The organism is Paraburkholderia guartelaensis, from assembly GCF_004353905.1.
GTDB classification, from domain to species: domain Bacteria; phylum Pseudomonadota; class Gammaproteobacteria; order Burkholderiales; family Burkholderiaceae; genus Paraburkholderia; species Paraburkholderia guartelaensis.
This window is the reverse complement of sequence record NZ_SMOD01000026.1, coordinates 57672-114423: the sequence shown is the minus strand read 5'-3', so window position 1 is coordinate 114423 and position 56752 is coordinate 57672. Positions and strand designations below refer to the sequence as shown.

Sequence of the window (56752 nt, the reverse complement as noted above, 5' to 3'; positions counted from 1 at the left end):
AAGGCACGGAAACGGCCGCGGAAGCGCCTTCGCGCGCACCGCAGATCGACCCGATCCTGCTGCGTCCGGTGGACGATCTCGAACTCACGGTTCGCTCGGCGAACTGCCTGAAGGCCGAGAACATCTACTACATCGGCGATCTGATCCAGCGCACCGAGAACGAGCTGCTCAAGACCCCGAACCTGGGTCGCAAGTCGCTCAACGAGATCAAGGAAGTGCTCGCTTCGCGCGGTCTCACGCTCGGCATGAAGCTCGAAAACTGGCCGCCGGCTGGTCTCGACAAGTAAGAAGTCTGGCACGGACGCGGATTTTCCTTTAAAATCCGCGTCTTGCCTTTTTCACGTACCGGCCCGTGCCTTGTTAGTTACAGGGCGATAGAAGAGCTGGACTAAAACTTTGTTTCAAGGAAATTGAAATGCGTCACCGTCATGGTCTGCGGAAACTGAACCGCACGAGCAGCCACCGTCTGGCAATGCTCCGTAACATGTCCAACTCGCTCATCGAGCACGAAGTCATCAAGACGACGCTGCCGAAGGCGAAGGAACTCCGTAAGGTTGTCGAGCCCCTCATCACGCTGGGCAAGAAGCCGTCGCTCGCAAACCGTCGTCTGGCGTTCAACCGCCTGCGCGATCGTGACTCGGTCACGAAGCTGTTCGACGTGCTCGGTCCGCGTTTCGCGAACCGTCCGGGCGGCTACCTGCGTATCCTGAAGTTCGGTTTCCGTGTTGGCGACAACGCGCCGATGGCACTGGTCGAACTGCTCGACCGTCCGGAAGTCGCGGAAGAGAACGTCCAGGAAGCGGAATAAGCTTTCCGTCGCTTGATCCCCGGATCGAGCGGCATGCGAAAAAGCCAGGCCTAGCCTGGCTTTTTTGTTTTCGGGCGCGGATTAAATCGCATCGAGCCGTGTTTGCCGGTTGCAGTCCCCTTTTGCCACACGGTGCACGAGAGAAGCCGATCGGCGCCGATGGTACGATTACGTTCTGCCCCGAAGCCCGCGTTTGCTATCGCACGCGCGGCACCACGCCGGAGTTCGTCGTGACCCTCAATGTGACCCTGATGCTGACTACGGTGCCCGACGAGGCCGCCGCCGAAATGCTCGCCGCCGGGGCGCTCGCGCAGCGTCTCGCCGCGTGCGTGACGCGCCTGGGCGCCGTGCACTCGCAGTATCACTGGCAGGGCAACATCGAGTCGGGCAACGAGATCCAGCTGCTCTTCAAGACGAGCCTCGCCCGCGCGGCCGAGCTCGAACAGTTCATCCAGACCCAGCATCCCTATGAGACGCCCGAGATTCTCTCGTGGCAAGCCACGGCGTCGAACGCCTACGGGCAATGGGTCAATGCCGAGACTCAGCGCACCCTTCATGTCTAACCGTTTCGATCGGCGCTCGCGCGCCGCGCCGTACGCTACGCTGTCCGGCTTTCTCCTGCTCGTCTGCTGCCTGCTGCCGATGCTGTTCGGCACTTCGCTCGCGCGAGCCGCCGACGACGACTTCCTGCCGCCCGACCAGGCCTTCACGTTCAGCGCGAGCGAAGCGCCGGGCATGGTCGACGTGCATTTCAAGATCGCCGACGGCTACTACATGTACCGCGAGCGCTTCGCCTTCGCCGCGCGCAACGGCACCGCGCAACTGGGCGAGGCGCAAATCCCGCCCGGCCACGTGAAGTTCGATCCGACCTTCCAGAAGAACGTCGAAACCTATCGAGGCGAGCTGACGATCCGCGTGCCGGTGCAAAAGGCGAGCGGTCCGTTCGATCTCGCGGTGACATCGCAGGGCTGTGCCGACGCGGGTATCTGCTATCCGCCCGCGGAACACGTGTTTCACGTGAGCGGCGCGGCGTTACAGGCCGCGACGGCTGGCCAGAGCCCCGTGCCGGGCGCAGCAAGCTCGACGCCCGTGCCCCAGCCGCAGACGAGCGCAGCGCGCGCAGCAGGCGACACCGAGGAGCCCTGGTACGAACGCGCCACGAGCGCCGACTATGCGCAATCGCTGCTGCAGGGCGGCGGCTTTTTCGCCGTGGTCGGCCTGTACTTCGTGGCCGGCATGGTGCTGAGCCTCTTGCCCTGCTCGTACCCGATGATCCCGATCCTCTCTGCGATCATCGTCGGCGAGGGCGCGCGCGTTACGCGCTCGCGCGGCTTCGCGCTCTCGTTCGTCTACGTGCTCGGCATGGCGCTCGTCTACACGGTGCTGGGCATTGCTGCTGCGCTGGTCGGCCAGAGCCTTGGCGCATGGCTGCAGAACCCGTGGGTGCTGGGCGTGTTCGCGGTGCTCCTCACCGCGTTCGCCGTCACGCTGATCGCCGGCTACGACATCGCGCTGCCGCAGCGCTGGCAGGACGGCGCCTCGCGCGCCACCCAAGGCCGTTCCGGCGGCAAATTCGCCGCCGTCGCCGTGATGGGCGCGCTATCCGCGCTCGTGGTGGGCGCTTGCATGACCGCGCCGCTCTTCGCGGTGCTGGCGTTCATCGCGCACACGGGCAACGCCGTGCTCGGCGGCGCGGCGCTCTTTGCGATGGGCCTGGGTCTCGGCGTCCCGCTGATGATCCTCGGTCTCGGCGCAGGCTCGCTGCTGCCTCGTGCGGGCACCTGGATGGATGGCGTAAAGGTGTTCTTCGGGGTCGTACTGCTCGCGGCCGCGCTGTGGATCGTCTGGCCGGTGCTCGGCGCAACCGCGCAGATGCTGCTCGCCGCCCTCTGGCTGCTGCTTGCGGCCGCCGCGCTTGGGCTTTTCACGCCGAACGCGGGCGCGGCCAATGTCTGGCGGCGCCTCGGGCGTGGTCTCGGCGCGGCGTTCGCGATCTGGGCCGCGACGCTGATCGTAGGTCTTGCGGCGGGTTCGACCGATCCGCTGCGTCCGCTCGCGGTGCTGGCCGCACGCGTGGGTGGCGCGAGCGATGTTGCCGCTGCCGGCGCGGCGCAGTCCGCCGGCGCCAACGAAGCGAACGCGTTGGTCTTCGCGCCCGTGCGCTCGCCCGCGCAACTCGACGCGGCGCTGAAGACCGCGGGCAAGCCGTCGATGCTCGACTTCTACGCCGACTGGTGCGTGAGCTGCAAGGAAATGGAGAAGTTCACCTTCAGCGACCCGCGCGTCCAGGCGCGCCTCGCGGAGTTGGGACTGTTGCGCGCCGATGTGACCGCCAATAATTCGGACGACCAGGCACTGCTCAAGCGCTTCGGCCTCTTCGGACCGCCGGGCATCATCTTCTTCGATACGCAAGGGCACGAAGTGCTGCGCGTGGTCGGCTACGAGAATGCCGACCGGTTCCTCGCGCGCCTCGATCACGTGACGGCGCCGGCGCCGCAGACGCCGGCAGCGCCATCGGCCTGATTGGACTGATGGACGGCATTGCGCGCGCATGAGATCGCGCATCGCCCCGAAAGCAAAAAGGCACGTCCGTGGACGTGCCTTTTTTCATGCGATGCGTGCAGCGCTTACTTCTGTGCGCGCAGCAAACGTGCGGCGTCGAGTGCGAAATACGTGAGGATGCCGTCGGCGCCCGCGCGCTTGAACGCGAGCAGCGATTCCATCATCACCTTGTCGTGATCGAGCCAGCCGTTTTGCGCGGCTGCCTTGAGCATGGCGTACTCGCCGCTCACCTGGTACACGTAGGTCGGAAAGCGGAATTCGTCCTTCACGCGGCGCACGATGTCGAGGTAGGGCATGCCGGGCTTCACCATCACCATGTCGGCGCCTTCCTCGATGTCGAGGCGCACTTCGCGCAGCGCCTCGTCGGAGTTCGACGGGTCCATCTGGTAGGTCATCTTGTTGCCCTTGCCCAGATTCGACGCCGAGCCCACGGCATCGCGGAACGGACCATAGAACGCCGAAGCGTATTTGGCCGAGTACGCCATGATGCGCGTGTGGATGTGGTTCTCGCTTTCGAGCATCTCGCGGATCGCACCGATGCGCCCGTCCATCATGTCCGAAGGCGCGACGATATCGACGCCGGCTTCCGCCTGCGCGCGCGCCTGTGCAACGAGGATCTCGATGGTCTCGTCGTTGATGACGTAGCCGTTCTCGTCGAGCACGCCGTCCTGGCCGTGGCTCGTGTACGGGTCGAGCGCGACGTCGCAAAGCACGCCGAGGTCGGGGAAACGCTTCTTCAGTTCGCGCACCGCGCGCGGAATCACGCCGTCGGGATTCGTCGCCTCGATGCCATCGGGCGTCTTGAGCGCCGGATCGACGACGGGGAAGAGCGAAAGCACCGGAATGCCGAGTTCGACGCACTGCTCGGCGACGCCCATCAGCAGATCGATCGACACGCGCTCGACGCCGGGCATCGACGGCACGGCTTCGCGCACGTTGTTGCCCGCAATGACGAATACGGGGTAGATCAGGTCGTTTGTGGTGAGGAGGTTTTCGCGCATCAGACGGCGCGAGAAATCGTCACGTCGCATGCGGCGCGGACGATGATGCGGATAGAAGCTCATGTCGGCGGATATCTTGAAACGGGATGGGTCCCGGAGCGCAGGAAACTTTTCGGGACAATGGTATATCATACCGATCGAGCGAGGCGCCTGGCGCCGAGCTCCCCGCTTCTCCTCCCTGAGCGGGTGCCTGTCGTTTTTCGATAAGGCTGTTTAACCCGCCGGAAATCACGGCGGGTTTTTTTATGTGCGCCGAAAGCACCGCAGAAAGGCCCCGCAACGCAGCCCGAAAGGGCGCCTGTGCCTGACGTTAGCGTCGCCTGTGTGCGCTAGCGCACATAGCGCGGCGAATGCCGCGCGAGCCTTGCGAAAAGATCTGATGAATGCGCGTGAAAAGCCCGACAGTGTGGGCTTTTAGACGGCTGAGGGCCTGCCTGAAGCGGCCGGCCCGAGGTGCGTTACTACGGTTGTTAGTCGGTTTCGCCGACGGATTCCTGCGGCACGATCCAGCTCTCGATCACGGCGTGCGCCTCGTCGAGCCCCACGCGCTTGAGCGCCGAAAAGAGCTGGGCACTCAGCTTCCCTTCGTAGCCTTGCTTGCTGTATTCGTCGAACGCCTTGTTCGTCGTGCGCAGCGCGAGCACGCTTTCCTGACGCGTCAATTTGTCGCACTTCGTAAGGAGTGCGTGGATCGGCTTGCCGGTCGGTGCAAACCACTCGATCATGCGGCGGTCGAGGTCGGTGAGCGGGCGGCGGGCGTCCATCATCAGGATAAGTCCCGAGAGCTGCGCGCGCGTTTGCAGATAGAGCGAAAGCAGCTGCTCCCAGTGCGCTTTCGCGGCTGCCGGCACTTCGGCATAGCCGTAGCCGGGCAGGTCGACGAGATAGCCCGCTGGTTCGTCGGCGGGGCCGACCGAGAAGTAGTTGATATGCTGGGTGCGGCCCGGCGTCTTCGAGGCGAAGGCGAGCCGCTTCTGGTTACACAGCAGATTGATGGCGGTGGACTTGCCGGCGTTCGAACGGCCGGCGAACGCGACCTCGGGCCGCGCCGTAGCGGGCAGGTCGCGCAGATGGTTCACCGTCGTGAAGAAGCGGGCTTGGTGCAGCAGGAAGGCCATCGAGAAAGGACCACAATGTGAGACAACGCGGCGGGTGGCCCGCCGGGCCCGGAAGCGCCCGGGATGGAATCTGGGATATCGGGGGCAGGCCCGACTGGCGCGGTGCTGCCTTGCGCGCTATTGTACAATGCGATGGTTTACTGAATACCAGTGAGGCCAGCGCGGGCCTTTCGAGGTAGATCGGTCGCTGTCGTCCATTGCAGAACCTGATTCCCACAAGACGAAACAAGGTGCGCGAATGAATCGACTGGGCAAGTGCTTGAAGGTGTTCGAGAGTGCGATAGCGTCAGGTCTTACAGCAAGTTTATTCATGATGGCGGGGCAGGCAAGCGCGGCGGATCAGGGAACGCCGGCCAAGCCCGACGTCGCCCGGGGGCAAGCCATTGCCGCGCAGGTGTGCGCGGCCTGTCACGCGGCGGACGGCAACAGCAGCGGCGGCGCGTATCCCAAGCTCGCCGGCCAGCACGCCGAATATCTCGTCAAGCAACTCAAGGACTTCAAACCGCAGCCCGGCGGCAAGCCGGCGGCGCGCGCAAACCCCATCATGGCCGGCTTCGCTGCCGCGCTGTCAGACCAGGATATGATCAACGTCGCAGCCTGGTTCGCCTCTCAGACACCCAAACCCGGCTACGCGCACGACGCGAAGACCGTGCCGTTCGGCCAGTCGATCTGGCGTGGCGGCATCGCCGATAAGGGCGTGCCAGCCTGTGCAGCGTGCCACGGACCCACGGGCCAGGGTATTCCGATCCAGTTTCCGCGCCTTTCGGGCCAGTGGTCGGAATATATCGTTGCACAGCTCAATGCTTTCCAGCAGGGCACGCGTAACAATAACGATCCGATGCGAACCATCGCGCACCGGCTCTCGGACGACGAGATCAAGGCCGTCGCCGATTACGCCGCCGGCCTGCATTGAGCGAAGCAGGTTTGCCGCACGTTTGATCGGCAGTTTCACCGCGCGGCAGGCCGAAAAACAAGAAAAGGGTGAGGGCGTCGTCACGCTGACGGCGCGCCTGCACCCTTTTTTGCTGTAGCGCCTGATCGGCGAGAAGCCAGCAAGAGCGATAAAGCGGAGTTTGAATGAGCGTCACCACGCAGGGTTTGCAGTTGAATGTTCGCCAGAAGGCGGTGAAGAGCGCCGTCGAGCTGATCAGTTCGATGCGCTTCGCGATTGCGCTGCTCGTCGTGCTCGCCATTGCGAGCATCATCGGCACGGTGCTCACGCAGGACGACCCGTACCCGAACTACGTCAATCAGTTCGGCCCCTTCTGGGCCGACATCTTCCGCTCGCTGAGCCTCTACACGGTCTACAGCGCGTGGTGGTTCATGACGATCCTCGGCTTTCTCGTGGTGTCGGTCTCGCTGTGCGTGATCCGCAACGCGCCGAAGATGCTCGCGGACATGAAGAGCTGGAAGGACAAGGTCCGCGAAGGCAGCCTGCGCGCGTTCCATCACAAGGGCGAGTTCGCGGTGGAGGGCGGCACGCGCGAGCAAACGGCTGCCACGCTCAGCAAGCTGACGGGGCGCATGGGCTACCGGTTCGTCACGCGCGAGAGCGACGGCGCCACACTGATCGCGGCCAAGCGCGGTGCGCTCACGAAGATCGGCTACATCTTCGCGCACCTCGCGATCGTGATCATCTGCCTCGGCGGCCTGCTCGACAGCAATCTGCCGATCAAATTCCAGATGTGGCTCTTCGACAAGACGCCCATCCGCAGTAATGCAGTCATCAACGACATTCCGCCCGAGCACCGGCTCTCGCAGTCGAACCCGACGTTCCGCGGCTACGCGTGGGTGCCCGAGGGCCAGTTCGTTTCCACGGCCATCCTCAACCAGCCCGACGGCTCGCTGATCCAGGACCTGCCGTTCTCCATCCAGCTCAACAAGTTCATCGTCGACTACTACTCGACCGGCATGCCCAAGCTGTTCGCGAGCGACATCGTCGTGATCGACCACAAGACGGGCCAGCGCGTTCCGGCGCGCATCGAGGTGAACGAGCCGTTCGAGTACGACGGCGTCTCGATCTACCAGTCGAGCTTCCAGGACGGCGGCTCGCAGATGTCGATGACCGCGTGGCCCATGTCCGGCGCAAGCGCGAAGAGCTTCCCGTTCGGCGGCACGATCGGCAATTCGGCGCCGCTCGCGGTGCCCGCTGGCCAGGCGGTGCCGGGCGTGGATGGGCAGACGATCGAATTCGCCGACTTCCGCGCGATCAACGTCGAGAACATCTCGAATGGCAGCGGCGCGAACGACGCGCGCGGCGTGGCGCACCAGTCGCTCAAGGAAGCGTTCGACGAGCGCCTCGGCTCCGGTGCGAAGAGCTCGAAGCCGCTCGACCTGCATAACGTCGGCCCGTCGGTGCAGTACAAGGTGCGCGACAAGGACGGCCAGGCGCGCGAGTACAACAACTACATGCTGCCTGTGGACGTGGGCGGTGGCGATCGCATGTTCCTCGCGGGCATGCGCGAGAATCCCGACGATCCGTTCCGCTACCTGCGTATTCCCGCCGACACCGGCGGCACGCCGAAGGAGTGGATGCTGCTGCGCGCGGCCTTCGAGGACCCCGCGTTGCGCGCGCAGGCCGCGAAGCGTTTCGCCGCGCGCTCGGTCCCCGCTTCGAACCGCGAGTTGCAGCAGCATCTCGAGGACAGCGCGGAACGCGTCTTGACCCTTTTCGCGGGCTCGGACGCCCCGCAGGCAGGCGCTACAGGGGCTGCTGGCGCCGCTGGCGGCTTCCAGGCTGTGGCGGCATTCATCGACAAGTCGGTGCCGAAGGAGCAGCAGGAAAAGGCCGCGAGCCTCCTTCTGCGCATGCTGGAAGGTGCGACATGGGATCTCTGGCAGCTCGCGCGCGAGCAGGCCGGCGAGCCCGACCTGAGGCCCGATGCCGACGCCGCGCGCTTCGTACAGGACTCGATCAACGCGATTTCCGACAGCTTCCTGTATGGATCTCCTGTCTATCTACAGCTCGATTCATTCAAGCAGGTGCAAGCTTCGGTATTTCAGTTGACGCGCGCGCCGGGCAAGAAAGTCGTGTATCTTGGCAGCCTGTTGCTCGTGCTCGGCATCTTCTCGATGTTCTACGTGCGTGAGCGGCGTCTGTGGTTCTGGCTGAAGGACCGGAAAGGTCAGGACGGTCAGGACCACGGCGTCGACGTCATCATGGCGATGTCGACCGCCCGCCGTACCCTCGACTTCGAGAAGGAGTTCGCCCGTACCCGCGACGCGGTCGGCCGTGCGCTAGGCACGGCGCCGCAAACGGGCGCCACGAACGATGCGGGCGACACGAACGGCAGCGGCACGGACCGTGCGCCCTGATCGGCGCACGTGATTACAGCCACCCACGATCAACATCGGTAAGCCCATGGACTTGTCTCAGGTTTCCTCCTCCGCGAAGGCTCGCCGCGCCGAACGTGCGCTGGTGGTCAATGCCGCTGCGGCGCACGGCGCCGCGACTGCCCGCGATCCCCTCGCCGACGTGCTGTTCGACGAACGCCCCTTCCTGCGCCGCCTGACGGTGGTCGACTGGCTGTTCGCGCTGGCGCTCGTGGCGGGCGCGGGCTTCGCGCTCTCGCGCTACCACGCGCACATGAACTACTACGACAAGCTGGTGCTCTGCGGCACGACGCCGGCGCTCGTCGTACTGGGCTGGCGCTGGAAGCCGGCGCGGCTGCTCATGGCCGGTATCGCGGTGCTCGCGATTTTCGCGATCCAGATCTACCAGGGCGATCTCGCGCGCGCGGACCAGGCCTTCTTCCTCAAGTATTTCCTCTCCAGCCAGTCGGCCATTCTGTGGATGAGCGCGCTGTTCGTGCTCGCCACGCTGTTCTACTGGATTGGGCTGCTCTCGCGCTCGCCCTCGGGCGGCTCGATCGGCTCGAAGCTGACCTGGGCGGCGGTGCTCATGGGCTTCGTCGGCCTGATGGTGCGCTGGTACGAGTCCTACCTCATCGGCGCGGACGTCGGGCACATTCCCATCTCGAACCTCTATGAAGTGTTCGTGCTGTTCAGCCTCATCACCGCGCTCTTCTATCTGTATTACGAAAGGCACTACAACACGCGTGCGCTCGGCGCGTTCGTGCTGCTCGTGATCAGCGCGGCCGTGGGCTTCCTGATGTGGTACTCGATCTCGCGTGACGCGCAGCAGATCCAGCCGCTCGTGCCCGCGCTGCAGAGCTGGTGGATGAAGATCCACGTGCCGGCGAACTTCATCGGCTACGGAAGCTTCGCGCTTTCGGCGATGGTGGGCGTGGCGTACATCATGAAGGAGCGGGGCGTGCTGGCGGACCGCCTGCCCGCGCTCGAGGTGCTCGACGACGTCATGTACAAGTCGATCGCCGTGGGTTTCGCGTTCTTTACCATCGCGACCATTCTCGGTGCGCTTTGGGCCGCGCAGGCCTGGGGCGGCTACTGGAGCTGGGACCCGAAGGAAACCTGGGCGCTGATCGTGTGGCTCAACTACGCGGCCTGGCTGCATATGCGCCTCATGAAGGGCCTGCGAGGCGGCGTGGCGGCCTGGTGGGCGCTCACCGGGCTGCTCGTCACGACCTTCGCGTTCCTTGGCGTGAACATGTTCCTTTCGGGCCTGCATAGCTACGGCAAGCTGTAACCGAATCGGCCCGCAAGACGAACTAACCGTCGGATGCCTCGCGCTCCGACGGTTTTTTTTCGTCCGCCGGGAAGTTTTCTGCGAATTGCGCGTTTGCCCGCTTGAGGTCATCCAGTCGATCCACGTCGTGCACAGCACGGCAGGACGGGTCGAGATACGATCAATGTGCTGGCGGCGCACGCCACGCAAGAAGCAGGAGCAGCGATATGTGGATCAAGCGGAGCAGCAGGATCTTGCTCAACGGTGACGACATCCCCGCGAGCGAAATCACGCCGCAAAAGGTGTACGAACAGCGTCGGCGCATTCTGCGGGCTGCGGGCGCGCTTGCGCTCGGCGGCATTGCGGGGCCGTTCAGTGCAACGCAGGCGTTTGCGGAATACGCCCCCGGCGACCCGAAGGCGCAGAAGCTCGCCGCGCAGACGAACACGAAGTTCGTCGCGCTCGACAAGGTCACGCCCTACAAGGACATCACGACCTATAACAACTTCTACGAGTTCGGCACCGACAAGGGCGATCCGGCTCAAAACGCGCATACGCTGCGGCCGCGTCCGTGGAAGCTCAGCGTCGAGGGCGAGGTGAAGAACCCGAAGGTCTATGACATCGACGAGATCCTCAAGCTCGCGCCGCTCGAAGAGCGTGTGTACCGGCATCGCTGCGTGGAGGGCTGGTCGATCGTCGTGCCGTGGATCGGTGTTTCGCTTTCCGAACTGATCCGCCGCGCCCAACCTACGGGCAACGCGCGCTACGTGCAGTTCATCACGCTCGCCGACCCCTCGCAAATGCCGGGCCTCGCCGAGCCGATTCTCGACTGGCCGTATTCCGAAGGCCTGCGCATGGATGAAGCGATGAATCCGCTCACGCTGCTCACGGTCGGCCTTTACGGCCAGGTGCTGCCGAACCAGAACGGCGCGCCCGTGCGTGTGATGGTGCCGTGGAAGTACGGCTTCAAGAGCGCGAAGTCGCTCGTGAAGATCCGCTTCGTCGAGAACCAGCCGCCCACCAGCTGGAACAAGTACGCGCCGAACGAATACGGCTTTTATTCGAACGTGAATCCGAACGTCGATCACCCGCGCTGGAGCCAGGCCACGGAGCGGCGCATCGGCGAGGACGGCTTCTTCCAGCCCAAGCGCAAGACGCTCATGTACAACGGCTACGGCGACCTCGTCGCGTCGATGTATCAGGGCATGGATCTGCGCAAGAACTTCTGAGCAACGAGCTTGATGGAGCGAGAGATGGAATCGACGACGACACCGCAGGCCGCCGCGCGCGTGGGGGCGGGCCAGGCGCGCCCTGCGCGAAAGGCGGGGAGTGTGACCGGCCCGCGCTGGCTGCCGTGGGCGAAGGTGGCGGTGTTCGTCGCCGCGTTGTATCCGCTTGCGCGCCTCGTGCTGTTCGGCTTCACGGACGGGCTCGGTGCGAATCCGATCGAGTTCATCACGCGTTCCACGGGCCTGTGGACGCTGGTGTTCCTCTGCATCACGCTTGCGGTCACGCCGCTGCGACGACTCACGGGCTGGAATACGCTGGTCCGCTTTCGGCGCATGCTGGGCCTCTTCGCGTTTTTCTACGCGACGCTGCACTTCACGACCTACATCTGGTTCGACAAGTGGTTCGACGTCGCCGCGATGTTCAAGGACGTGGGCAAGCGGCCGTTCATTACGGTGGGTTTCGCGGCGTTCGTGCTGCTGATTCCGCTCGCCGTGACGTCCACGCGCGCGATGGCGCGCCGCCTCGGACGCCGCTGGCAGACGCTGCATCGGCTCGTCTACGCGATCGGCGTGCTGGCGATCCTGCACTTCTGGTGGATGAAGGCGGGCAAGCACGACCTCGTGCTGCCCAAGCTCTACGGCGCGATCATGGTGGCGCTGCTCGGCTGGCGCGTGGCCGTGTGGCTGCTTGCGCGCTGGCGTGCCTCGCGCGCGGGTACGGGCGTCGCGTAGGTGCAGCGCGCGCAGGCAGGCAAATAAAAAGCGACGCCTTGGCGTCGCTTTTTTACATGAGCAGACGAAAGACTCAGTCCGGCAGCACGCGCTCGCTCGCGAACAACTGCGCGACGTTTTCGCGCTCGCGCGCGAGATGCACACGCTTGCCGTCGACCATCACCTCGGCGGCGCGCGCACGCGTGTTGTAGTTCGAGCTCATCACGAAGCCGTATGCGCCCGCGGAGCGGATTGCGAGCACGTCGCCCGGTTCGATCGCGAGCGAGCGTGCGCGGCCCAGCCAGTCGCCGCTTTCGCACACGGGGCCGACCACGTCGTAGGTCTGCGGCGCAGACTGGCGCGCAACGACCGGCTCCATCGCGTGATACGCGTCGTACATGGCGGGACGGGCGAGGTCGTTCATCGCGGCGTCGACAATCGCGAAGTTCTTTTCCGAGCCCGGCTTCAGGAACTCGACCGTGGTGAGCAGGATGCCCGCATTGCCTACGAGCGAGCGGCCCGGCTCGAAGTAGACCTCGCGCGCCTTGCCCGTTTTCGCACCATACGCCTCGATGCGGTCGAGCACCGTACGCACGAACTCGCCGATATCGGGCGGCGTTTCGTCGTCGTAGGTGATGCCGAGGCCGCCGCCCACGTCGATGTGACGGATGCTCACGCCGTCGGCTTCGATCTGGTCGACGAGTTCGAGCAGCTTGTCGATGGCGTCGAGATACGGCGCGATTTCGGTGATCTGCGAGCCGATGTGGCAGTCGATGCCGACGACGTCCAGGTGCGCCATGGCCGCGGCCGCGCGATAGGTCGCGCGCGCTTCGTCGAATGCCACGCCGAACTTGTTCGCCTTCAGGCCGGTGGAAATGTACGGATGCGTTTTCGGATCGACGTCCGGATTCACGCGCAGCGAAACCGGCGCCTTCTTGCCGAGCTTGCCCGCCACCTCGTTGAGGCGGTCGAGTTCGGGAATCGATTCGACGTTGAAGCACTTCACGCCCGCTTCGAGCGCCTCGCGCATTTCGCCGGCGGTCTTGCCGACGCCCGAGAACACCACGTCCTGCGCTTTACCGCCTGCCGCGAGCACGCGGGCGAGCTCGCCTGCCGAAACGATGTCGAAGCCCGCGCCTTCGCGCGCGAACACGTTGAGCACGGCGAGGTTGCTGTTCGCCTTGACCGCGACGTGCACCTTGGCGCGGCGGCCGGCACAGGCGTCCGCGTAGGCGTGCCATGCGGCGGTGAGCGCCGCGCGCGAATACACATAGAGCGGCGTGCCGTACTGTGCGGCGAGATCTGCGGCCGAGACGCCTTCTACGAAGAGCGTGCCGTTATCGCGGTGAAAAGCGGACTGGGTCATGCGAGCGTTTTACTGGGTTGGCGTGGCGTCGGAAGCCGGTTGCGGGCTGCCGGTGGTCGCGGGTGTGGTGCTGAGGTCGGTGTCCGGGGACAACGAGAGCGGCGTGCCGGAGGTGTCCGGAATCATGCCGACCGGTGCCGAAGCCGACTCGGGAGCACTCGCGGGCGCGCTTGCAGGCGTCGCGCCGGTTTCCGGCTGCGCGGTTTCGAAATTGGGCTTGGGCGGAAGCGGCGGCACGGTGGGCATGTAGAGCGCGCCACGCTGGCCGCAGCCTGCGAGCGCGACGGCGCTGAGCGCAAAAGCCGCTAGAATCGCGCGGGGCGTCCATGCGCTGGGGGCCGCTGCGCGCGTCCAGGAAATGACACGCATAATTGTCCCTGAATGAATAACCGGTGGAGTTTAGCATGCCAGACAATGACTACCTGAGCCGCGCGGAGGCCGTGCTGGCGGCCGTGGAGCGCGCTGTAGACGAGGCCGAAGCGGACATCGAACTGGAGCGCAGCGGCAACGTTCTGACGCTCGAATTCGAGAATCGCACGAAGATCATCGTGAATTTGCAGCCGCCGATGCGCGAAATCTGGATCGCGGCGAAAGCTGGCGGATTCCACTATCGCTTCATCGACGGCGAATGGCGCGACACGCGCACGGGCACTGAGTTCTTCTCGGCGCTCACGGCCTATGCAACGGAGCAGGCGGGCGAGCCGGTGCGGTTCGAGCCGTAACTGCGCAAGCTTGAGTTCGCAAAAGGAACGGGCGCCAGTTGGAAAACTGGCGCCCGTTTTTCATTGCCACTGCCGCGGCGAGCCTCAGTGCCCCCGGAACAGATTCATGATGTCTTCCTTCTCTTTCGCATTTACGTGCTCCGGCGTGGGCGCGGCGCCCGCGTCGTCCGCGCCCGACGCGCCGCTAGCCGACGCTTCGAGCGCCGCCTGACTGATGCCCACCGTCGAGACGAAGCCGTGGCCCGGCGTGGCGTCGGCGTAGTAGAGCTCGTCGCCGAGCGTGACGATGCCGTCCGGCATCGCCATCTTGTACTCGGGCACGCCGCTGAGCGCCTTCTGCATGTAGTCGATCCAGACCGGCAGCGCGAGACCGCCGCCCGTCTCCTTGTCGCCGAGGCTGCGCGGATTGTCATAGCCGATCCAGGCGATTGCGGCCAGCGTGTGCTGATAGCCCGCGAACCAGGCGTCGCGCGAGTCGTTGGTCGTGCCGGTCTTGCCGCCCAGGTCGGTGCGCTTGAGGACGTTCGACTTCGCGCCCGTGCCGCGCTGCGCGACGCTCTGCAAGAGGCTGTTCATGATGTACGCGTTGCGCGGGTCGATGGCGCGCGGCGCGTTCTGCTCGGCCACGAGCGGCTGCGCCTGGGCGACCACCATGCCGCGCTGGTCGGTGACCTCGGCGATCAGGTACGGATTCACGCGATACCCGCCGTTGGCGAACACCGAGTAGCCGGCCGCCATCTGCAGGGGCGTGACGAGACCCGCGCCGAGCGCCATCGGCAGGTAGGCGGGATGCCGGTCGGCGTCGAAGCCGAAGTGCGTGATGTACTGCTGCGCGTACTTCGTGCCGATGTGATTGAGGATACGGATCGACACGAGGTTCTTCGACTTCATGAGCGCCGTACGCATGCTCATCGGGCCGTCGAAGCCGCCGCCGTAGTTCTTCGGCTCCCACGGCTGGCCGCCCGTTTCGGCGGCGCTGAAGAAGAGCGGCGCGTCGTTGATGACGGTCGCCGGCCCGAGCCCCTTGTCGAGCGACGCCGAGTAGATGAACGGCTTGAAGCTCGAACCCGGCTGACGCCACGCCTGGGTGACGTGGTTGAACTTGTTCTTGTTGAAGTCGAAGCCACCCACGAGCGCGCGGATCGCGCCGTCCTGCGGCACGATCGAGATGAACGCGCCTTCGATTTGCGGCAGCTGCGTGATTGACCAGTCGCCTGCGTTGTTGCGCGCCAGCCGGATGATTGCGCCCGGCCGGATTTTCTGCGACGGCTGCGCGCGCGCGGAGAGCGCGAACTGCGCGAAGCGCAGCCCGTCGCCGGTGATGCTCGTGGTGTTGCCGTCCATGAACGTGACCCGCACTTCCTTCGGGCTTGCCGCCGTCACGACCGCCGCCACGAGTTCGCCGTTGTCGGGGTGCTCGACGAGCGCGTCGTCGATGGCCTGCTCGCGTTCGTCGTTGTCGGTCGGCAGGTCGATGAACGCCTCGGGCCCGCGATAGCCGTGGCGGCGCTCGTAGTCCATCAGCCCCTTGCGCAGCGCGCGATAGGCGACGTCCTGATCGGCGGAGTCGATGGTGGTGACGACGTTCAGTCCGCGCGTATACGCCTCCTCGTGGTACTGCGCGTACATCATCTGACGCACCATTTCCGCGACGTACTCGGCGTGGACGCTGAATTCCTTGCCCGCGCTCTTGACGACGAGCGGTTGCGCCGCGGCCTCGTCGTATTGCTGCTGGGTGATGTAGTGCAGCTCGAGCATGCGCTGGAGAATGTACTCCTGGCGCACCTTCGCTCGCTTCGGATTGACGACCGGGTTGTAGGCCGACGGCGCCTTGGGCAGCCCGGCCAGCATTGCGCACTCGGCGAGCGTGAGGTCTTTCAGATCCTTGCCGAAGTACACGCGCGCGGCGCTCGCGAAGCCATACGCGCGCTGGCCCAGATAGATCTGATTCATGTACACCTCGAGAATCTGATCCTTCGAGAGCTTCGACTCGATCTTGTAGGCGAGCAGCATCTCGTAAATCTTGCGCGTGTAGGTCTTTTCGCTCGAAAGGAAAAAGTTGCGCGCCACCTGCATGGTGATGGTGCTGGCACCCTGGGTGGCGTGGCCATTGGTGAGCGCGACGAAACCCGCGCGCGCGATGCCGGCGAGATCGACGCCACCGTGATCGTAGAAGCGCGCGTCTTCGATGGCGAGAATCGCCTTCTTCAGGTTGTCGGGCACGTCCTTGAAATGGACGATGTCGCGCCGCTCCTCGCCGAACTCGCCGATCAGCACGTGGTCGCGCGTATAGATACGCAGCGGCACCTTCGGGCGATAGTCGGTGAGCGCCTCAAGCGACGGCAGGTTGGGCGTCGCCACGACGAGCGCGTAGCCGAGCACCAGCGCCACACACACCACGCCGGCGAAGATGAGGCCGAAAAAGGCGATCAGCAGCGTGGCCCACCACGGGCGCTTGCGCCGCCGGGGCGGCTCGGGCGGCGTGGAAGGCGGGACGGACGAAGGAAGCTGATCTTGCATACGAACACCAGAAAAACAGTCCCGCGATTATAGCCGCCGCTCGCTCGCGGGCTTTCGAGATGCTTACATTGGCGGCAGGGGCGAGCACGCAACCCGCTGTTTTTGTCGACGCTTCTGTTGATATTCGCACTGTAGACGCGCCCTTCGCGCGTGGATAGCGCTTGCACCGACCGTTGGCAGTTCGGCCGAATATTCGCGCGCCGCCCCGGTTCGCACAATTTCCCCATCGTGGCGCTGCGAACGGTTTGCGGCGCGTGGACTTACGGGAGGGATGCGATGGGTTTCGGGAATCCGCTGTTGTTGGGCGCACGCCGCTTTGCCGCGGGTGTGGATTTAAGTGCGCGCGGGGTCACGCTCGCGGTGTTAAGCCGGCGCATTGTCGGGGCGGGGCCGGTCCGCCTCGAATGGCTGGCGGCCGCGCCGCTCGCGCGCGAGGCGCTCGCAGGCGCGGAGATCGTCGACCGGGCGGCCATCGTCGCCGCGCTTCGCAGCGTGTTTGGCGAGCTGCCGCGCGCCAGCGCCGCGGCGTCGCTGCGTTGTGCAATGGCGCTGCCCACGAGCGCGACGCTCGTCGCGACCGTGCCGCTTGCGCGTCTGGCGCCCGCGGGCGCAACGGACGAATCGGGTATTCACGCGGCGCTCGAGCCGCTCGTGCTGGCGGAGGCGGAGCGCGTCGCGGGTGTGGAGCGCGGCGAGCTTGCGGTCGACTGGGACGTGCTGCCGGCCACGCCACGCAGCCACGAAGCGCAGGTGACGATCGCGGCGACGGCGCGGCAGCACCTCGAAGCGCGCATCGAATGCGCGGCAATGGCAGGCATCACGCTGTGCGCTGTGGACAACGAGGCGCACGCCGCGTTACGCGCCATGCGGCACGCGGCGGTGTACGAGCTGCCGCCGCACGAACCCTGGGTGGCGATCTGGGTCGGGCCGGAGGGCGTATACGGCTGGTTGCTCGTCGACGACGCGGTCATCCGGCACACGCGCTTTCCCGCGCTCGAACATGCCGATCTCGTGGAGGCGCTGCGCGACCTCGTCGACGGCGAGCAGGCCGGCTGCGTGCAGGTCTCGGGCGAGCTTGCCATGCTGCGCGGCGTGAACTTCACGCTGGCCGATATCGGCGACGCACTGGGCGCACCAGTGCTGCCCTTCGAATGTGGACCGCTGGCCGACATCGAATGGCCGCTCACGCCGACGCTTTTGCATGATCCGGCGTGCGCGGTGGCGTTCGGACTTGCGCTGCGCGGGGTGGCGGAATGACGCTCGCGCGCGCCGTGCGGGTGTTTCCGCGCCGGGCTGTCGGCGGATTCAATCTGCTGCCGTGGCGGCGGCGCGAGATCCGCAGGCGGCGCTGCTGGCGTCTGCTTGAATGGGGCGCCGCGGTGCTTGGCGGGTGCTTCTGTGCGCTTGGTGTCGTGCTTTGGCAGCACGTCGAATGCAGCGCGCTCGAGGCTCGGCGCGAAGCGCTGGAACGGCCGCTGGCGCAGTGGCGCGCACCGCTCGCCGAGGCGGAGCGCCTCACGCGGGAGAGCGAAGCGCGCCGCGTCGGCGATCGACTCGCGCGACAGCACGCGCGGGCGACGGCGCGCTTTTTCGCCCTCGCAGACGCGTTGGCGAGCGGCGTTCCGCCGGGCGTCGGCTTGCAGCAGCTCACGCAGTCCGCCGATGAAACCGATCTGCAGGCGAGCGCGGCGGACGAAGCGGCGGCAGCGGCCTGGCTCGGACGGCTGCGCGCGCTGCCCGATGTCGAGGCCGTGAGTGTGCCCGAACTCAGGCGCGCCGCGCCGGCCAGCGCTGCACGCGAGCGTGCCTCAGACGGCGAACCGATTCGCGTGGCGGCTCATCTCATCTGGCAAGGCGCGAGCAAAGTGCCGCGGGCCGGCGCACCGCGAGCGCGCGAGGCGTCGCGAGCGTCGAGCGGCGCCGCCGCGAAGGAGGCGACATGAGCACGATGCCAGCGCACGTTGGACACGAGCGGACGCTCGTTTCGGCTCGGTCAGGCGCGAGCATCGCATTGCGCGGATGGCCGCCGCTTCACGCGTGGAGCACGCGTCGCCGCCGGGCTGTCGCGTCGACGATTGCCGTGCTGGCTTTCGCCGGCGCAAGCGGCGCCTGTATCGTCGGGGATCCGCTTGATGTGCATGCAGCACGCGCTGCGCTGGAAGCCGCTCAAAAGCGCAACAGCGACGCCCGGCAAGCACTGGAGCGCCTGCCCGCGCTGCGCGAGGCTGCAGCGCGAACGCCTTCGCGTGCGCTGCGTGCTGGCAATTCCGCCGACGACATTCACCGCATCTCGCAACTCGCCGCGCAATCGGGCCTCGTGCTGCGTGCGCTGGAGCCGGGCGCCGCGGGCGGCGCGCAAGCCGAGGCGTTCCGCTCGATCAAGCTCACCGCACAAGGCAACTTCGCGCAATTGCGCGGATTGCTCGAAGGGCTGGCGCGCGAGCCGGCGCTGACGGTGGCATCCGAGCTTGCAATCCGGCGGATGGGAACCGGTTCGTCAGTCTCGGCAACGCTGCATGCGTACGATGCGCTTCCCGCTGTGCCGCTGGCGGTGGCGTCAGCCTCAGCAGAGTCTCGCGATCCCTTCACTCACGCGGCTTCCGCCGGGAGCGCGGAAGCCGGGTGGCGCCTTGCCGGCATCCTCCAGGATCGGCAGCGCATCGTCGCGCTAGTGGAAACGCCCACGGGCGTCGTGACCGCGCAGGCGGGCGAGTCGATCGGCGATGCTCGCGTGCTGGAAATCGGGCCGGCGCGGGTCGTCGTCGCTGCGGGTGGGACGACGCGCGCGCTCGGCTGGACGGAGACAGTGAAATGAGCGCGTTCAAGTGGAGCGTTGCTGTCCTCGGCGCGTCGATGGCGAGCGCTGCCGCGTGCGCCGCGTGGGGCGCGGTGCCGCCGCCTCAACCTGTGTGGGCACGTTCGCCAGTGGCGCTCGAGCGCTACGAAGTGGCGCCGTTGCCCAACGGGGCGGGGGAGCCCGCAGCGAATCAGTGGGTTGACAATCCGTTCGTGGGAGGCAGCGATGCCCCGATGCCCGAAGACGTTTCGCAGGCACTCGCGGACGGCGACGCTGGCATGTCACAACGTGCTGCCCAACCCTCGCGCGAACCCGGCGGCGACGCGTCAGCGGCCGGGCCGCTCGAAGGGCCGCCCGTACCGATGCGCGCGCCGATGCGCCTTGGCGACGCCGCGGCAGCAAACGACGGGTTGCCGCCCGACCGGCCGATCACGCTCAACTTCCAGCGCGCTGAACTCACGGCCGTCCTGCACGCGTTCGCTCAGTTCACGAAGCTCAACATCGTTGCAAGCGAACGTGCTCGTGGCCAGGTGACGTTGCGCCTTGACCGCGTGCCGTGGCGTACCGCGTTCGATCTGTTGCTGGAGGCAAACGGTCTTGCGATGTCACGCATCGGCGACGTGATCTGGGTCGCGCCCGCCGCGGAGGTGGCGGCACGCGAGCGGCAGCGTTACGAGGCGCACGCTCGGGCTGTGGAGCTGGAGCCGCTTGCCAGCCGCTCGTTCGAGTTGCATTACGCGCGCGCCGAGGATTTGCGCCGGTTCCTGACCGGCTCGGGGACACAGCGCGCACTTTCGAAGCGCGGCACGGCGGTGGCGGACGCGCGCACGAACCTCCTCTTCGTCACCGACCTGCCGGCGCGACTCGACCAGATCGGCGAACTCGTGTGGCGGCTCGACGCGCCCGCGCGTCAGGTGCTGATCGAGGCGCGCATCGTCGAAGGAGACGAGGGGCTGTCGCGCGAACTGGGCGTGCGTCTTGGCGTGACGCCGGTAAGTGGGGATGCAACGATGCACCGGGGCCTGACCACGGGAGCGGACGGAACGGTGTACAACCTCGCAGCGGGCCCGATCTCCGGCTTCGAGGCCGCGGGCCTTGGGCTGACGCTGCTGGCCGCCCGCGCAACGCGCCTGCTCGACATCCAGTTGAGCGCGCTCGAGGCCGAAGGGCGCGGGCGCGTGGTGTCGAGTCCGCGCGTCGTCACTGCCGACCGCACGAAAGCCGTGGTCGAGCAGGGCACCGAGCTGCCTTATCAGGCCAAGGTCGGGCAGGGCGTTTCGGGCGTGCAGTTCCGGCGCGCAAGCCTGAAACTCGAAGTCGAGCCGCAGATCACACCCGATGGCCGTGTGATACTTGACCTCGATGTGGCGAAGGACAGTGTCGGCGAGCAAACGGCCGCCGGGCCTGCGATCAACACCAAACACGTGCAGACGCGCGTCGAAATCGAGGACGGCGGTACGGTCTCGATCGGCGGCATCGACGCGACGGATGACCGCGATGATGTGACGCGAGTGCCACTCCTGGGCAAAATACCGGTTCTGGGCGCGCTTTTTTCGCATCGCGCGCACCGCGATCAGCGCAGCGAGCTGGTGGTTTTCATCACGCCGCGCGTCGTGGAGCCGAATTGACCCTGATTGATCGGGTAAGCTGGCTGCAAGCGCGCAGCCGCGTGCTTGCGGGGCCGGAACAATGGGGCCCCAGGCTCGACAATGCCGCTGCTTTGCCAGTAAGCTGCGGCACCAACCTTTCGTAGGAAACGCTGCAAGTGCGGGACGCAAACGCCAATGTATTTTTCGTAGGGCTCATGGGCGCCGGCAAGACGACCGTGGGCCGGGCGGTCGCGCGCCGGCTGGAGCGTCCGTTCTTCGACTCCGATCACGAGATCGAGGCGCGCACGGGCGCGCGCATCCCGGTGATCTTCGAGCTCGAAGGCGAAGCGGGCTTTCGCGACCGCGAGGCCCAGATGATCGAAGAGCTCACGGGGCGCGAAGGCATTGTCCTTGCGACCGGCGGCGGCGCGGTGCTGCGGCCCGAGAATCGCGCGGCGCTCAAGGCGCGCGGCTTCGTCGTGTATCTGCGTGCGCATCCGCACGACCTGTGGCTGCGCACGCGGCGCGACAAGAATCGCCCGCTCCTGCAAACCGAAGACCCCAAGGCGCGGCTCGAAGCGCTGTACGAAGTGCGCGACCCGCTGTATCGCGAAGTCGCGGACTTCGTGATCGAAACCGGCCGGCCTTCCGTCAACGGACTCGTCAACATGGTGCTGATGCAGCTCGACATGGCCGGCGTCGTGCGGGCCACGGCGCGCGAGTAGGGCGCAGGTCGCGCAGTTTGTCGTGCAGCAGGCAGTGCATCGGAAACCCAAAAGATTCAGAGCATGATTACCGTCAACGTCGAACTGGGCGACCGCGCCTACCCCATCCATATCGGTTCCGGCCTGATCGGTCAGACGGCGCTCTTCGCGCCTCATATCGCCGGCAAGTCGGTGACGATCGTGACGAACACCGTCGTCGATCCGCTGTACGGCGAGACGCTGCGCGCCGCGCTTGCGCCGCTCGGCAAGGACGTCAATACGGTGGTGTTGCCCGACGGCGAGGCGCACAAGAACTGGGAAACGCTCAACGAGATCTTCGACGCGCTGCTCACCTCGCGCGCCGATCGCAAGACCACGCTCATCGCGCTGGGCGGCGGCGTGACGGGGGACATGACGGGCTTCGCGGCCGCCTGCTACATGCGCGGCGTGCCGTTCATCCAGGTGCCGACCACGCTGCTTTCGCAGGTCGATTCGTCGGTGGGCGGCAAGACGGGCATCAATCATCCGCACGGCAAGAACATGATCGGCGCGTTTTACCAGCCGCAGGCCGTGATCGCCGACATTGGCGCGCTTGCCACGCTGCCGGAGCGCGAACTGGCGGCGGGCATTGCCGAGGTCATCAAGACCGGCGCGATTGCCGACGCCGAATTCTTCGACTGGATCGAAGCCAACGTCGAATCGCTCAACCGTTGCGAGCCTGAAGCGCTCGCGCACGCGGTCAAGCGCTCGTGCGAGATCAAGGCATCGGTCGTGGCCGCCGACGAGCGCGAGGGCGGCCTGCGCGCCATCCTCAACTTCGGCCATACGTTCGGCCACGCGATCGAGGCCGGGCTCGGCTACGGTGAGTGGCTGCACGGCGAGGCAGTGGGCTGCGGCATGGTGATGGCGGCGGACCTTTCGGTGCGCATGGGCATGCTGGACGAAGCCTCGCGCGCGCGCCTCGTGCGCGTGGTCGAGGCCGCGAAGCTGCCGGTGCGCGCGCCCGCGCTCGGCGCGGCCCGCTATGTCGAGCTGATGCAGGTCGACAAGAAGGCCGAGGGCGGGGCGATCAAGTTCATCCTGCTCAAGTGCTTCGGCGAGACGCACATCGGCCGCGCGCCCGACGAAGCCGTGCAGGCCACGCTCGCCGCCGCGACGCAGAATTGAGGCGGCGCCGGCGATAACCCCTTGCGGAGGAACGGTGAGCGACACCCGCAGCGATAACCGTAGTGATCCCCGTAGTGTTCAAGGACTTGGCGACGCGCATGGCGGCGACGCTTCCGCCGCGCTAGTCGCGTCATTCGACGAGGGCCTCGCGCCGTACGCGGCGCACGCCTCGCGCACGCGCGGCCGGCGTTATCCCGAGCCGCCGCCCGCCGCGCGCAGCGAGTTCCAGCGCGACCGCGATCGCATCGTCCATTCCACGGCGTTTCGCCGCCTCGAGTACAAAACCCAGGTGTTCGTGAATCACGAGGGCGATCTCTTTCGCACGCGGCTCACGCACAGCCTGGAAGTCGCGCAGATCGCCCGCTCGGTCGCCCGTAACCTGCGCGTGAACGAGGATCTGGTCGAAGCGATCTCGCTCGCCCACGACCTCGGCCATACGCCGTTCGGCCATGCGGGCCAGGACGCGCTCAACGAGTGCATGCGCGAACACGGTGGCTTCGAACACAATCTGCAGAGCCTCGCGGTCGTGGACGAGCTCGAAGAGCACTACGGCGCGTTCGACGGCCTGAACCTCTGCTTCGAGACACGCGAAGGCATCCTCAAGCACTGCTCGCGCGAGCATGCGCGGCATCTCGGCGATCTGGGCGAGCGCTTTCTGCTCGGCCGGCAGCCGTCCATCGAAGCGCAGATCGCCAACATCGCCGACGAAATTGCCTACAACAACCACGACGTCGACGATGGCTTGCGCTCGGGCCTGCTCACCATCGAGCAGCTCGCCGAGGTCGAACTCTGGCAAACGCACTACGACGCCGCGCGCGCCGAATATCCGCAGATCGAGGGCCGCCGGCTGATTCACGAGACGGTGAGGCGCATCATCAACACGCTGATCGTCGATCTGATCGGGCAGACGCGGCGTAATCTCGCCGAGTGCGCGCCGCAGTCGCTCGAAGACGTGCGTGCGGCACCCGCTCTCGTCGCGCACAGCGAGCGCGTGGCCGCGCAGGCGGCTGCGCTCAAGCGCTTCCTCTACCGCAACCTGTACCGCCACTATCGCGTGATGCGCATGGCCAACAAGGCGCGGCGCGTGGTGAAGGGGCTGTTCGATGCGTTCAGCGAAGACCCACGGCTTTTGCCGCCCCCGTACCAGACGCAGGACGCCGCCGTGCAGCCGCGGCTGATTGCGCATTACATCGCGGGCATGACCGACCGCTATGCCCTGAAGGAGTACCGCCGCCTCTTCGTCGTCGCCGACGACGTTTGAGGGCGCGCCTCGCCCCATCTCACCGCCCCTGCCGATTTCGGGAGCCCATTTGATCAAGTCCTGGCTGTATCCGCGCGTCGCCGCGCATCGAGGGGGCGGCACGCTCGCGCCCGAAAACACGCTGGCGGGTCTGCGCACTGGTGCGAGCCTCGGCCATACGATGGCCGAGTTCGACGCCAAGCTGTCCGTCGACAACGTCGCGTTCCTGCTGCACGACGACACGGTGAACCGCACGTCGAACGGGCACGGCGCGGCCGCGTCCATGCGCTATGCGGAACTTGCCGCGTTGGACGCGGGCAGCTGGCGGGATGCGCGTTTTACGGGCGAGCCAATGCCGACGCTCGCTCAAGTCGCAGCGTGTTGTCGTGAGCTGGGGCTTGCGGCGAACGTCGAGATCAAGCCCTGCACGGGCCGCGACGTGGAGACAGGACGCATTGTCGGCGCCGAAACGGCACGCCTGTGGGAGCGCGAAGCGCGGGCAGGCATGCCGCCTTTGCTGTCGTCGTTTTCTTATGCAGCGCTCGAGGCGGCGCGCGAGAGCGCGCCGGAACTGCCGCGCGGTCTGCTATTCGAGCGCGTGCCCGCCGACTGGCGCGAGCAGACGGCGGCGCTCGAGTGTGTGTCGCTGCATGCGAGCCATCGCCATCTGGACGAGGCGCTTGTGGAGCGCATCAAGTCGGCGGGGCTTTTCATCCTCGCCTATACGGTGAACGACCTCGACCGCGCTCGCCAGCTTGTGAGCTGGGGCGTCGATACGGTCTGCACCGACCGTATCGACCTGATCGGGCCGCACGCGCTCGACGCGTGAGGCCCAGGCCGGGCGGCCAGCGCCCGGATCTTCCTTCAGCGGCGCGAGAGCAGCGCGCCCACTACCAGCGCCACGCCGCCCGCGATCGCTACGGCCTGCCAGGGATTACGGTGTACGTAGTCGTCAGCGCCGGCGATGGCCGCGTCGGTATGGTCGCGCGCGGCTGCACGCGCGACTTCGAGCCGCTCGCGGGCGGCGTCGAGACGCTTGCGGATGTCGGCGCGCAGCGCGGCGGCATCGGCCTGGGTTCCTTCGCCCAGCGTGTTTTCCAGCTCGGCGAGCAGATCACGCAACTCGTCGGTGATATCGGCGGCGGCGCTGCGGCCGCGGCGCGCGATGCGCCGCGCGTGTCGGCTCGTGCGCGTCCAGGAATCTCCGAGGGCTTCTCGCGTGTTCGGAAAGGCGCTCATGTATGGCTCCGTCGTTGAAAAGTCACAGGTAAAAGGCTCGCCGCGGGGCGCACGAAAAAGGGCGCGGGAGGGCGAGGCCCGGAGTGCAAGTATTGCGCAATTCCAGTGCCCGAGCCTTGAACGAGCGCAGCAAGCCGGGCGCAAACGCCCGCCAGGCGGGGCTCCGCTCTCTGGTGACAAAACAGGTGATTACGGGGACAGCACGCTTTTTCCCAGAGGCATAGAATCAGGATAAGCCCATGCGAAGGTGGGGAAAATTCGATGGAGACGCTAAGGCGGGAACGCAACGAGCGGGCGGGAGATGCCGCCCTTCGCCAGACGCCGCAAGGGCGAGGCGAAGGGCCGGCGCGAGGTAATGCAGGGCGCCGGGGCGCGTTAGAAGTTGTAGCCGACCTTCAGGTACGTCACGAGCGGGTTCAGGTGAATCTTCGATTCCGCGACGCGCTGCGTCCCGAACTGATTGTTCAGCGTCGTGTTGTACGTGGCGGTCACGTTGATCGGAATGTACGAGAGCGAGAAACCGGCGAACCAGTGCTTCGTGAAGTTGTAGTTGAAGCCCAGGTTAAACACGGGGGCCCAGGAACGATCCGTCGAAACACTGGTCGGACCCCCAAGCACACCGTTTTCGAAGGAGCCGTTGGTGATCTTCGCGTCGGTGAACCAGGCGTAGGTCACGCCGATGCCGAGGTAAGGACGGAATTTTGCTTCCGGGCTGTTGAAGTAGTACTTGAACAGCAGCGCAGGGCTCCACAGTTTCGCCGAGCCGACTTTGCCGAAGCTGCTGAAGCTGCCGCCGCCGGAAATATCGAACTTCGGCGGAATGCCCAGTTCGGCTTCGGTAGCGAAGTGGTCGGTGATGTAGTAGCCGAGGGAGAAGCCCACGGTGTCGGCCGAGCCGACACTGGCGCCCGTGTTCGGAATGGCCATGTTGACGGGCGTGCCGCCGACACTGTCGATCTTGAGCGGATCGCTGGTGTCCTGAGGCATGAAGCGGAACCAGCCGGTGGTGACGTAGAACGTGTTTGCGGATTGTGCGTGTGCTGCCGTGAAACTGGCGAGCGCGGCGACCCCTGCCAGCGCCTGTTTTAATTTCATATTAATTGCTCCTCCATGAAAGGCCCGCTCATTATGAACACAACGTTTGCAACAAACCAGACGCGACCGTTAGAGCTTTTTTACTAAGCGCCGCGAGCTTTCCGCCGAAGCCGCATGCCAGCGAGAACTAGCGCTGGTGGGGCCTGGCGGGTCTGCGGGTATTCACCAACGGAACCAGGAAAATCGAGCATGGCACGGCTTGCACGTCTTTATGTTCCCGATCAGCCACAGCATGTGATCCTGCGCGGACTCGATCAGCAGCCCGCGTTCGTCGATGACCAGGACTACGAACTGTTCATCGACTGCCTGAAGGCCGCGGCGCGCGATCATCATCTGGCGGTGCATGCGTGGGTTTTGATGCCCGGCGCGGTGCAACTGCTCGTCACGCCCTCCGACGAATCCAGCCTGCCTAAGGCAATGCAGGCGGTCGGCCGGCGCTACGTGGCGCATTTCAACCGGCGCTATGCGCGTCGCGGCACGCTCTGGGAGGGGCGCTACCGCGCGACGGTCATCGAGGGCGAGCGCTTCTTCCTGCTGGCGAGCCGCGTCGTCGAGCTCGCTCCGGTGCGCAGCCACCTCGTGACGGCGCCCGAAGACTATCGATGGTCGAGCTACCGGCATCACATCGGCCTCACCGTCGACAGCCTCATCACCGACCATCCGCTTTACTGGGCGCTCGGCAATACGCCGTTCGAGCGTCAGCGCGCGTATCGCGAACTCTGCGAGCAGGTGCTCGACGAACGCGAAACGACGCAGCTCATGCAGGCCACGCTCAAGGGCTGGGTGCTCGGCAGCGACACTTACCGCGATTGGGCGTCGCGCACGGCGAACCGGCGTGTCTCGCCGCTGCCGCGCGGGCGCCCGCGCAAGGTGCGCGAAGCGCCGGGCACGCCGGCAACGCCGGGCGCAATTGGCGCGGCGTCCACCGCGAGCGCTTCCTCGACGCCTGCGCCCGGATCGGGTGGGGCAGGTGGTCAATCGGCTGGCCACGGCGCCGGTCAATCTGGCCCCTATTCAACTTCGCACTCTGGCGCCAATCCGGCCGGCTCGACTTCGACGCATGGAAGCGGCCACGCCGGGAGTGGTTCGGCTACAACATCGGGTGGAAATCCGGGTGGCGCGAGCGGCCATTCCGGTGGTTCACAGGGATCCGGCAGCGGAGGCTCTTCCGACTCGAGTTCGGAACACGACGAGCGCAAGCCGGGTACCGGCACTCACTGATTGCTTTTCGGATCAAGTGTTTACGAGATAAACGGCATCTCCGGATGCCGTTTTCTTTTGCCCAAATTTAATATGACCCCAATAAAAAAATGTGCGAATGCACCAACTCGATAATTGGGGTTCGAACACGACGTTTTATTTGCATCCCCTTGATTCGTCGCGTATATTCGCCTTTCGGCTCTCCTGGGCGCATAACGCGGGAAGCACGTAGTACCCGCGCAACGCCGTACAGCGGTCACGTAAGCGGCGTAAATCAAGAAAACGGATTCAACGGCCGGCAACGGCCCCCACTCTGACGGTGTCCCCATGAACGATCACCAGCAGCGCGCCGCGGTGCCCGCCGCGCAAGGTCTCTATGACCCGCAAAACGAACACGACGCCTGTGGCGTCGGCTTCGTCGCCCATATCAAGGGCAAGAAGAGCCACGAAATCATTCAGCAAGGCCTGAAGATTCTCGAGAACCTCGACCACCGGGGCGCCGTGGGCGCCGATCCGCTGATGGGCGACGGCGCGGGCATCCTGATCCAGATTCCGGACGCGTTCTATCGCGAAGAGATGGCCAAGCAGGGCGTGACGCTGCCGCCGTTCGGCGAGTACGGCGTCGGCATGATCTTCCTGCCGAAGGAACACGCCTCGCGTCTCGCCTGCGAACAGGAACTCGAGCGCACGGTGCGCGCCGAAGGCCAGGTCGTGCTGGGCTGGCGCGATGTGCCGGTCGATCACGCCATGCCGATTTCGCCCACGGTGAAGGCGAGCGAGCCGCTGATCCGCCAGATCTTCATCGGCCGCGGCAAGGACGTGATGGTCACGGACGCGCTCGAGCGCAAGCTGTACATCATCCGCAAGACCGCGAGCCACCGCATTCAGGCGCTCAAGCTCAAGCACGGCAAGGAATACTTCGTGCCGTCGTGCTCGGCGCGCACGGTCGTCTACAAGGGCCTGCTGCTCGCCGGCCAGGTCGGCGTGTACTACCGCGACCTGCAGGACGAGCGCGTGGTCTCGGCACTGGCGCTCGTGCACCAGCGCTTCTCGACGAACACGTTCCCGGCGTGGGAACTGGCTCACCCGTACCGCATGATCGCCCACAACGGTGAAATCAACACCGTGAAGGGCAACGTGAACTGGCTGAACGCCCGTACCGGCGCGATCGCCTCGCACGTTCTGGGCGACGACCTGCCCAAGCTCTGGCCGCTGATCTATCCGGGCCAGTCCGACACCGCATCGTTCGACAACTGTCTCGAACTGCTGGTGATGGCCGGCTACCCGCTCGTCCACGCGATGATGATGATGATCCCGGAAGCCTGGGAACAGCACACGCTGATGGACGAGAACCGCAAGGCGTTCTACGAATATCACGCCGCGATGATGGAGCCGTGGGACGGCCCCGCCGCGATCGCGTTCACCGACGGCCGTCAGATCGGCGCGACGCTCGACCGTAACGGTCTGCGTCCGGCGCGCTACATCGTCACGGACGACGACCTCGTCATCATGGCTTCGGAAGCCGGCACGCTGCCGATCCCCGAGTCGAAGATCGTCAAGAAGTGGCGTCTGCAGCCGGGCAAGATGTTCCTGATCGACATGGAACACGGCCGCATCATCGACGACAAGGAACTCAAGGACAACCTCGCCAACGCCAAGCCGTACAAGAGCTGGATCGACGCCGTGCGCATCAAGCTCGACGAGATCGAGCCGAAGGCGGAAGACGTCGCGACCGCGCGCGCCGAAGCCGCCGCGCTGCTCGACCGTCAGCAGGCGTTCGGCTACACGCAGGAAGACCTCAAGTTCCTGATGGCGCCGATGGCGATGTCGGGCGAAGAGGCTGTCGGTTCGATGGGCAACGACTCGCCGCTGGCGGTCATGTCCAACAAGAACAAGACGCTCTACAACTACTTCAAGCAGCTGTTCGCGCAGGTCACGAACCCGCCGATCGACCCGATCCGTGAAAACATGGTGATGTCGCTCGTGTCGTTCATCGGCCCGAAGCCGAACCTGCTCGACACCAACAACATCAACCCGCCGATGCGTCTCGAAGTGTCGCAGCCGGTGCTCGACTTCAAGGACATCGCGAAGATCCGCGCGATCGAGCAGTACACGGGCGGCAAGTTCAGCAGCTACGAGCTGAACATCTGCTACCCGGTGGCCTGGGGCAAGGAAGGCATCGAAGCGCGCCTCGCGTCGCTGTGCGCGGAAGCCGTCGATGCGGTCAAGTCGGGCTACAACATCCTGATCGTGTCGGACCGCCGCGCGGACCGCGACAACGTCGCGATCCCGGCGCTGCTCGCCACCTCGGCGATCCACTCGCACCTCGTGCAGCACGGTCTGCGCACGAGCACGGGTCTCGTCGTGGAAACGGGCTCGGCGCGTGAGACGCACCACTTCGCGCTGCTCGCCGGTTTCGGCGCGGAAGCCGTGCACCCGTACCTCGCGATGGAAACGCTCGCGCAGATGGCGCAGGGCCTAAAGGGCGACCTGTCGGGCGAGAAGGCCGTCTACAACTTCACCAAGGCAGTGGGCAAGGGCCTGCTCAAGGTGATGTCGAAGATGGGCATCTCCACGTACATGTCGTACACGGGCGCGCAGATTTTCGAAGCCGTCGGTCTGGCTGACGATCTGATCGCCAAGTACTTCAAGGGTACGGCCTCGAAGGTGGGCGGCATCGGCCTCTTCGAAGTGGCTGAAGAAGCGATCCGTCTGCACCGCGACGCATTCGGCGACAACCCGGTTCTCGCCAACATGCTCGACGCGGGTGGCGAGTACGCGTACCGCGTGCGCGGCGAAGACCACATGTGGACGCCGGACGCAATCGCCAAGCTCCAGCACTCGGCGCGCAGCAACTCGTACCAGACGTACAAGGAATACGCGCACCTGATCAACGATCAGACGAAGCGCCACATGACGTTCCGCGGTCTGTTCGAATTCCGCCTCGACCCGGCGCGCGCGATCTCGATCGACGACGTCGAGCCGGCCAAGGAAATCGTCAAGCGTTTCGCCACGGGCGCGATGTCGCTCGGCTCGATCTCGACCGAAGCGCACGCCACGCTGGCTGTTGCGATGAACCGTATCGGCGGCAAGTCGAACACGGGTGAAGGCGGCGAAGACGAGAAGCGCTATCGCAACGAACTGCGCGGCATTCCGATCAAGAACGGCGACACGATGCGTTCGATCATCGGCGAAGAAGTCGTCAAGGACATCACGCTGAAGGATGGCGACTCGCTGCGTTCGAAGATCAAGCAGGTGGCGTCGGGCCGCTTCGGCGTGTCGGCGGAGTACCTGTCGTCGGCGGACCAGATCCAGATCAAGATGGCGCAGGGCGCGAAGCCGGGCGAAGGCGGTCAGTTGCCGGGCCACAAGGTTTCGGAGTACATCGGCAAGCTGCGTTACTCGGTGCCGGGCGTGGGCCTCATCTCGCCGCCGCCGCACCACGACATCTATTCGATCGAAGACCTGGCGCAGCTCATTCACGACCTGAAGAACGTGAACCCGGTTTCGTCGATTTCGGTGAAGCTGGTGTCGGAAGTGGGCGTGGGCACGGTGGCAGCCGGCGTGGCGAAGGCCAAGGCCGACCACGTTGTGATCGCCGGTCACGACGGCGGCACGGGCGCCTCGCCGCTCTCGTCGCTCAAGCACGCTGGCACGCCGTGGGAACTCGGTCTGGCGGAAACGCAGCAAACGCTGGTGCTGAACCAGCTGCGCGGCCGTATCCGCGTGCAGGCCGACGGCCAGATGAAGACGGGCCGCGACGTGGTGATCGGCGCGCTGCTCGGCGCAGACGAATTCGGCTTTGCGACGGCGCCGCTCGTCGTCCAGGGCTGCATCATGATGCGCAAGTGCCACCTGAACACCTGCCCGGTCGGCGTTGCGACGCAAGATCCGGTGCTGCGCGCGAAGTTCTCGGGCCAGCCCGAGCACGTCGTCAACTTCTTCTTCTTCATCGCTGAAGAAGTGCGCGAAATCATGGCGCAACTGGGTATCCGCAAGTTCGACGATCTGGTCGGCCGCGCGGATCTGCTCGACACGCGCCGTGGCGTGGAACACTGGAAGGCGAAGGGTCTCGACTTCTCGCGCGTGTTCTATCAGCCGTCGGTTGGCGCTGAAGTCGCGAAGAAGCACGTCGACACGCAAGACCACGGTCTGGACCGCGCGCTCGATCACACGCTGATCGAGAAGGCGAAGGCTGCGATCGAAACGGGCGAGCACGTCTCGTTCATCCAGCCGGTGCGCAACGTGAACCGCACGGTCGGCGCGATGCTTTCGGGCGTCGTCGCTAAGAAGTACGGCCACGACGGTCTGCCGGAAGACACGATCCACATCCAGCTCAAGGGCACGGCGGGTCAGAGCTTCGGCGCGTTCCTCGCACGTGGCATCACGCTGGACCTCGTGGGCGACGGCAACGACTACGTCGGCAAGGGCCTGTCGGGCGGTCGCATCATCATCCGTCCGACCAACGACTTCCGCGGCAAGTCCGAAGAAAACATCATCTGCGGCAACACGGTGATGTACGGCGCACTCGAAGGCGAAGCCTTCCTGCGCGGCGTGGCGGGCGAGCGTTTCGCGGTGCGTAACTCGGGCGCGACGGCGGTTGTCGAAGGCACGGGCGACCACGGCTGCGAATACATGACGGGCGGCACGGTGGTCGTGCTCGGCGAAACGGGCCGTAACTTCGCGGCGGGCATGTCGGGCGGTATCGCCTACGTGTACGACCCGGACGGCACGTTCGCCGGCAAGTGCAACAAGTCGATGGTCGCGCTCGACCCGGTCCTGCAACAGGCCGAACAGGAGCGCACCGTGGACCGCGCACTGTGGCACGCAGGCCAGACCGACGAAGCGCTGCTCAAGGGACTCGTCGAGCGTCACTTCCAGTTCACGGGCTCGCCGCGCGCCAAGGCGCTGCTCGAAAACTGGGATGCGGCGCGCCGCCAGTTCGTGAAGGTGTTCCCGACGGAATACAAGCGCGCACTGGGCGAACTCGGCGCGAAGAAGGCGAACCAGGAAGAACTGGCGGCCTGATCCGCAAGACGACGACTGAACGAAGACGAAGCGCCCGCCGCGCTCACTGAAGCGGCGGCGGGTGCGGTCCCCTCACCGAATAGATAGAGATAGACGAGAACCATATGGGTAAGGCAACCGGTTTTCTCGAGTTCGAGCGCCAGCATGAGGCGTACGAAGCACCGCTCACGCGTGTGAAGCACTACAAGGAATTCGTGGCGGCGCTCACCGACGCCGACGCGAAGATCCAGGGCGCACGCTGCATGGACTGCGGCATCCCGTTCTGCAATAACGGCTGCCCGGTCAACAACATCATTCCGGACTTCAACGACCTCGTGTTCCGCCAGGACTGGAAGAGCGCGATCGACGTCCTGCATTCCACGAACAATTTCCCCGAGTTCACGGGGCGTATCTGCCCGGCGCCCTGCGAAGCGGCGTGCACGCTCGGCATCAACGACGACCCGGTCGGCATCAAGTCGATCGAGCACGCGATCATCGACAAGGCCTGGGCCGAAGGCTGGGTCGCGCCGCAAGTCGCGAAGCACAAGACGGGCAAGAAGGTTGCCGTGGTCGGTTCGGGCCCCGCGGGCCTCGCCGCCGCACAACAGCTTGCGCGCGCCGGTCACGACGTGACGGTGTTCGAGAAGAACGACCGCATCGGCGGCCTGCTGCGCTACGGCATCCCCGACTTCAAGCTGGAGAAGTGGCTGATCGACCGCCGCATGCGCCAGATGGAAGCCGAAGGCGTGACGTTCCGCACCAACGTGTTCATCGGCAAGGGCGAACTGCCCGCGTACATCGGCAATACGGCGAAGGAAACGATCTCGCCGGACGAACTGAAGGATCAGTTCGACGCCGTGGTGATCGCAGGCGGTTCGGAAACGCCACGTGATCTGCCGGTGCCGGGCCGCGAACTCGAAGGCATCTACTACGCCATGGAGTTCCTGCCGCAGCAGAATAAGGTCAACGCCGGCGACAAGCTGCCGAACCAGCTGCTCGCCAAGGGCAAGCACGTGGTCGTGATCGGCGGCGGCGATACGGGTTCCGACTGCGTGGGCACCTCGAACCGTCACGGCGCGAAGAGCGTCACGCAGTTCGAACTGCTGCCGCAGCCGCCCGAAGAAGAGAACAAGCCGCTCGTGTGGCCGTACTGGCCGATCAAGCTGCGCACGTCGTCGTCGCACGACGAAGGCTGCTCGCGTGACTGGTCGGTTGCGACCAAGCGCCTCGAAGGCAAGAACGGCAAGATCGAGAAGCTTATCGCCGCGCGCGTGGAGTGGAAGGACGGCAAGATGGTCGAAGTGCCGGGCTCGGAATTCGAAATGAAGGCCGATCTCGTGCTGCTCGCCATGGGCTTCACGCAGCCGGTTTCGCCTGTGCTCGAAGCATTCGGCGTCGAGAAGGATGCGCGCGGCAACGTGCGTGCCTCGACCGAAGGCGAGAAGGCGTACTACACGTCGGTCGACAAGGTCTTCACCGCTGGCGACATGCGCCGCGGCCAGTCGCTCGTGGTGTGGGCGATCCGTGAGGGCCGTCAGTGCGCGCGCTCCGTCGACGCGTACCTGATGGGCAGCTCGGAGCTGCCGCGTTAAATCCGGTGTGTCCCGTTGATTCGACGGGACGCACGGGAGACGGCAGGAGACACGAAGCTGGAAAGCCGGGCATCCGCAAGGATGACCCGGCTTTTTTACGTCTGCGCCCGACAGGGTTACCATGACGCGATTGCCCGACCGAACGAGGCCCGCCGATCATGTCCGAAGCCCGCGAGACCGATCGTGACACGCAGCAATGGCGGCGCTGCTTCATCGCGCTGTCGCCCACTGCGGCGTCGCGCGATGCGCTCGCCGCGCTCGACGTGCCGCCCAATGCGCGGCGCGTGCCCTATGCGCAACTCCATCTGACAGTGACGTTCATCGGCGCGATGTCGTTCGACCAGGGGCACATGCTCTCGCGGCGGCTCGCCGAGCACGCGCCGCTCATCCCACCCGCGCAAGTCACGCATATCGAATGCTGGCCTGGACGCGCGCATCCGCGCCTCATGGTGGCCGTGCTCGCGATGTCGGACGCGTTCACGGCGCTCGACTGGCGCGTGCGCTCACTCATGGGAGACGTGGGATTGCCGCTCGACGCGCGAGCGTTCCGCCCGCACGTGACGCTCGCGCGTTTCGCGCGCGACGCCGTGGGCGCACCGGCGGCAAGCGGCGGGGAAGCGCTGCCGCCGTTGCGATTCGAGTCGCTGGTGCTGTATTCGAGCACGCTGGCGAGGCAGGGCGCGCGCTACGAGGCTTTGGCGAGCGTCGCGCTCGATTGAGGTGTCGTCGCGCTGTGTAGTCTCGGCCGACGCCTAGGGGCGATACCGGGCCAGCGTCAATCCATCGAGATCGATTTCCGGCACGCGTTGCGTGACGAGATCCGCGAGCACGCGGCCCGAGCCCATCGACATCGCCCAGCCTGTCGAGCCGTGCCCGACGTTCAGCCACAGGCCATCCACGCCCGACGTGCCGAGCAGCGGCGCGCCGTCCGGCACCATCGGTCGGCGCCCCACCCAGAATTGCGCCGAGGAAGGCGTCGCGGCGTGCGGGAACCAGTCGTCGAGCACCTTCATGAGCGTTTGCAGCGCCTGTTCGCGCAGCGTCGCGCGGTGGTCGCCCAGTTCCGCCGTCCCCGCCACACGCAGATACGGGCCGAAGCGCGTGATCGCTGTCTTGAGCGACTCGTCCATGAGCGCGGCGCGCGGGGCCTTCTGCTCGTCGACCACGGGCAGCGTGGCCGAATAGCCCTTCACCGGATACAGCGGCACCCGCACGCCAAGCGGCGCGACGAGCGCCGCGCTCTCCACGCCCAGTGCGACCACCACGGCGTCGGCGGCGAGCGTTTGCGGTCCGGTATCGGCGACCTCGTTCAGGTCGGCGGGGCGCAGCACCTGAGCGGGCGCGCGGCGTTCCTCACGTCGCTGCTCCCGCAGCTCGCGGCGGTTGTTCGCCGTGCGCCGTCCGGGCACCGCGCGCACGCGCACGCCGCTCACCTTGCCGCCCGCGGCTTCGAGCGCGAGCACTTCGGTATCGAACAAAAACGTGACGCCGCGTGATTCGCAGACGGAGCGCAGTTCGCGCGTGAAGCGTGCACAGTCGCCGGCCTCGTCTTCGGGCAGATAGACGCCCGCCACCGGTTTCACTCGTGACCAGGCGAGCCCCGGCTCGACCTGCGCGCAGGCGGTGGCATCGAGTTCGCGATAGACGATGCCCGCATCGCGCAACACGCCGAGCGCCGGTTGCGCGAGTTCGAGGTCGTAGTCGCTGCGAAAGAGCTGGAGATAGCCCTGGCTGCGCCCGTACTCGAACGCGTGCGTGGCGCGAAACGCGTGCAGGCATTCACGGCTGTAATAGGCGATGCGCTGCATGCGCTGCTTGTTCACGCGAAAGCGCGCGAGATCGCATTCGCGCAGCCAGCGCGCGATCCAGCGCCACTGCGCGGCGTCGAGCGTGGGCCGGAAGATGAGCGGCGAGGTGGGCTTGAGCAGATACTTGATGAGCTTGGCGGGCATGCCGGGCGCGGCCCACGGCGTGACATAGCCGGGTGCGATGACGCCGGCGTTGCCGAAGCTCGTGCCGAGCGCGACGCCCGGTTCCCGTTCGACGACCGTGACGTCGCAGCCTCGTTCGCTCAGATAGTACGCAGTAGCGACGCCGATCACACCGGCGCCGAGGACGATCGTCTTCATGCCGGTCGCACAACAGGGAGGGACGGTCGGTATTGCAGCATGTTCGCGCTCATCGTGCAGTGGACTCCGCAGACGCTTGCTCGCTCCCGGCAGCAGGCACTTCCTCGGTCAGCGCCTTGCCCTTCGTCTCCGGCAGGCACAGCGCCGCGACGATCACGAGCAGATAGCCCGCGCCGGCCACCGCGCCGATCGCCTTCACGAGCGAAGTGGTCTGAGCGAACGTGCCCACGAGAATGGGGAAAAACGAGCCGAGCCCGCGCCCGAGGTTGTAGCAGAAGCCCTGGCCCGAGCCGCGGATCGCGTTGGGGTAGAGCTCCGAGAGATACGCGCCCACGCCCGCGAAAATGCCTTGCACGACGATGCCGAGCGGAAAGCCGAGCAGGAGCATGGCAGTGTCGGTGATGGGCAGCATCGTGTAGGCCATGCCGAGCGCAAACGAGCCGATGGCAAACAGGATGAACGAGGCGCGCCGGCCGATCTTGTCGCACAGGATCGCGCCGACGATGTAGCCCGTGAACGAGCCGACGATCAGCACGATCAGGTAGCCGCTCGTGTTGAACACAGAGAGATGGCGCACCGTCTTGAGATAGGTGGGCAGCCACGTGGTGATCGCATAGTAGCCGCCGAGCATGCCGGTGCACAGCGCGCTGCCGAGCAGGGTGGTGGCAAGATGCGCGGGCGCGAAGATCTGCATGAAGTGGCTTTGCACCGCGCCGCTTTCGCGCGCCCGGCGCGTGGCGACGAACACGTCGGGGTCGCTCACGTTGCGGCGCACATAGAGAATCCAGAGCGCAGGCACGATGCCGATCCAGAAGCACGCGCGCCACGCGTATTCCTCAGGTAGCAGGGCGAAGAAGGCCCAGTACAGGATGGCGGCCGCGCCCCAGCCGAACGACCAGCTGCTCTGCACCGTGCCCACGGCCTTGGCGCGATGCTGCGGCGAGCGGATCGTTTCGGCCATCATCATCGTGACGACCGTCCATTCGCCGCCAAAGCCGATGCCCTGCAGCGTGCGCGTGGCGAGCAGTTGCCAGAACGAATGCGTGAAGCCGGAGAGGCAGGTGAAGACCGCGAAGGTGGCGATGGTCCACTGCAGCACGCGCACGCGGCCGTAGCGGTCGGCGAGGATGCCGGCGAGCCAGCCGCCGATCGCCGAGGAGATCAGCGAGCTGGTCGCGATCATGCCGGCCTCGCTCTTGGTCATGCCCCAGGTCGCGATGAGCGTCGGGATCAGGAACGAGTAGATCATGAAGTCGAACGCGTCGACGGCGTAGCCGCCGAATCCCGCGTAGAGCGTGCGTCGCTCGCGCGCGTTCAACTCGGTGAACCATTGAAAGTAGCCCATCGCGTGTCTTCCCCCATATTTGTTGTGCGCGCAACGAACCGGGTGAGCGGCATGTGCTGCGCAAGCGACCCGGCTGGCGCACACGCGTTGGGTGGCGTGTGCGCTTGGCGCTGAAGGGCTGGGCGGTGCAACGCGGCCCGTCTCCGGTGTGCTGGAGGGGTATTTTACGGTGCGAAACCGTGCTGAGGCGAGGGGCAATTTTGGGGCGCCCGCTATCGTTGTATTCCGTTATTTAGTTCGATAGGAAGCGAACGATGGCGCGCGGGAACCGCACGGCGCTAGAGCGTGAGCCCGCCGTCGACGTGGATCACCTGGCCGGTGATGTGGCGGGCGGCGTCCGAGAGCAGGAAGGCAATGAGTTCGGCGACATCGGCGGGATCCGCCACGTGGCCGAGCGGCGTTTCCTGCGCCGCGCGCTCCCACACCGGCGCGTTTTCCGGCGTGGGGCCCTTGTCCTTGCGCGTATAGCCGGGCGCGACGCAGTTCACTGTCACGCCGTGCGGCGCCAGCTCTGCCGCTGCGGTTTTCGCCAGAGATTCGAGCGCGGCTTTCGCGGCGGCTGTGGCGGCGAACGGCGCGCCGGCGCGGTAGCGGTGCGCGACGAACGAACTCAGCGCGACCACGCGGGCGCGCGCCGAGCGTTCCAGTGCCGGCTGCGCGCGTTGCACGAGCCCGGCGAATGCCGCGGGCATGGCCGCGAAGGCGCCTTCGAGCGATGCGGTGTCGAGCGCGGCGAGTGTTTGGCGCTGCGCATGCCCAGCGTTGGCGACGAGCTGGTCGAGCGCGCCGAATTGCGCAAGCGTGGCGTCCACGAGCGCGCTCGCCTGGCCGGCCTGCGCGAGATCGCCGTACGCGGTGGCGCAGGTCGAGCCGCGCTGTTCGCACTCGGCGGCAACGGCGGCGAGCCGGGCGCGCGATGCCTCATCCGCGCCGCGCGCGTGCAGCATCAACGCCACACCCGGCGCCGCGATGCGACGCGCGAGCGCCGCGCCGATGCCCGAGCCCGCGCCCGTGATCAGCACGACGCGCAGCGCGCTTTCGCTCACGCGGCGACCCGCTCTTCGGGCATGCGCTCGATCTCGAGCGTTTCGTGGTGGTACGCCGCAAGCGACTCACGGTGCGCGACGCTCACGATCGCTGCCTTGGGCAGGCGTTCCATGAACAGCTTGTAGAGACGGCTTTCGTTGTCGGGGTCGAGTGCACTCGTCGCTTCGTCGAGGAACAGATAGTCGGGCTTGTGCAGCAGCACGCGCGCGCCGGCGAGGCGTTGCTGCTCGCCCGGCGAGAGCACGCGCGTCCAGTGCGCCGATTCGCCGAGACGATCCACGTACTCTTCGAGGCGGCAGGCACGCAGCGCTTCGCGGCAGTCTTCGTCGCTGTAGTCGTCGGCGGGCGAGGGGTAGGTGAGCGCCGCCTTGAGCGTGCCGATGGGCAGATAGCTCTGCTGCGGGATGAACATCATGCGCGCATCGACAGGGGCGTCGATCGAGCCTTCGCCGAACGGCCAGAGGCCCGCAAGCGCGCGTATCAGCGTGCTCTTGCCCGCGCCCGAGGGGCCGCGTACGAGCCAGCGCGAGCCCGGCTTGATGGCGATGTCGCGCACTTCCGAGAGCGGCGTGCCATTGGGCAGCGAGAGCTTGAGGTGCTCGGTGGCGAGCTCGTTGTTGTCGATGAAGTGCAGGTTGATGCCGCCGTGCTCGGTGGCGGGCGAGACCGATTCCTTAAGGCGCGGCGAGTGCACCACACGCACGAATTCGCGCAGACGATTCACGGTAGCGCGCCATTCGACCAGCGTCGAGTAACTGTTGATGAACCACGAGAACGAGTCGCTCACGGTGCCGAACGCCTGCGAGATCTGCATCAGCACGCCGAACGTGAAGGCGCCCGCGAAGTAGCGCGGCGCGGCCACGACGAGCGGGAAGATGATGGCGATCTGGCCGTAGAAGCTCAGCACGAAGGTGAGGCGCTTCGTGTACTTCATCACGCGCCACCAGTTGTCCTTGATGTGCGCGAAGAGGCCTTGCGCGTTGCCGCGCTCGGTGTCCATGCCGTCGTAGAGGGCGATCTGCTCGGCGTTTTCGCGCAGCCGGATCAGGCCGAAGCGGAAGTCCGCTTCCACCTTTTGTTGTTGATAGTTGATCGACACGAGCGGGTGGCCGACTTTCTGGATCACGAGCGAGCCGAACACGGCATAGAGCGCGGCGGCCCAGACCATGTAGCCCGGAATCGCGAGCGGCTGCCCGCCCAGCGTGACGGTGAGCGCGCCCGCGAGCGTCCACAGGATCGTGATGAACGAGATGAGCGTGACGACCGTCGAGAGCAGGTCGAGCGTGAGCGAGAGCGTGGTCGTGGCGAACGACTGGAGGTCGTCGCTGATCCGCTGGTCGGGGTTGTCGGCGAGGCGGTCGCGCTCGATGCGGTAGAACGCGCCCTTGCCGAGCCACTCGCTCAGGAACCGTGTGGTGAGCCATTGACGCCAGCGAAAGCCGAGCATCTGGCGCAGATAGCGGCCATACACCGCGAGGATGATGAAGCCGAACGCCAGCTCGGTGAAGGTCATCAACAGCGGCGGGAAGCGCTTGACGTCCTTGGCCTGCAACGCGTTGTAGAACTCCGCGCTCCAGCCGTTCAGGCGCACGTTGATCCACACGACGAGCAGGTTCATCACGATGATCGCGACGAGCAGGCCCCAGGCGATCCAGCGTTCCTCGGAGACCCAGTAGGGCTTGATCAGGCTCCACGCGGTGATCTTCTGATGCTCGTTCTGATCGGGCGTGGCGCGGGCAGGTTGGTTGGTCATGTGCGTCCTGAAGGTGTGGCGGCCCGCTGGGGGCATGCGCCGCGCGCCGCACGGCGGCAGCGTTGCAGCGATTTTTGCAGCGATTCTGTCGTCGGGCGCTTAAGTGAGTCTTAACGGCTCGAAGGCGGAGCCAAAAGCGGCGCCTGGCGTCGAGACAAAAGCGCACGCCGGCGCGGCCGTAGCGTGGCGCCCATTGTCTCACCGCGCGGGCCTGCGAGGCGAAAGAGACGGGTTCAGGGCATTGTGCCAGACGAGCACTCCCGGCTCCGCCGAGGTTTGCGAGCGGCGCGCGTTTTGTGGTCTAATCGTCGTTGACGAAACAGGGGTGCTTCACCGGTATGCCGGGCATGCCGCCAGTGAGGCTGAGAGAAACCCTTTGCACCCGATCCGGGTAATACCGGCGCGGGAAGTTTCCAGAAAGTCTTACCGGAGCGCCCAGCCTGGGTTTTGAAAAGGCGGGGGCGCCAGGATTCCCGCCGGGCTGCGCTTTGGGCGCTTGGGTTCGTATACGCATTCCGTATCGGGCCGTCTGCGCCGCATAGCCTCCACGGTCGGCCTTGCCAGCCGGTTTCGTCCTTGGGTACGTCTGCTGCTGCCGTACGGAAAGGATACGATGACCGCCTATTCTCTTTGTTCCCCGATTTTTATCGCGTTCGCCTTGCCGTTCGCCTCGCCTGAGGGAGCGTCGTCATGAGCCGCGCCCGCAACCATAGCGTGGGCAACGTGCCCGACTTCGCCGTGCTCGGCGGTGGCCTGAGCGGCCGGCTCGTCGCATGGCGTCTTGCCGGCGAGGGCCATCGCGTCGCGCTTTACGAGCGCGGCGGCCCCGAAGGCGGCGAAGCCGCGGCCTGGGTCGCGGCGGCCATGCTCGCGCCGCTCGCGGAGGCCGCTGTCGCCGAGATGCTCATTACCGAGCTTGGCGTCGCGTCGCTCGAAACCTGGCCGCGCATCCTGGCCGAGTTGCCGGAGCCCGTGTTCTTCCAGCGCAACGGCACACTCGTGGTCTGGCATAGCGCCGATCGCACCGAAGCGCCGCTCTTCGAGCGACGCGTGCGCGCCAACGCGCCGCGTTCTCTCGCCGACGCCAACTTCGTCTCGCTCGCCGGTGCGCAGCTCGACGCCGCCGAACCGGCACTCGCCGGGCGCTTCGCACGCGGCTGGCTGCTCGAAGGCGAGGGCCAGCTCGACAATCGCCAGGCCCTGGCCGCGCTGGCGGCGGGTCTCGCCGCGCGTGGCGTGGAAACCCACTGGCACACCACGGTCGACGAGGCCAATCCGCCGCCCGCGCGCGTGACGATCGACTGCCGCGGGCTGGGCGCCAAACCTTCGCTGCCGGGTTTGCGCGGCATTCGCGGCGAAGTCGCGCGCGTGCACGCGCCGGGCATCACGCTCACGCGCCCGGTGCGGCTCCTGCATCCGCGCTATCCGCTCTATATCGCGCCCAAGGAAAACGATGTCTTCGTGATCGGCGCGACCGAGATCGAAGGCGAGGACCGTTCGCCCGTGAGCGTGCGCTCGGCGCTCGAACTGCTGAGCGCGGCGTTTGCGGTGCATCCGGCGTTCGGCGAGGCGCGCATCCTCGAGTTGAACACGCAGTGCCGCCCGACGCTGCCCGACCACCGCCCGGCGCTCATCTGGGACGGCAAGACCACGCTGCGCGTGAACGGCCTCTATCGGCACGGCTTCATGATCGCGCCGGAAGTCGCCGACGAAGCCGCGCGCTTCGCCCAGGCGCTGCTCGACGGCCGCGTAAGCGACGCCGATTCTTTCGAGTCGCTGCGCCGCGCGTCGCGCTGGGGCGACATGCTGCACGCGCAGGGCGCGCACGAGCCGGCCTGACGCCTCACCAGAAACAATCCGCAGTTTGAGAACGTATTTGCCATGGACATTCAAATCAACCAGAAGCCGATCACGCTGCCCGAGGGTGCGACTGTCGCCGATGCGCTCGCCGCATTTGGCGCGCGTCCGCCGTTCGCCGTCGCGCTGAACGGCGATTTCGTGGCGCGCACCCAGCATGGCGCGCGCTCGCTCCAGGCGGGCGACCGCCTCGACGTCGTGAGCCCCGTGGCCGGCGGCTGAGCCTCGCTCGCCCAAGCCACCGGTCGCGCGCATCGCATATACGGCGAGCGCTTTCACGACACCGCCAAGGATTCCAACCCATGACCACCACTTCTACCGCCGACGCGCTCACGCTCTACGGCGAAACCTTCGCGAGCCGCGTGCTGCTCGGCACGTCGCGCTATCCGTCGCTGCAGTCGCTCGCCGACTCGATGGCCGCCGCGCGCCCCGGCATGATCACCGTCGCGCTGCGCCGCCAGATGAACGAGGGCACCGCCGAGGCCGGCTTCTTCGACCTGCTCAAGGGTCACGGCGTGCCGCTCCTGCCGAACACGGCCGGCTGCCTCACCGTCAACGAGGCGGTGACGACGGCGCACATGGCGCGCGAAGTCTTCGAAACCGACTGGATCAAGCTCGAACTGATCGGCGACGACTACACGCTGCAGCCCGACCCGGTCGGCCTGATCGAGGCCGCGTCGCGTCTCGTGAAGGACGGCTTCAAGGTGCTGCCGTATTGCACCGAGGATCTCGTGATCGGCCGGCGTCTGCTCGACGCGGGTTGCGAGGCGCTGATGCCATGGGGCGCGCCGATCGGCACCGGCAAGGGCGTGATCAACCCCTACGGCTTGCGCGTGCTGCGCGAGCGCTTGCCCGATGTGCCGCTCATCGTCGACGCGGGCCTGGGCGTGCCTTCGCACGCGTGCCAGGTGATGGAGTGGGGCTTCGACGGCGTGCTGCTCAACACGGCCGTATCGCAGGCCACGCACCCCGAGGCGATGGCGCGCGCGTTCGCGCTGGGCGTGGAGGCGGGGCGCGCCGCGTTTCTCGCCGGACCGATGGCCGAGCGCGAAGCGGCGGTCGCGAGCACGCCCGTCGTCGGCATGCCTTTCTGGCACCAGGATGGAGACAAGCGATGACTGAGACGCTGCGACTGCAGGACCGCGAACTGTTCTGGCCGCCCGCCGACGAGCTCACCGAAACGGCCGAGCGCATCCGCGCGCGCCTGGGCGACTGGCAGCCCACGCACGCGCCGTGGCGCATCTGTCTCACGCCGCCCGACGCGCCCAATGGCGGCGATCTGATCGTCGTGACCGACGCGGCGCCGCATCTCGCCAACATCGCACGCTGGATGACCGACGGCGCGGGCGTGATCGAAGCCGCGGGCGAAAACCCGAAGGCGGCGCGCGCCACGCTGCATCTGGGCGGCGAGCGTTACGCGCTCGAAGGCGAACTGGCGGAGGACTGGATCCCGGCGCTGGCGGCCTTCCTCGACTGCGGCTTCGATCCGCACGACGCGCTCGTGCTCGCGCTCGCCTGGCGCGACGGCGACGAGCAGCAGGCCGACGCCTGGCCCGTCGACATCAAGCGTTTTCCGCGCGTGCTGGGCCTGCCCGCCGCGCCCGCGCAGCCGTTTGCGCCGTGTCCCGCAAAGCTTGGCTTGTATCCGGTACTGCCCACGGCCGACTGGGTCGAGCGCGTGCTCGACTACGGCGTGAAGACGGTGCAGCTGCGCAGCAAGCAGCCGAAGTCTGCAGCGCTCGCGAGCGAAATCGAGCGCTGCGTCGCGGCGGGGCGCAAGCACGACGCGCAGCTTTTCATCAACGATCACTGGCAGGAGGCCGTCGCGGCCGGCGCTTATGGCGTGCACCTCGGCCAGGAAGATCTGCGCGAAGCCGACCTCGGCGCGATCGCGGCGGCTGGCGTGCGTCTCGGCCTCTCGACGCACGGCTACTTCGAAATGCTCACGGCGCTTCATTTCCGTCCGAGCTACCTTGCGTGCGGCGCCGTCTTCGCCACCACGACCAAGGCCATGCCCACGGCCCCCCAGGGCCTCGCGCGCCTCGCCCGCTACGTGAAGCTGCTGGACGGCGTCGTGCCGATGGTGGCGATCGGCGGCATCGACGGCAATGTGCTGCCCGAAGTGCTCGCCACGGGCGCCGGCAGCGCGGCGGTAGTGCGCGCCGTGACCGAGGCGGCCGACCCGGCTGCCGCGGTTGCTGCATTGCGCAACGCGTTTACGCAATAATGGTCCGCCCTGGCATCGGGCTGCGCCTCGTGCGCGACCCGGGGCCGAGGGGGCCGCAACCCGCAGCAGCGGGCGATTGCGGCTTACATCAACGGGACTAGGGGCGTCACGGCAGGTTTTCCACGATGGCCCTATAATCCCGCCTTCGTGTAAATGGACTGTCAGACCACGTGCCCTCAACCTCTGAGACCCTACTGGAGCTGCGCGACGTCGACTTCGGCTACGGCGACCGGCTCGTCCTGTCCGGCCTGAACATGCGCTTCCCGCGCGGTCGGGTAGTGGCAGTGATGGGCGGTTCCGGTGGCGGAAAAACGACAGTGCTGCGTCTGATCGGCGGCCTCGTTCGCGCCCAGCGCGGCCAGGTGCTGTTCGGCGGCCAGGACGTCGGCGCGCAATCGCGCGACGGCCTCTACGCCCTGCGCCGCAAGATGGGCATGCTCTTCCAGTTCGGCGCGCTCTTCACCGACATGTCGGTGTTCGAGAACGTCGCGTTCGCCCTGCGCGAGCACACCGACCTGCCTGAAGAGCTGATCCGCGACCTCGTGCTCATGAAGCTCAACGCCGTCGGCCTGCGTGGCGCGCGCGACCTGGCGCCTTCGGAAATCTCCGGCGGCATGGCGCGTCGCGTGGCGCTTGCGCGCGCCATCGCGCTCGATCCCGAACTCATGATGTACGACGAGCCGTTCGCGGGTCTCGACCCGATTTCGCTCGGCATCACCGCGAACCTCATCCGCACGCTCAACGACGCGCTCGGCGCAACCTCGATCCTCGTCACGCACGACGTGCCCGAGTCGTTCGCGATCGCCGACTACGTGTATTTCATGGCCAACGGCCAGGTGCAGGCACAGGGCACGCCGGCCGAGCTGCGCGCCTCGACCGACCCGATCGTGCGCCAGTTCATCGACGGCGCGCCGGACGGCCCGTTCCGGTTCCATTACCCGTCGAACTTGCCGCTCGAAGCGGACTTCGGCATTGGCGGAGGCCGCTCATGATCGGCGCCATCAGTTCGATCGGGCGCACCGTGCTCGAAACGATCGCGCGCGCGGGGCATGCCACGCGCTTTTTCGTGCGGCTCGTCCTCGAATTCTTCCCGCTGCTGCGCCGGCCGCGTCTTGTCACGAAGCAGATCCACTTCGTCGGCAATTATTCGCTCTTGATCATTGCCGTGTCGGGCCTGTTCGTGGGCTTCGTGCTCGGGCTGCAGGGCTATTACACGCTCAACCGCTACGGCTCCGAGCAGGCGCTCGGGCTGCTGGTCGCGCTTTCGCTCGTGCGTGAGCTCGGGCCCGTCGTCACCGCGCTGCTGTTCGCGGGCCGCGCGGGCACGTCGCTCACGGCCGAGATCGGCCTCATGAAGGCGGGCGAGCAGCTCACGGCCATGGAGATGATGGCGGTGGACCCCGTGCGCGTGGTGGTCGCGCCGCGCATGTGGGCGGGCGTGATCGCCATGCCGATCCTCGCGGCCATCTTCAGCGCGGTCGGCATTCTGGGCGGCTACGTGGTGGGCGTGGTGCTGATCGGCGTGGACGCCGGCGCGTTCTGGTCGCAAATGCAGGGCGGCGTGGACGTCTGGACCGACGTGGGCAACGGCGTGGTGAAAAGCATCGTGTTCGGCTTTGCCGTGACGTTCACCGCGCTCTATCAGGGCTATGAGGCGAAGCCCACGCCCGAGGGCGTGTCGCGCGCGACCACCAAGACGGTCGTGTACGCGTCGCTCGCGGTGCTCGGCCTCGACTTCCTGCTCACCGCGCTGATGTTCAGCTAAAGACGCCGGGCAGCGACCCGGCGGCGCGGCGCGCATGTGAGCGACGCCGCAACGGATTCTCATTGGGATGACGATGAAAAAGAATGCTCTCGACTTCTGGGTCGGCCTGTTTGTGGTGCTGGGCTTTATCGCGCTGCTGTTTCTCGCGCTGAAGGCCGGCAACATGAGTTCGCTGTCGTTCCAGTCCACCTACCCGGTGAAGCTCAAGTTCGACAATATCGGCGGCCTGAAGCCGCGCGCGCCGGTGAAGAGCGCGGGCGTGACCGTGGGCCGGGTGGCCTCGATCGGCTTCGACTCCAACACGTATCAGGCGCTGGTGACGATCAACCTCGACCAGCAGTACCAGTTTCCGAAGGACACGTCGGCGAAGATCCTGACGTCCGGTCTGCTCGGCGAGCAGTACATCGGCCTCGAGCCGGGCGGCGATTCGGAAATGCTCAAGGCTGGCGACACGATTTCGATGACGCAGTCCGCCATCGTGCTCGAGAACCTGATCGGCCAGTTCCTCTATAGCAAGGCGGCCGATTCGGGCGCCGCGAAGCCGTCCAGCGGCGCGAGCACGGATGCGGCGCCTGCTGCGGCACCCGCGCCCGCACCGGCCCCGGCGCCTGCACCGGCTGCTTCGGCGGCACCGGCGGCTTCGGCGGCCCAATAAGAAGGAGAAAAAGAGAATGACGACCATACGCATGCGCGCCATCACGCTTGGCGTCGCAGCGCTTGCACTCGGGGGATGTTCGACGGTGCAGACGCCGTCGAAGGAAGATCCATGGGAAGGGTTCAACCGCACGGTGTACACGTTCAACGACAAGGTTGACACGTACGCGCTCAAGCCGGTTGCGCAGGGCTACGTGAAGGTGACGCCACAGCCCGTGCGCGACAGCGTGACGAACTTCTTCGCGAACATCGGCGACGTGTACAACGCCGCGAACAACTTCTTGCAGCTGAAGATCACCGATGGTGTCGAGGACATCATGCGGATCGTGATCAACACGGTCTTCGGCCTGGGCGGCCTGTTCGACGTCGCGACGCTCGCGAAGCTGCCCAAGCACAACCAGGACTTCGGTCTCACGCTCGGCCACTATGGCGTGCCGCCCGGCCCGTACCTCGTGCTGCCCCTGTTCGGTCCGAGCACGGTGCGTGACGGCGTGGGCCTCGTGCCCAACTACTTCATCAATCCGCTCACCTATGTGGATCCGGCCGCGCTGTCGTGGGGCCTTTACGGCCTGAACGTGGTGAGCACGCGCGCCAACCTGCTTGGCGCGAGCGACCTGCTCGAAGGCGCGGCGATCGACAAGTACTCGTTCATCCGCAACGCCTATCTGCAGCGCCGTCGCTACCTGCTGTCGGATGGCCGTGCGTCGTCTGACAGTAACCTGCCGGATTACGGCGATGGCGCGCCGCTGCCGAAGTACGACGACACCGACGAAGGCGCGGCTGCCGGTGCGTCGGCTCCCGCTTCGGGTGCGGCTGCCGGTGCAGCGGCTCCCGCTTCGGGCACTGCGCCTGCGGCCACGCCGAATGGGGCCAGCACAGTGCCCGCAACCCCCGGCGCAATGACCGCTCCGGCCACGCTGGAAGGCCCGGCTGGCGCCGCGGCGCCGGCGGGCGCCTCGGAAACCACGGTGCCGGGCGACCAGATGATCCCGCCCGCGCGCATCGGCTTCCCGAGCATGCTGCGTCTGCGCTGAGCGCTGCGCTCCGGCGTGGTGAAACGCCTCGCCGGAGCGTTCGTCTGACCTATACGTCTGACGTAACAAGCAGAAACGCTTGTCGCACTTTGCTGGCAGTTTTTGACATAGCGGGATAGATCTCGCGTGATATCGTTGGCTCCAACGGGGCGATGTCCCCCAACTAGCAGGACTCGATATGAAAAAATTCTTTCTGTACCCGTTTTTCGCCATGTTTCTTTCGTTTGCCGGCGGCGCGTTCGCCCAGACGGTAGACAGCAGCAATCCCGACGCGATGGTCCAGACGGTCACGCAGCAGGTCATGAGCCAGATCAAGGGTGACAAGTCCATCCAGTCCGGCGACATCAGCAAGATCACGCAGCTCGTGAACGAAAAGATCCTGCCGTACACCGACTTCCGCCGCACCACGCAGCTCGCAATGGGCCGCAACTGGCGCACGGCTACGCCGGAGCAGCAACAACAGGTCATCGAGCAGTTCAAGACGCTGCTGATCCGCACGTACTCGGGCGCGCTCGCCCAGGTGCGCGACCAGCAGATCCAGTACAAGCCGTTCCGCGCGAACCCGGACGACACCGACGTCGTGGTCCGTTCGACGGTCATGAACGGTGGCCAGCCGATCGAGCTCGACTACCGTCTCTACAAGACGCCGCAAGGCTGGCGCGTGTATGACATCAACGTGCTTGGCGCGTGGCTCATCCAGGCGTACCAGCAGCAGTTCCAGGAAAAGATCCAGCAAGGCGGCGTGGACGGCCTGATCCAGTTCCTCACGCAGCGTAACGAGCAACTCGCATCGGGTAAGGCGACCTCGTGAGCGAGCGCTTCGCTACCGGCGCCAACCTGACCCACGAGAGCGCAAAGGCCGCGCTCTCGGCCGGGTTCGCGCAGATCTCGGCGGGCGCAACCGCCGTCGACTGCGCGGCGCTCACCCAGTTCGATTCGTCGGCGCTCGCCGTGCTGATCGCATGGCAGCGTGCCGCGCGTGAGCGCGGCGCTCCCCTCGCTGTGCTCAATATGCCCCCCGCGCTCGCCTCTCTCGCGCGCGCCTACGGCGTCGATACGCTTCTCAACGAGCGACATTGACCCGCGTCGCCTGGCCGGACGCTAGCGTTCGAGCGGTATCACGCCGCACTGCCGGGCCGACGCCGTTCCCCTCCAGGGCCAGGCCGCGCTTTCCGACTTGGCCTATAATCAACCGTTTTTTGGGCGCTGCCTCTGCGCAAAAAGCACCGCTTGGTATGTACTAAGCGTGCACTGAGACAGCAAAGCCGGCCTCATAAGCCGTCCCCAATTCCGGTCCTCCCCGCAGCATTGATGCACTCTTGAGCCGCGCCGTTCGCAAACGGGCGGCGTATTAGTCATGCCAGCCATAGAAATCCGTAACGTCAAGAAGCGCTACAAGTCGCTTCAGGCGCTCAAGGGCGTCAGCTTCACGGTCGAAGACGGCGAGTTCTTCGGGCTGCTCGGCCCGAACGGCGCGGGCAAGACGACGCTCATCAGCATTCTTGCCGGCCTAGCGCGCGCGGACGAGGGCTCGATCGCCGTACGCGGCCACGATGTCGTCGCCGACTACCGCAACGCGCGCCGCAACCTCGGCGTCGTGCCGCAGGAACTGGTGTTCGATCCGTTCTTTACCGTCCGCGAGACACTGCGCATCCAGTCCGGCTACTTCGGCCTGCGCAACAACGACGCGTGGATCGACGAAGTCATGGCCAATCTCGATCTCACCGAGAAAGCCGACGTGAACATGCGCGCGCTGTCCGGCGGCATGAAGCGCCGCGTGCTCGTGGCGCAGGCGCTCGTGCACCGGCCGCCCGTGATCGTGCTCGACGAACCCACCGCCGGCGTGGACGTGGAACTGCGCCAGACGCTCTGGAAGTTCATCGCGCGCCTGAACCGCGAAGGGCACACCATCGTGCTCACCACGCACTATCTCGAAGAAGCCGAGCAGTTGTGCGACCGCATCGCCATGCTCCGGCGCGGCGAGATGGTCGCGCTGGAGCGCACGAGCGCGCTGCTGCAGCGCTTCGCGGGCACGCAGCTGTTCCTGCGCTTCTCGGAAGGCGCGCTGCCGAGCGATCTGCGCGCGCTCGAAGTCGATCCTTCCAACGCCAGCCCGCACCAGCATCTGCTGCGCCTTGCGAGCTACGACGACGTGGAGCGCATCCTGGCCAGGTGCCGCGCGAACGGCTGCAAGCTCGAGGAAGTGGAAGTGCGCAAGGCCGATCTGGAGGATGTCTTCGTGCAGGTGATGAACGGTCCTGAAGTGGTCGAGGGTCTCGCATGAGCGGTTTTCGTACGCTGTTCTACAAGGAAGTGCTGCGTTTCTGGAAGGTCGCCTTCCAGACCGTGCTTGCGCCCGTCATTACCGCGCTGCTCTATCTCACGATCTTCGGCCATGCGCTGCGCGGCCACGTCGAGGTGTATCCTGGCGTGGAGTACACGAGCTTCCTGATTCCCGGCCTCGTGATGATGAGTGTGTTGCAGAACGCCTTTGCGAATAGCTCGTCGTCGTTGATCCAGTCGAAGATCACGGGCAATCTCGTATTCGTGCTGTTGCCGCCGCTCGCTGCATGGGAGATGTTCGGTGCTTACGTGCTCGCTTCGATCGTGCGCGGCCTCGCCGTTGGCGCGGGCGTGTTCGTCGTGACGATCTGGTTCATTCCGATGAGCTTCGCCGCGCCGTTCTACATCCTCGCGTTCGCGGTGCTCGGCTCGGCGATCCTCGGCACGCTCGGCCTGATCGCCGGGATCTGGGCGGAGAAGTTCGACCAGCTCGCGGCGTTTCAGAACTTTCTCATCATGCCGCTCACGTTTCTTTCGGGCGTGTTTTATTCGACGCATACGCTGCCGCCCCTGTGGCGCGAAGTGTCGCGGCTCAATCCGTTCTTTTACATGATCGATGGCTTCCGCTTTGGGTTCTTCGGCCTGTCCGACATCAACCCGCTCGTGAGCCTTTCGATCGTTTTCGTGTTTTTCGTGGCGCTGGCCACGCTCGCCATGCGTTTGCTCGCGAGCGGGTACAAGCTGCGTCACTAAGCAGGAGCCATACTCATGTTGCCGACTCCGGAACAGATCAAGCAGTACATCTCGGCTGGGCTCGCGTGCGAGCACCTCGAAGTCGAAGGCGATGGCCAGCACTTCTTCGCGACGATCGTCTCCTCAGCATTCGACGGCAAGCGCTTGATCCAGCGCCATCAGCTCGTCTACGCGGCGCTCGGCGACCGCATGCGCGAGGAAATCCACGCGCTCAGCATGAAGACGCTCACGCCCGCCGAATGGCAGAACGCATAATCTGGAATCTCAGTGCGAATCACCCAGGACAAAGACGCCGCCGCGAGCGGCGCAGCTCAACATCAAGCGACCCCGCAAGCCGGCCGCACCGATCAGGAAACCTCAGGCATGGATAAACTCGTCATCGTCGGCGGGCAGAAGCTCGCAGGGGAAGTGGCTGTTTCCGGTGCAAAGAATGCGGCGCTGCCCATTCTCTGCGCAGGCCTTCTGAGCGCGGAACCCGTTCATCTCGACAACGTGCCCGACCTTCAGGACGTGCGCACCACGCTCAAGCTGCTTGGCCAGATGGGCGTGCGCACCGAGCAGCATGGCGCGCGCGTGCAGCTCGACGCCTCGAAGGTGAACAATCTCGTCGCGCCGTATGAGCTCGTGAAGACCATGCGCGCGTCGATCCTCGTGCTCGGGCCGCTCGTCGCGCGCTTTGGCGAGGCGAAGGTGTCGCTGCCGGGCGGCTGCGCGATCGGCGCGCGCCCCGTGGACCAGCACATCAAGGGCCTGCAGGCAATGGGCGCCGAGATCAACATCGAGCACGGCTTCATCGAGGCGCGCGCGAAGCGCCTGAAGGGCGCGCGCATCGTCACCGACATGATCACGGTCACCGGCACGGAAAACCTGCTGATGGCCGCCGTGCTCGCCGAGGGCGAAACGGTGATCGAGAACGCCGCGCGCGAGCCCGAAGTGGGCGACCTCGCGCACCTGCTCGTGGCGATGGGCGCCAAGATCGAAGGCATCGGCACGGACCGCCTCGTGATCCAGGGCGTGGACAAGCTCCACGGCGCGCACCACACCGTCATTCCGGACCGTATCGAAGCGGGCACGTTCCTGTGCGCGGTCGCGGCCGCGGGCGGCGACGTCACGCTGCGCCACGTGCGTCCGCACATCCTCGACGCCGTCACCGACAAGCTACGCGAAGCCGGCGTGACGATCGAAGAGGGCGACGACTGGATGCGCGTGCGCATGCACGAGCGCGCGCGCGCCGTGAACGTGCGCACCTCCGAATACCCGGCGTTCCCGACCGACATGCAGGCGCAGTTCATGGCGCTCAACACGATCGCGGACGGCACCTCGCAAGTGGTCGAAAACATCTTCGAAAACCGCTTCATGCACGTGCAGGAACTGAATCGCCTGGGCGCCCACATCACGATCGACGGCAAGACGGCGCTCGTCGCCGGTGTCGAGAAGCTCTCGGGCGCGAAGGTGATGGCAACCGACCTGCGCGCATCGGCCAGCCTCGTGATCGCGGGTCTTTGCGCTGACGGCGAAACGCTGATCGACCGCATCTATCACCTCGACCGCGGCTACGACCGCATGGAAGAGAAGCTCACGAAGATCGGCGCGAACGTGAAGCGGATCAAGGGGAGCGCGCAATGAGCACGGTCGAGTCCAAGCCCACGCCGGCGGCCGCGGCCAGCGCGCCGCTCACGCTTGCGCTCTCGAAAGGCCGCATCTTCGAAGAGACGATGCCGCTTCTCGCCGCAGCCGGCGTGCATGTGACTGAAGACCCGGAAACCTCGCGCAAGCTCATCCTGCCGACCACCGACCCGAACCTGCGCGTGATCATCGTGCGCGCGACCGACGTGCCCACCTACGTGGAGTACGGCGCGGCCGACTTCGGCGTGGCGGGCAAGGACGTGCTCAACGAGCACGGCGGCGGCGGCCTGTATCAGCCGATCGATCTCGACATCGCGCGCTGCCGTCTTTCGGTGGCCGTGAAGGGCGGTTTCGACTACGCGAATGCGGTGCGCCAGGGCGCGCGCCTGCGCGTGGCGACCAAGTACACGGAAGCCGCGCGCCAGCACTTTGCAGCCAAGGGCGTGCACGTCGACCTCATCAAGCTGTACGGCTCGATGGAACTCGCGCCGCTCGTGGGTCTCGCCGACGCGATCGTCGACCTCGTCAGCACGGGCGGCACGCTGCGCGCGAACAATCTGGTCGAGGTCGAGGAGATCATGGAGATCTCGTCGCGCCTCGTCGTGAATCAGGCGGCGCTCAAGCTCAAGCGCGCCGCGCTGCGGCCGATCATCGACGCGTTCGAACGCGCGTCGCGCGGCACGCAGGCGAGCTGACAGATCAGGAGCAAAGGGCAGGCGCAATGACGCGCCGCCTCGCGCGCAGTGCGCCTCAAACGGCGCGGCGCGCACAAACGTAACGGATGGATACCAGCATGGCTATCACGATGCGCAAACTCGATTCCAGCGCCGAAGGCTTCAAAAAGGCGCTGCACGCGGTGCTCGCCTTCGAGGCGAGCGAGGACGAGGCCATCGAGCGCTCCGTCGCGCAGATTCTCGCCGATGTGAAGGCGCGCGGCGACGCCGCCGTGCTCGACTACACCAACCGCTTCGACCGCCTGGCCGCCCCGAGCGTCGCGGCGCTCGAACTGCCGTTCAGCGAACTCGAAGCGGCGCTGGAGAGCCTCGAGCCCAAGCAGCGCGCGGCGCTCGAAGCGGCGGCGGCGCGCGTGCGCGGCTACCACGAGAAGCAGCGCATCGAATGCGGTTCGCATAGCTGGCAATACACCGAATCCGACGGCACGGTGCTCGGCCAGAAGGTCACGCCGCTCGACCGCGTGGGCCTTTATGTGCCCGGCGGCAAGGCCGCGTATCCGTCGTCCGTGCTGATGAACGCGATTCCCGCGCGGGTCGCGGGCGTGCGCGAAATCATCATGGTCGTGCCCACGCCGGACGGCGTGAAGAACCCGCTCGTGCTGGCGGCGGCGCTGCTCGGCGGCGTCGATCGCGTGTTCACGATCGGCGGTGCGCAGGCCGTGGCGGCGCTCGCGTACGGCACGGATACGATCCCGGCCGTCGACAAGATTTGCGGCCCGGGCAACGCCTATGTCGCTTCGGCCAAGCGCCGCGTGTTCGGCACGGTCGGCATCGACATGATCGCGGGCCCCTCGGAAATTCTCGTGATTTGCGACGGCACGACCGATCCGCGCTGGGTGGCTATGGACCTGTTCTCGCAGGCCGAGCACGACGAGCTCGCGCAGTCCATCCTGCTGTGCCCGGACCAAGGCTTCATCAAGCGCGTGGAAGACGCCATCGACGAGATGCTGCCCGCCATGCCGCGCGCCGAAGTCATCGCCACGTCGCTCACGAACCGCGGCGCGCTCGTGAAGGTGCGCGACATGGCCGAGGCCTGCGCCATCGCCAACGAGATCGCGCCGGAGCACCTCGAAATTTCGGCGCTGGAGCCGCAGAAGTGGGGCGCCGAAATCCGCCACGCGGGCGCGATCTTCCTTGGCCGCTACACGAGCGAAAGCCTCGGCGACTACTGCGCGGGGCCGAATCACGTGTTGCCTACGTCTCGTACCGCACGTTTCTCGTCGCCGCTTGGCGTCTATGATTTCATCAAGCGTTCGAGCCTCATCGAGGTGAGCGCGGAAGGCGCGCAAACGCTCGGCGAGATCGCGGCCGAGCTGGCTTACGGCGAAGGCCTGCAGGCCCACGCGCGCAGCGCCGAATTCCGCATGAAGCAGGTGTAAGGCACGCCTCGCAACCGGCAGAAGCCGGTTGAACGAGCCGCCGCGCAGCATGGAGACGCCGCGCGGGACGCAGCAGTTGGCCTTCAGTTTGACCCACGCGCAGCAGAGACCACGACGATAACCAGGGCAGCCGGCTTGCCGAGCTGCCCGTGCCGGCGGCCCCGCTTTTCGCGAGCCGCCTTTCGACATGACGACACCACAAGACATCATCCGTCGCGACGTGCTCGCGATGACGAGTTACCCCGTGCCCGACGCTTCCGGTTTCGTGAAGCTCGACGCCATGGAGAATCCGTTTGCCCTGCCCGCCGACCTTGCCGCGCTTCTGGGCGAGCGCCTCGCGGCGGTCGCGCTCAACCGCTATCCCGCGCCGCGCCCCGAAGCGCTGATCGCGAAGCTCAAAGAGACGATGCGCGTGCCCGCCGACTGCGACGTACTGCTCGGCAACGGCTCGGACGAGATCATCAGCATGATCACGATGGCGTGCGCGAAGCCGGGCGCGAAGGTGCTCGCGCCGGTGCCGGGCTTCGTCATGTATGCAATGTCGGCGAAGTTCGCGCAGCTGGAGTTCGTCGGCGTGCCGCTGAAGACCGACTTCACGCTCGACCTAGAAGCGACGCTTGCGGCCATCGCGGAGCACACGCCCGCCGTGGTCTGGCTGGCCTACCCGAACAATCCGACGGGCACGCTGTTCGACGACGCCGACATCGAGCGTGTGATCGCAGCTGCTGAAGAGGCGAAGAGCCTCGTGGTGATCGACGAGGCCTACCAGCCGTTCGCGATGCAAAGCTGGATGCCGCGCGCGGGCGAGTTCGACAACGTGGTTGTGATGCGCACGATGTCGAAGCTCGGGCTCGCAGGCATCCGCCTCGGCTATCTGGCCGGGCGTCCCTCGTGGCTCAACGAGTTCGACAAGGTGCGTCCGCCCTACAACGTGAACGTCCTCACGCAAGCGGCGGCGGATCTACTGCTCGACCATGTCGACGTGCTCGATGCGCAGGCCGCCGAATTGCGCGCGCAACGGGCGACGCTGGCCGCTGAAGTGGCGAAGCTGCCGGGCGCCGAGGTGTTCGAAAGTGCGGGCAATTTCCTGCTCGTGCGCGTGCCCGACGCGGCGGCGGTTTTTGACACGCTGCTGTCTGCCCGGATTCTGATCAAAAACGTGGGTAAAATGCACCCATTGCTTGCGAACTGTGTGCGCCTGACCGTTGGCACCCCCGACGAAAACGCGCAATTGCTCGCTGCCCTGAAGCTCGTGCTGCGTTAGGCCGAAGCTTCGTTCTCCCACTCTCCTGTTACGGGCTGTTTGAAGGAAATTGCCATGCGCGTCGCGCAAGTCGTTCGCAACACAAGCGAAACGCAAATCCGCGTGAAACTCAATCTGGACGGCACCGGCGAGCAAAAGCTCGCGACCGGCGTGCCGTTTCTCGACCACATGCTCGACCAGATCGCACGACACGGTCTGATCGATCTCGAGATCGAGGCGCATGGCGACACGCATATCGACGACCACCATACGGTGGAAGACGTCGGCATCACGCTCGGCCAGGCGGTGGCGCAGGCCATCGGCGACAAGAAGGGCATTCGCCGATACGGCCACGCCTATGTGCCGCTCGACGAAGCGCTCTCGCGCGTCGTGATCGACTTCTCCGGCCGTCCGGGCCTCGAGTTCCACGTGCCGTTCACGCGCGCGCGCATCGGCACGTTCGACGTCGACCTCTCGATCGAATTTTTCCGCGGCTTCGTGAACCATGCGGGCGTGACGCTGCACATCGACAATCTGCGCGGCCTCAACGCGCACCATCAGATGGAAACCGTGTTCAAGGCATTCGGCCGCGCGCTGCGCCAGGCCGCCGAACTGGACGAACGTCAGGCGGGCAAGATTCCGTCGACGAAGGGCAGCCTCTAAGCGACGCC

50 protein-coding genes, 1 pseudogene and 1 riboswitch (1 of these 52 running past the window's edge) are annotated in these 56752 nt (G+C 66.1%); of the genes and pseudogenes, 40 read left to right on the top strand and 11 right to left on the bottom strand.

Annotated elements, in window-relative coordinates; all coding sequences use genetic code 11:
- From E1N52_RS28865 to dsbD, 4 genes are all read left to right on the top strand, one after another.
- Nucleotides 1-287, top strand: the 3' end of a protein-coding gene (locus E1N52_RS28865) for a DNA-directed RNA polymerase subunit alpha (RefSeq protein ID WP_133186300.1). The gene continues 691 nt to the left of window position 1, outside the view; the window shows 287 of its 978 coding nt (coding positions 692-978); its start codon lies off the left edge, out of view; the stop codon is at nt 285-287.
- Nucleotides 288-415: 128 nt separating this feature from the next.
- Nucleotides 416-808, top strand: coding sequence for a 50S ribosomal protein L17 (rplQ, locus tag E1N52_RS28860; RefSeq protein WP_027797304.1), 393 nt, complete (start codon nt 416-418; stop codon nt 806-808).
- Between the two features lie 251 nt (nt 809-1059).
- Entirely contained in the window at nt 1060-1371 is a 312-nt protein-coding gene (cutA, locus tag E1N52_RS28855) for a divalent-cation tolerance protein CutA (RefSeq protein ID WP_133186312.1), read from the top strand.
- The gene (gene dsbD, locus E1N52_RS28850) at nt 1364-3331 is read left to right on the top strand and encodes a protein-disulfide reductase DsbD (protein WP_133186298.1); all 1968 of its coding nucleotides are present in this window, start codon (nt 1364-1366) and stop codon (nt 3329-3331) included. Before cutA ends, dsbD begins: the two co-directional genes overlap by 8 nt.
- A gap of 104 nt (nt 3332-3435) precedes the next feature.
- Here dsbD and hemB read toward each other — a convergent pair whose 3' ends face one another.
- Nucleotides 3436-4434 carry a porphobilinogen synthase gene (gene hemB / locus E1N52_RS28845; protein WP_028206531.1) on the bottom strand — a complete coding sequence of 333 codons (999 nt, stop codon included), beginning with the start codon at nt 4432-4434 and terminating at the stop codon, nt 3436-3438.
- A 407-nt stretch (nt 4435-4841) separates the two neighbouring features.
- The gene (gene yihA, locus E1N52_RS28840) at nt 4842-5489 is read right to left on the bottom strand and encodes a ribosome biogenesis GTP-binding protein YihA/YsxC (RefSeq protein ID WP_133186296.1); all 648 of its coding nucleotides are present in this window, start codon (nt 5487-5489) and stop codon (nt 4842-4844) included.
- 238 nt (nt 5490-5727) lie between these two features.
- Between yihA and E1N52_RS28835 the strand changes: the two genes are divergently transcribed.
- From E1N52_RS28835 to msrQ, 5 genes are all read left to right on the top strand, one after another.
- Nucleotides 5728-6402 carry a c-type cytochrome gene (locus E1N52_RS28835; protein WP_133186294.1) on the top strand — a complete coding sequence of 225 codons (675 nt, stop codon included), beginning with the start codon at nt 5728-5730 and terminating at the stop codon, nt 6400-6402.
- A gap of 164 nt (nt 6403-6566) precedes the next feature.
- Nucleotides 6567-8804 (top strand): cytochrome c biogenesis protein ResB, encoded by a 2238-nt coding sequence (locus E1N52_RS28830; RefSeq protein ID WP_133186292.1) that lies wholly within the window; start codon nt 6567-6569, stop codon nt 8802-8804.
- A 46-nt stretch (nt 8805-8850) separates the two neighbouring features.
- Nucleotides 8851-10095 (top strand): c-type cytochrome biogenesis protein CcsB, encoded by a 1245-nt coding sequence (gene ccsB, locus E1N52_RS28825; protein ID WP_133186290.1) that lies wholly within the window; start codon nt 8851-8853, stop codon nt 10093-10095.
- A 206-nt stretch (nt 10096-10301) separates the two neighbouring features.
- Complete coding sequence (gene msrP / locus E1N52_RS28820; RefSeq protein WP_133186288.1) at nt 10302-11303, top strand: protein-methionine-sulfoxide reductase catalytic subunit MsrP; 1002 nt, start codon at nt 10302-10304, stop codon at nt 11301-11303.
- Nucleotides 11304-11315: 12 nt separating this feature from the next.
- Nucleotides 11316-12035 carry a protein-methionine-sulfoxide reductase heme-binding subunit MsrQ gene (msrQ, locus tag E1N52_RS28815; protein WP_133186286.1) on the top strand — a complete coding sequence of 240 codons (720 nt, stop codon included), beginning with the start codon at nt 11316-11318 and terminating at the stop codon, nt 12033-12035.
- 73 nt (nt 12036-12108) lie between these two features.
- On the opposite strand, the gene lysA is transcribed toward msrQ, so the two are convergent.
- Both lysA and lptM read right to left on the bottom strand, forming a co-directional pair.
- Complete coding sequence (gene lysA / locus E1N52_RS28810; RefSeq protein WP_133186284.1) at nt 12109-13380, bottom strand: diaminopimelate decarboxylase; 1272 nt, start codon at nt 13378-13380, stop codon at nt 12109-12111.
- A gap of 9 nt (nt 13381-13389) precedes the next feature.
- Nucleotides 13390-13749: an LPS translocon maturation chaperone LptM gene (gene lptM / locus E1N52_RS28805; RefSeq protein WP_133186282.1), complete on the bottom strand. Its 360-nt coding sequence runs from the start codon at nt 13747-13749 to the stop codon at nt 13390-13392.
- Nucleotides 13750-13784: 35 nt separating this feature from the next.
- Between lptM and cyaY the strand changes: the two genes are divergently transcribed.
- Nucleotides 13785-14102, top strand: a complete 318-nt coding sequence (gene cyaY / locus E1N52_RS28800; protein ID WP_028206540.1) for an iron donor protein CyaY — start codon at nt 13785-13787, stop codon at nt 14100-14102.
- An 84-nt stretch (nt 14103-14186) separates the two neighbouring features.
- Here cyaY and E1N52_RS28795 read toward each other — a convergent pair whose 3' ends face one another.
- On the bottom strand, nt 14187-16622 hold the full coding sequence (locus tag E1N52_RS28795) for a penicillin-binding protein 1A (RefSeq protein WP_133186280.1): 2436 nt from the start codon (nt 16620-16622) through the stop codon (nt 14187-14189).
- A gap of 276 nt (nt 16623-16898) precedes the next feature.
- On the opposite strand from E1N52_RS28795, the gene pilM reads away from it, so the two are divergent.
- From pilM to ugpQ, 8 genes are all read left to right on the top strand, one after another.
- Complete coding sequence (gene pilM / locus E1N52_RS28790; RefSeq protein ID WP_133186278.1) at nt 16899-17879, top strand: type IV pilus biogenesis protein PilM; 981 nt, start codon at nt 16899-16901, stop codon at nt 17877-17879.
- Entirely contained in the window at nt 17876-18565 is a 690-nt protein-coding gene (locus E1N52_RS28785) for a PilN domain-containing protein (protein ID WP_133186276.1), read from the top strand. The genes pilM and E1N52_RS28785 overlap by 4 nt, the downstream gene beginning before the upstream one ends.
- Complete coding sequence (locus tag E1N52_RS28780; RefSeq protein WP_133186274.1) at nt 18562-19437, top strand: hypothetical protein; 876 nt, start codon at nt 18562-18564, stop codon at nt 19435-19437. The genes E1N52_RS28785 and E1N52_RS28780 overlap by 4 nt, the downstream gene beginning before the upstream one ends.
- Nucleotides 19434-21047 carry a type IV pilus secretin PilQ gene (locus tag E1N52_RS28775; protein ID WP_133186272.1) on the top strand — a complete coding sequence of 538 codons (1614 nt, stop codon included), beginning with the start codon at nt 19434-19436 and terminating at the stop codon, nt 21045-21047. Before E1N52_RS28780 ends, E1N52_RS28775 begins: the two co-directional genes overlap by 4 nt.
- 131 nt (nt 21048-21178) lie before the next feature.
- Nucleotides 21179-21733 carry a shikimate kinase AroK gene (gene aroK, locus E1N52_RS44895; RefSeq protein WP_069268233.1) on the top strand — a complete coding sequence of 185 codons (555 nt, stop codon included), beginning with the start codon at nt 21179-21181 and terminating at the stop codon, nt 21731-21733.
- Between the two features lie 63 nt (nt 21734-21796).
- Nucleotides 21797-22879 carry a 3-dehydroquinate synthase gene (aroB, locus tag E1N52_RS28765; RefSeq protein ID WP_133186270.1) on the top strand — a complete coding sequence of 361 codons (1083 nt, stop codon included), beginning with the start codon at nt 21797-21799 and terminating at the stop codon, nt 22877-22879.
- A gap of 34 nt (nt 22880-22913) precedes the next feature.
- Nucleotides 22914-24140 carry a deoxyguanosinetriphosphate triphosphohydrolase gene (locus E1N52_RS28760; RefSeq protein ID WP_133186268.1) on the top strand — a complete coding sequence of 409 codons (1227 nt, stop codon included), beginning with the start codon at nt 22914-22916 and terminating at the stop codon, nt 24138-24140.
- Between the two features lie 52 nt (nt 24141-24192).
- Nucleotides 24193-24948 (top strand): glycerophosphodiester phosphodiesterase, encoded by a 756-nt coding sequence (ugpQ, locus tag E1N52_RS28755; protein ID WP_133186310.1) that lies wholly within the window; start codon nt 24193-24195, stop codon nt 24946-24948.
- Between the two features lie 35 nt (nt 24949-24983).
- On the opposite strand, the gene E1N52_RS28750 is transcribed toward ugpQ, so the two are convergent.
- Both E1N52_RS28750 and E1N52_RS28745 read right to left on the bottom strand, forming a co-directional pair.
- Nucleotides 24984-25358, bottom strand: coding sequence for an ElaB/YgaM/YqjD family protein (locus tag E1N52_RS28750; protein ID WP_133186266.1), 375 nt, complete (start codon nt 25356-25358; stop codon nt 24984-24986).
- Between the two features lie 375 nt (nt 25359-25733).
- Nucleotides 25734-26453 (bottom strand): OmpW/AlkL family protein, encoded by a 720-nt coding sequence (locus E1N52_RS28745; RefSeq protein ID WP_133186264.1) that lies wholly within the window; start codon nt 26451-26453, stop codon nt 25734-25736.
- A 189-nt stretch (nt 26454-26642) separates the two neighbouring features.
- On the opposite strand from E1N52_RS28745, the pseudogene E1N52_RS28740 reads away from it, so the two are divergent.
- The 4 genes and pseudogenes from E1N52_RS28740 to thpR form a co-directional block, all read left to right on the top strand.
- Nucleotides 26643-27332, top strand: a pseudogene (locus E1N52_RS28740) (transposase); the annotation flags it as partial.
- Nucleotides 27333-27980: 648 nt separating this feature from the next.
- The gene (locus E1N52_RS28735; protein ID WP_133186262.1) at nt 27981-32681 is read left to right on the top strand and encodes a glutamate synthase-related protein; all 4701 of its coding nucleotides are present in this window, start codon (nt 27981-27983) and stop codon (nt 32679-32681) included.
- 104 nt (nt 32682-32785) lie between these two features.
- A complete protein-coding gene (locus E1N52_RS28730; protein WP_133186260.1) occupies nt 32786-34252 on the top strand; it encodes a glutamate synthase subunit beta in 1467 nt (488 codons plus the stop codon).
- A gap of 158 nt (nt 34253-34410) precedes the next feature.
- A complete protein-coding gene (thpR, locus tag E1N52_RS28725; protein ID WP_133186258.1) occupies nt 34411-34971 on the top strand; it encodes an RNA 2',3'-cyclic phosphodiesterase in 561 nt (186 codons plus the stop codon).
- Between the two features lie 33 nt (nt 34972-35004).
- On the opposite strand, the gene E1N52_RS28720 is transcribed toward thpR, so the two are convergent.
- The 4 genes from E1N52_RS28720 to E1N52_RS28705 all read right to left on the bottom strand — a co-directional run bounded on the left by E1N52_RS28720 (nt 35005) and on the right by E1N52_RS28705 (nt 40526).
- The gene (locus E1N52_RS28720) at nt 35005-36414 is read right to left on the bottom strand and encodes a D-amino acid dehydrogenase (RefSeq protein ID WP_342777898.1); all 1410 of its coding nucleotides are present in this window, start codon (nt 36412-36414) and stop codon (nt 35005-35007) included.
- A gap of 16 nt (nt 36415-36430) precedes the next feature.
- Nucleotides 36431-37726 carry an MFS transporter gene (locus E1N52_RS28715; protein WP_133186254.1) on the bottom strand — a complete coding sequence of 432 codons (1296 nt, stop codon included), beginning with the start codon at nt 37724-37726 and terminating at the stop codon, nt 36431-36433.
- Between the two features lie 278 nt (nt 37727-38004).
- Nucleotides 38005-38772, bottom strand: coding sequence for an SDR family NAD(P)-dependent oxidoreductase (locus E1N52_RS28710; RefSeq protein WP_133186252.1), 768 nt, complete (start codon nt 38770-38772; stop codon nt 38005-38007).
- Nucleotides 38769-40526 carry an ABC transporter ATP-binding protein/permease gene (locus tag E1N52_RS28705; protein ID WP_133186250.1) on the bottom strand — a complete coding sequence of 586 codons (1758 nt, stop codon included), beginning with the start codon at nt 40524-40526 and terminating at the stop codon, nt 38769-38771. The genes E1N52_RS28710 and E1N52_RS28705 overlap by 4 nt, the downstream gene beginning before the upstream one ends.
- A 311-nt stretch (nt 40527-40837) precedes the next feature.
- A riboswitch (TPP riboswitch) is annotated at nt 40838-40952 on the top strand.
- 264 nt (nt 40953-41216) lie between these two features.
- Between E1N52_RS28705 and E1N52_RS28700 the strand changes: the two genes are divergently transcribed.
- The 18 genes from E1N52_RS28700 (at nt 41217) to hisB (ending at nt 56744) form a co-directional block, all read left to right on the top strand.
- Complete coding sequence (locus tag E1N52_RS28700) at nt 41217-42365, top strand: FAD-dependent oxidoreductase (RefSeq protein WP_133186248.1); 1149 nt, start codon at nt 41217-41219, stop codon at nt 42363-42365.
- Nucleotides 42366-42407: 42 nt separating this feature from the next.
- On the top strand, nt 42408-42605 hold the full coding sequence (gene thiS, locus E1N52_RS28695) for a sulfur carrier protein ThiS (protein ID WP_133186246.1): 198 nt from the start codon (nt 42408-42410) through the stop codon (nt 42603-42605).
- Nucleotides 42606-42685: 80 nt separating this feature from the next.
- The gene (locus E1N52_RS28690; RefSeq protein WP_133186244.1) at nt 42686-43501 is read left to right on the top strand and encodes a thiazole synthase; all 816 of its coding nucleotides are present in this window, start codon (nt 42686-42688) and stop codon (nt 43499-43501) included.
- Nucleotides 43498-44610, top strand: a complete 1113-nt coding sequence (gene thiE, locus E1N52_RS28685; protein WP_133186242.1) for a thiamine phosphate synthase — start codon at nt 43498-43500, stop codon at nt 44608-44610. Before E1N52_RS28690 ends, thiE begins: the two co-directional genes overlap by 4 nt.
- A gap of 170 nt (nt 44611-44780) precedes the next feature.
- The gene (locus E1N52_RS28680) at nt 44781-45602 is read left to right on the top strand and encodes an ABC transporter ATP-binding protein (RefSeq protein ID WP_133186240.1); all 822 of its coding nucleotides are present in this window, start codon (nt 44781-44783) and stop codon (nt 45600-45602) included.
- Nucleotides 45599-46375 carry a lipid asymmetry maintenance ABC transporter permease subunit MlaE gene (gene mlaE, locus E1N52_RS28675; RefSeq protein ID WP_133186238.1) on the top strand — a complete coding sequence of 259 codons (777 nt, stop codon included), beginning with the start codon at nt 45599-45601 and terminating at the stop codon, nt 46373-46375. The genes E1N52_RS28680 and mlaE overlap by 4 nt, the downstream gene beginning before the upstream one ends.
- Before the next feature lie 67 nt (nt 46376-46442).
- Nucleotides 46443-47030, top strand: coding sequence for an outer membrane lipid asymmetry maintenance protein MlaD (gene mlaD / locus E1N52_RS28670; RefSeq protein WP_205965677.1), 588 nt, complete (start codon nt 46443-46445; stop codon nt 47028-47030).
- 16 nt (nt 47031-47046) lie between these two features.
- Complete coding sequence (locus tag E1N52_RS28665) at nt 47047-48063, top strand: MlaA family lipoprotein (protein ID WP_133186234.1); 1017 nt, start codon at nt 47047-47049, stop codon at nt 48061-48063.
- A gap of 178 nt (nt 48064-48241) precedes the next feature.
- The gene (locus E1N52_RS28660; RefSeq protein ID WP_133186232.1) at nt 48242-48874 is read left to right on the top strand and encodes an MlaC/ttg2D family ABC transporter substrate-binding protein; all 633 of its coding nucleotides are present in this window, start codon (nt 48242-48244) and stop codon (nt 48872-48874) included.
- Nucleotides 48871-49143, top strand: a complete 273-nt coding sequence (locus tag E1N52_RS28655) for an STAS domain-containing protein (RefSeq protein ID WP_133186230.1) — start codon at nt 48871-48873, stop codon at nt 49141-49143. Before E1N52_RS28660 ends, E1N52_RS28655 begins: the two co-directional genes overlap by 4 nt.
- Nucleotides 49144-49420: 277 nt before the next feature.
- Nucleotides 49421-50347 carry an ABC transporter ATP-binding protein gene (locus E1N52_RS28650; protein ID WP_133186228.1) on the top strand — a complete coding sequence of 309 codons (927 nt, stop codon included), beginning with the start codon at nt 49421-49423 and terminating at the stop codon, nt 50345-50347.
- Entirely contained in the window at nt 50344-51099 is a 756-nt protein-coding gene (locus E1N52_RS28645) for an ABC transporter permease (protein ID WP_042269663.1), read from the top strand. The genes E1N52_RS28650 and E1N52_RS28645 overlap by 4 nt, the downstream gene beginning before the upstream one ends.
- A gap of 15 nt (nt 51100-51114) precedes the next feature.
- Nucleotides 51115-51354, top strand: coding sequence for a BolA family protein (locus E1N52_RS28640; RefSeq protein ID WP_028206568.1), 240 nt, complete (start codon nt 51115-51117; stop codon nt 51352-51354).
- Nucleotides 51355-51462: 108 nt separating this feature from the next.
- The gene (murA, locus tag E1N52_RS28635) at nt 51463-52725 is read left to right on the top strand and encodes a UDP-N-acetylglucosamine 1-carboxyvinyltransferase (protein ID WP_133186226.1); all 1263 of its coding nucleotides are present in this window, start codon (nt 51463-51465) and stop codon (nt 52723-52725) included.
- Nucleotides 52722-53420 (top strand): ATP phosphoribosyltransferase, encoded by a 699-nt coding sequence (hisG, locus tag E1N52_RS28630; RefSeq protein WP_133186224.1) that lies wholly within the window; start codon nt 52722-52724, stop codon nt 53418-53420. Before murA ends, hisG begins: the two co-directional genes overlap by 4 nt.
- A 98-nt stretch (nt 53421-53518) precedes the next feature.
- On the top strand, nt 53519-54838 hold the full coding sequence (gene hisD, locus E1N52_RS28625; protein WP_133186222.1) for a histidinol dehydrogenase: 1320 nt from the start codon (nt 53519-53521) through the stop codon (nt 54836-54838).
- A gap of 187 nt (nt 54839-55025) precedes the next feature.
- The gene (gene hisC / locus E1N52_RS28620; RefSeq protein WP_133186220.1) at nt 55026-56102 is read left to right on the top strand and encodes a histidinol-phosphate transaminase; all 1077 of its coding nucleotides are present in this window, start codon (nt 55026-55028) and stop codon (nt 56100-56102) included.
- A 54-nt stretch (nt 56103-56156) separates the two neighbouring features.
- Nucleotides 56157-56744 (top strand): imidazoleglycerol-phosphate dehydratase HisB, encoded by a 588-nt coding sequence (hisB, locus tag E1N52_RS28615; protein ID WP_133186218.1) that lies wholly within the window; start codon nt 56157-56159, stop codon nt 56742-56744.
- The last annotated feature ends 8 nt before the right edge of the window (nt 56745-56752 follow it).

Bases quoted from the DNA above. Each gene is read 5' to 3' on its own strand.
- hisD (WP_133186222.1), top strand. From the start codon at position 53,519: ATGGCTATCACGATGCGCAAACTCGATTCCAGCGCCGAAGGCTTCAAA.
- E1N52_RS28830 (WP_133186292.1), top strand. From the start codon at position 6,567: ATGAGCGTCACCACGCAGGGTTTGCAGTTGAATGTTCGCCAGAAGGCG.
- yihA (WP_133186296.1), bottom strand. From the start codon at position 5,489: ATGGCCTTCCTGCTGCACCAAGCCCGCTTCTTCACGACGGTGAACCAT.
- E1N52_RS28660 (WP_133186232.1), top strand. From the start codon at position 48,242: ATGAAAAAATTCTTTCTGTACCCGTTTTTCGCCATGTTTCTTTCGTTT.
- E1N52_RS28730 (WP_133186260.1), top strand. From the start codon at position 32,786: ATGGGTAAGGCAACCGGTTTTCTCGAGTTCGAGCGCCAGCATGAGGCG.
- E1N52_RS28650 (WP_133186228.1), top strand. From the start codon at position 49,421: ATGCCAGCCATAGAAATCCGTAACGTCAAGAAGCGCTACAAGTCGCTT.
- murA (WP_133186226.1), top strand. From the start codon at position 51,463: ATGGATAAACTCGTCATCGTCGGCGGGCAGAAGCTCGCAGGGGAAGTG.
- thpR (WP_133186258.1), top strand. From the start codon at position 34,411: ATGTCCGAAGCCCGCGAGACCGATCGTGACACGCAGCAATGGCGGCGC.
- E1N52_RS28705 (WP_133186250.1), bottom strand. From the start codon at position 40,526: ATGACCAACCAACCTGCCCGCGCCACGCCCGATCAGAACGAGCATCAG.
- pilM (WP_133186278.1), top strand. From the start codon at position 16,899: ATGGGTTTCGGGAATCCGCTGTTGTTGGGCGCACGCCGCTTTGCCGCG.
- thiS (WP_133186246.1), top strand. From the start codon at position 42,408: ATGGACATTCAAATCAACCAGAAGCCGATCACGCTGCCCGAGGGTGCG.
- hisC (WP_133186220.1), top strand. From the start codon at position 55,026: ATGACGACACCACAAGACATCATCCGTCGCGACGTGCTCGCGATGACG.
- lptM (WP_133186282.1), bottom strand. From the start codon at position 13,749: ATGCGTGTCATTTCCTGGACGCGCGCAGCGGCCCCCAGCGCATGGACG.
- aroB (WP_133186270.1), top strand. From the start codon at position 21,797: ATGATTACCGTCAACGTCGAACTGGGCGACCGCGCCTACCCCATCCAT.
- cyaY (WP_028206540.1), top strand. From the start codon at position 13,785: ATGCCAGACAATGACTACCTGAGCCGCGCGGAGGCCGTGCTGGCGGCC.
- msrP (WP_133186288.1), top strand. From the start codon at position 10,302: ATGTGGATCAAGCGGAGCAGCAGGATCTTGCTCAACGGTGACGACATC.
- E1N52_RS28750 (WP_133186266.1), bottom strand. From the start codon at position 25,358: ATGAGCGCCTTTCCGAACACGCGAGAAGCCCTCGGAGATTCCTGGACG.
- E1N52_RS28715 (WP_133186254.1), bottom strand. From the start codon at position 37,726: ATGGGCTACTTTCAATGGTTCACCGAGTTGAACGCGCGCGAGCGACGC.
- mlaE (WP_133186238.1), top strand. From the start codon at position 45,599: ATGATCGGCGCCATCAGTTCGATCGGGCGCACCGTGCTCGAAACGATC.
- E1N52_RS28690 (WP_133186244.1), top strand. From the start codon at position 42,686: ATGACCACCACTTCTACCGCCGACGCGCTCACGCTCTACGGCGAAACC.
- rplQ (WP_027797304.1), top strand. From the start codon at position 416: ATGCGTCACCGTCATGGTCTGCGGAAACTGAACCGCACGAGCAGCCAC.
- msrQ (WP_133186286.1), top strand. From the start codon at position 11,316: ATGGAGCGAGAGATGGAATCGACGACGACACCGCAGGCCGCCGCGCGC.
- mlaD (WP_205965677.1), top strand. From the start codon at position 46,443: ATGACGATGAAAAAGAATGCTCTCGACTTCTGGGTCGGCCTGTTTGTG.
- E1N52_RS28735 (WP_133186262.1), top strand. From the start codon at position 27,981: ATGAACGATCACCAGCAGCGCGCCGCGGTGCCCGCCGCGCAAGGTCTC.
- E1N52_RS28640 (WP_028206568.1), top strand. From the start codon at position 51,115: ATGTTGCCGACTCCGGAACAGATCAAGCAGTACATCTCGGCTGGGCTC.
- hisB (WP_133186218.1), top strand. From the start codon at position 56,157: ATGCGCGTCGCGCAAGTCGTTCGCAACACAAGCGAAACGCAAATCCGC.
- E1N52_RS28835 (WP_133186294.1), top strand. From the start codon at position 5,728: ATGAATCGACTGGGCAAGTGCTTGAAGGTGTTCGAGAGTGCGATAGCG.
- E1N52_RS28780 (WP_133186274.1), top strand. From the start codon at position 18,562: ATGAGCACGATGCCAGCGCACGTTGGACACGAGCGGACGCTCGTTTCG.
- E1N52_RS28700 (WP_133186248.1), top strand. From the start codon at position 41,217: ATGAGCCGCGCCCGCAACCATAGCGTGGGCAACGTGCCCGACTTCGCC.
- E1N52_RS28795 (WP_133186280.1), bottom strand. From the start codon at position 16,622: ATGCAAGATCAGCTTCCTTCGTCCGTCCCGCCTTCCACGCCGCCCGAG.
- hemB (WP_028206531.1), bottom strand. From the start codon at position 4,434: ATGAGCTTCTATCCGCATCATCGTCCGCGCCGCATGCGACGTGACGAT.
- E1N52_RS28785 (WP_133186276.1), top strand. From the start codon at position 17,876: ATGACGCTCGCGCGCGCCGTGCGGGTGTTTCCGCGCCGGGCTGTCGGC.
- lysA (WP_133186284.1), bottom strand. From the start codon at position 13,380: ATGACCCAGTCCGCTTTTCACCGCGATAACGGCACGCTCTTCGTAGAA.
- E1N52_RS28745 (WP_133186264.1), bottom strand. From the start codon at position 26,453: ATGAAATTAAAACAGGCGCTGGCAGGGGTCGCCGCGCTCGCCAGTTTC.
- E1N52_RS28775 (WP_133186272.1), top strand. From the start codon at position 19,434: ATGAGCGCGTTCAAGTGGAGCGTTGCTGTCCTCGGCGCGTCGATGGCG.
- hisG (WP_133186224.1), top strand. From the start codon at position 52,722: ATGAGCACGGTCGAGTCCAAGCCCACGCCGGCGGCCGCGGCCAGCGCG.
- thiE (WP_133186242.1), top strand. From the start codon at position 43,498: ATGACTGAGACGCTGCGACTGCAGGACCGCGAACTGTTCTGGCCGCCC.
- E1N52_RS28645 (WP_042269663.1), top strand. From the start codon at position 50,344: ATGAGCGGTTTTCGTACGCTGTTCTACAAGGAAGTGCTGCGTTTCTGG.
- dsbD (WP_133186298.1), top strand. From the start codon at position 1,364: ATGTCTAACCGTTTCGATCGGCGCTCGCGCGCCGCGCCGTACGCTACG.
- ccsB (WP_133186290.1), top strand. From the start codon at position 8,851: ATGGACTTGTCTCAGGTTTCCTCCTCCGCGAAGGCTCGCCGCGCCGAA.
- cutA (WP_133186312.1), top strand. From the start codon at position 1,060: ATGCTGACTACGGTGCCCGACGAGGCCGCCGCCGAAATGCTCGCCGCC.
- E1N52_RS28665 (WP_133186234.1), top strand. From the start codon at position 47,047: ATGACGACCATACGCATGCGCGCCATCACGCTTGGCGTCGCAGCGCTT.